Here is a 42,905-nt window from a genome sequence, read left to right as displayed (position 1 = left end):
TCAGCCCATGGTTCTCCATCGCCAGATCCGCGTACATCCGTTTGAGCTTGTTGTGCTCCGCTTCCAGATCGCGCAGTCGATGCACATCGGATGCCTCCATGCCGCCGTACTTTGACTTCCAGGCGTAGTACGTCGCCTCGGAAATGCCCAGCTCCCGGCACATATCTTTGACCTGCCTGCCGCCTTCGACCTGCTTCAGCGTCGCGACGATCTGGCTCTCGGTGAACTTGCTCTTGCGCATCGTGGGTCTCCTTGGGGATATTTTGCCCGGAGACCTCGGTTTATGTCTGGAGTAAGTTTACGGGGAGTCGACACCAACGTGGAGCCGGCGAGGGCGGGCTTTGTGCCTGCGAGGCGCCCGGAATTGGCACGCATGTCTGCCACCCTTGGCCTTGTTGCGGGTACTGTCCGGGTGGGCACCCACCTTCGGCGTGTGCCGGAATGCAACAAATCGCACACAAAGCAAGAAAGGTCGAAAAAAAGAACTTCATAAATACCCTTACGTTCTTAGAGGCGCGGACTTGGTTGTGCATAGCATGAGCAAAATAATCAGCGGCAAGATGCTGGGAACAAAGCGCAATGAATCGGTTTCCGGAGTGCGAAGTTGGGGCCGCCAAGCATCATGCCACCGGGTTGGCCTTGTCTCGTCGTTGCCGCAGATGAGGAGGTTGCGATCTTCGGAGAGGCAACGTGACGGGAGTCAACGTATCCGCTGAGCTACGCTGCACGCCGAATAATAAACTTGGCAGTTCTGGTCATCTTTGTTGCGGCTATCGATGCCTTTTCTTTCAACTTCTTCTTTTCGTATCAACGCTCTGTATGTTCAGCTTTTTTTCTCCAAAGATCATAGCGACGCACCAATTTCCAGTTGTGACCTGAACTTCACACGCAGTGCCCCCTTTTTCCCTGCAATCTGCTGCTGCGACTTGTTCGGCCGCGCTTGAACTACCTTGGTCCACTGATGTACCCAAGATGCCTTAAGGAATGTCCGCAACGAGGGATTGCCATCGATCACGGCAGACTGGTGCGGGCCGAACAGGCCTGGAGGCAGGTCGCTGATTTTAGTCGGGGCGCAGTAATTCCATCCTTGCCCAACAACCGGATATTGGCCGGGGGGACAAACTTGAGCGAAGGTATCTTGAGCGGCAAGCACGCCACATAGGATGAAGCTTGCTCGTAGCAGCCGTCTCAATGAGTTTGTTTCTTTCATGAGACTAGTCACCTCGCTTTATTTCGGCTGCACTTTCACGTCGTCGTTCACGGTCTGGACGGGTGTTGTTATCCGTTACGTCGAAAACCGCCCGCGCTGGTTCCTGTCGTATTCGGGCCATGTGAATCAGTATGCAGCGGGGTGTATCCGCCGCCCCCTGTTGCATCGGGCGGTTGCCCCTGCGCTCCGGGCCGGCCATTGCCGCCGGGGCCTCCGAACACCGAATAGCGTGCGAATCTACCCAGCGTCCCCTGGAAGAATCGCCGTCATAGGCGATTCGGAGACGCCCACGATGCTGAGGAACAAACCGTTGTCACCTTGTTACATCGCTACGCTACTCAAGCCCTTGGGCTGATCTCCCGTCAGCGAATTCCATTCTTGAGTGACCCGGAACGCGATGCTTATGCGAATCGTCAATTCAAGAAGCATGGCGGCGACCGCACACAAGGCTGCCATAGAAAATATCGCGCATATGCAGTGACTCAGTCAGCTCTGGAGTGCAGCAGATCACGAGTAGGGCGTATGGGCGGCGGGTATCTATTGAATCCGAACTGGCGGACTGCACTCAGCGTAGTGAACGGTGCACTGGGAGTTGGTGCGGCTACATTGCTCGTAGGCAGCGAGCTTCGCCTCGCTCTCAGTGGCTGCACTCTTGAAGTTCAGGGTCTTTTCGCCAACGACCATCACAATGCAACCGTTCTTTGCTGATACTTGCAGTTCGCAAGCAGTGCCTCCTTTTTCTCGACAGTCATTTATAGCTTGTTTCTCAGCATCACCTGCATTCGCAAGCCCCTTGGACGTCCCTAGAATGCCCTTGGGTATATCAGCTGCAGTTGCCTGCCAGCGATCGGCCCAGCGTGCTACAGGCACTTGCTGCGTTTGCTGTTGCTGCCCAGGAATGGGGACGCAAGTCTGGAAACCCTGCCCATTCTGAGGATACTGGCCTGGCGGGCAACCGCCTTCCGCACGAACGGGAGCGGCTACGAAGAACAGTAGCGCAAGTGACAGCACAGAAAGGGAGGAGCGAATCACAGCGAGACCCTCATGTTTTCGAAAATTGCTTCGTTGCATCTGCTTGTGCGACAGGAGTGGTACCGGAAAGGCGTGGCTCGAAGCCTCCGGCTTGTTGATCCCCCGTTTTTTGCGCGTGGCCCGCGTAACTTGGTGCCTTGATCATGCCCGGCGGCTGCCCCTGCGGCCCCGGTCGACCACCCGCACCCTCGAACGCCGAGTAGGTCAGCGCGCTACCCAGCGTCCCCTGGAAGAACATCGCCGCCATGGGTGGAACCGAAACAATGAGAATACTTAGCAGCAGCCCGATGCCGCCTTGCTGCTTGGCGACGCTCGTCAAACCTTCCGGCTGATTCCCCATCAAAGTGTTCAGCCCACGGTTGACCCAGAACGCGATGCTTGCATGCACGGTGAGCCGAAGCACCATGGCCGCCACCGGACTGAGCAACGCCATGGAAAAAATCGTGTCTATGCCGTACACAAACCCGCGTTGAAACAGGCATCTGGTCTGGACGAAGATGAGGGCACCGGCTTTTTCGAAAGCGCGACCCACGTCATGCGCACAATCGAAGGCTGTATCCACTTCTACAACGACCAGCATCCCATCAACCACCGAATATTAAGACACCGCTCCGGCATATGCTTAAGTGGCCTGGCCTGTACGGGTGATGGGGCCTTAGACACGCCGGATGTTTTGCCGACGGCCGCGATCTACAGCGAGTAATTCTTTGCCGGTTGCGTGTCGTAGTTACCCCGAACGAAGTTGGCCCCGTTGATGTGCATATGAAGGCTTGCTGCGGGCGAGATTCTGGACCACCGACCACTATGCCGTTTTCTTCCTTGGCGATGAGGTTGCTGGCTCCCTTCTTTGTCAGCTATTAAGCGAACCTCATTCGCCATCGCAATGCTGCGAGTACCTCAATTAGTGCAGTTTATTGCAATCTTACCGGTGGGCTACACGATGAGTAATATACCCTGCAATTCACATCGTCCTTATTGCACAGTGCAATGCCTTTATCTTCCGCTTGCGCCTTCGTTGGTGCGTCATTCGTATTCATCACGTTATCGCCGACGACCATCGCGACGCAACCATTCGCGTTCGTGATCCGAACTGAGCAATCAGTTCCACCCTTCGATTGGCAATCGCTTATAGCGGTACGCTCGGCAGCCTCTTCGCTTTTCTGATTCGTCGCGGTTCCGAGAATTCCCTTTGGCGTATCACTGGCGATTGCTTGCCACCGAGACTCCCACCTTACGGGCGGTTGTGAAGTGGTACGGTTGTCGCTACCTGGGATTGGGACACACGTTTGCCAGCCTTGACCAGACTGTGGATATTGGCCAGGGGGCAACCGCCCTCGGCGGCTGCCGGCTTACAACCTAAACCGCTCAAGATTAGGAGAGCGATCGAGAAAAGATACTTCATAATGCTTAAGTCCGAGCGATTTGATTATTCGTCTCCTTAGGCAGTGTGATCGTAGGAGACGGAGTGGTTTGGGCGCCCGTGAGTTCCCTGATTTCCTGATTCCGAATGAGTAGTCCTGCTTGCAGGTGCAGGTACAGCCCCGGAAGGAGTATCCCAATCGCCGGATCCTGGTGGCTGCCCCTGAGGCCCTAGTCGGCGACCCGTGCCCCGGAACAACGGGTAAACCAGCGCCGCTACCCAGCGTTCGCTGAAAGAACATTTTCGCCATCGGACGAACGGTACAATCTAATTGCACAGTATTAATCTTACGCTAACCTCGCCCAACTGCCCCAGTGATACGGCGCGCGGTTGCAGTCGAGCATACGAGTTTACTTGGTGAACTTTATTTGATGCGTACGGGTAGAGAGCAGGCCGAATAATATACGCTGCAATTCTCGTCTTGCATGTTGCAAGCTTTCACGGACAACGATTCTGCTTCTTCTTTTGTCCTTGCAGCCCTTGTCAGCATGCGCTTAGCACCCACTGCCATAGCGACACAACCGTTGGATGCTGAAATTTGGAGTTCGCAAGAGCGCCCGCCTTTTGCGCTGCAATCGCTTGTTGCGGAACGTATAGCATCCTGTTCTGTGGCGGCGCCAGTAGAGGTCCCAAGGGCACCCTTGTCAGCATCGGTAACGATGGCCTGCCAGCGTGAGCCCCACTGGACCGGAGCGGGAAGCGTGGCTTGCGACGAAACTTGCTGGCCAGGGATCGGTACGCATGTTTGCCATCCCTGACCTTGTTGTGGATATTGTCCGGGTGGGCACCCACCCTCCGCTTCGGCCGCAAGTGGAGCGAGGATCCAAATGATGGCGAGGAACGAGAGCTTTCTGATCATTGGGCCGGTCTCACTTGTGATGATGGCTTTGTCGCGTCCTGCTGTATTGGCTGTATCGGAGCCGACGTTCTCGAGAATGAACCGCTGGATGAGCCTTCTGCATGTGGCTGATTCGAAGTCATCTGCGGCGCGTAAGTGGTACCTGAGCCCGGCGGCTGCCCCTGAGGCCCCGGTCGACCACCCGCACCCTGAAACACTGAGTAAGTCAGCGCACTACCCAGCGTCCCTTGGAAGAACATCGCCGCCATGGGTGGAACCGAAACAATGAGAATACTTAGCAGCAGACCGATGCCGCCTTGCTGCATGGCGACGCTCGTCAGACCTTCCGGCTGATTTCCCATCAAAGTGTTCAGTCCACGGTTGACCCAGAACGCGATGCTTACACGCACGGTGAGCTCGAGCACCATCGCCGCTACCGCACTGAGCAACGCCATCGAAAAAATTGTTCCTATGCCGTACATAAGCCAGCGCTGAAACAGGGATTTGGTCTGGTCGAAGATGAGGCACAGGATAAAGAGTGGCCCGAGTCCGATGAACAGCGCCATAGCGAACTGGTAGAGAAGCAGCATCGCGCCGGCTGCCATAGGCGGGGAGGCGGTGCCGAAGGTTGCGATATAGAGCGAGCGATCCTTTGCTGACTGCATCTCGTCGTCGCCCTGGACGACCTTGACCCCGTTGATAGTGGAAAGGGCGAGCTGGGTATAAGCGAGGTTCTCATCGATCGACGACGAGGTGGTTTTGTCGTCTTTACCTGTGAATACACCGTTGATCTCCTTGTCGAGATTCTTGGTCAGGTAGGTATGCAGATCAGATCCGGCGAAGGCCATGGTCGTCGCTGCGCCGACGATAACGGCAATGCGTCCCATGTTGAGGACGGTCGCCATCAGCGGCTCGCGTGACTGACCGGTCAAAATACGGAAGCCCTGGAACATGATCCACAGCGTCACGAGCACCAGGGCGATACCGCTGGCCCAGCTCATCATGTTTTTCATGAGGGTCATGCCGAACGTGCTGATCTCATCGCTGAGATAGTCGTAGACAAGCCGGTAGTAGATATAATCCGCGACGTTAGTTGGCATGTGAACCCTGATTCCGGTGCCGGCAGGCAGTGCCTGCGACGGTCTTGCTTATGTAATGGACATCCGTGAACATCAAATCGATCTTGCCCGGCTTACTTGTCGACGGTGAGAGCAGCCTTGAGGACGGCCGCATTCACCAGTGATCCGATCAGCGTCGGCTGGCCGTTCATGGCTCGACGCGCGAAGATCGACTGCTGTTGCTTCAGCATGGCAATCTCGTTGTCTTGCTGCGTGATATTCGTCTCCCACGTCTCTTTTGCTTTAGCCATGGCGGCGTTGTAGCGTCCCGTGTCGCCCGAGAGCGCGCCCATGTTTGCATTGGATTGACCGATCGATGCGCGAATGGCGGCGAGTTGGGTGAGCATGCTCGATTGCTTTTCCAGCTCTTTGAAGTATGCGACCGTGAAGTTGTACTTCTTGTTCTCAGCTACGACCATCGCGGTGCAGATCTGATTTTGCCTGTCGACGATATTGCCATCCGCGTTGATCGCGGTGGTCAGTGCTGACATGATCGACGACTTCAATTGCGAAATGGCATCGGCCGACACGCCTGGGCATCGTTCGGCGACGCCATAATCGAGCGCGATTTCGTTGTACTGCTGCGTTATCGAGAAAATATCGAACTGCAGGGACTGAAGTTTGACGAGCTGCGTCTGCCAGAACTCGTAAGTCTTCTCCCAGTGTGCAATCTCTTTCCCATACTGCGCCGCAGTCTGCGCAAAATCTGCAACGGCTTTTTCGAACGAGGTCTCGCGCTGGATCAGCGCGGCGGCATCAACTACTGGTATGCCGGATGCTTCCGCGCGTTCGATGTTCAGCCCTGCCGCCAAGGTAATTGCAGCCGCCAGCGAGCATTTGGCGAAGCCCTGGATGACTAAGTTCTTGCGAGATGTCGTTTTCATACCATGGTTTCCGTATTTCGATACCGATCTGAGCGCGCCCTGTCAGGCGGCGCGCGTGGACGAGGAGGGCGTTGGGCGGGGTGAGGGCCGGCCTTTGCCGCTTCCCTTGCGGTTTTCGTAGAAGGCTTCCAGCCATTGTTCGGGTTTCAGATCATTGGTCGACACGCCTTCGCTCTCAGCGCGTGCCTGCAGAATCTCGTGCATGATTTCAATGTTGTCCGTCGAGGCGGAGATCACCGCCAGGGCGTCATCCAGGCCGCGCAGATTCAGCTGGCACACGGCCGAAGCGTGGCCTTGCTTCACGACGAAGCAGCGCGAACGCTCATCCAGACCGACCACCACCTGGTACTCGGCTTCGGTCAGTTTCAGGCCGTCGACGTAGTCTTCGCGGCTGGCATTCGGATTAGGCAGCAGGATCATGGTGGCGGTCTGCTCGATCAGCGCGGCCGAGATGTCGCTGGCCAGTGCATCTTCCGGGCTCTGCGTCGCGAAGATGCCCATACCGTTCTGCTTACGGATGGTCTTCTGCTTGTTCTTCGCGAACTCTTTCAGGCCGCCCTTGCCGTCGAGGATCTTCCAGAATTCGTCCATGACGTAGATCAGACGGCGACCGTCGATCAGCGCTTCCAGGCGATGCAACAGGTAGTTGATGACCGGGGCGCGGACTTCCGGATTGTCGATGATATCGGTGTAGTCGAAACCAATGATGTTTGCCTTGGTCAGATCCACGGTATCGCGCGGATTATCGAACACCCAGCCGAGCGAGTTGCCGGCAGTCCACTTGCGCATGCGGATGAACAGACCGTCGTCGCCCAGATTGGGCAGGCTCTTCTGGAAGTTCGTCATGTTGCGGAGGTGGATCGGCGTGTCTAGCATGTTTTCGACGGCGCGGAAGATGTCCTCTTCCTCGCGCGAGCTGTATACGCTCTTGCCGGCCAGTACTTTGATGAGGTTTCCCAGGAACTGGACATTCTCTTCGCTGCGGTCACATTGGAACGGATTGAAACCCGTGGGCTGGCCGTTCTCGAGCGCGAGGTAATTGCCGCCGCAGGCGCGCACGAAAATCTCCGCGCCACGGTCCTTGTCGAAGAAGAAAATTGTCGGCGCGGGGTCGAGCTTCTGCACCTGGCTCAGCAGAAAGTTGATCAGCGCGGTCTTGCCGGTACCGGACTTACCGATGACCATCGTATTCGCAATGGCCTTCTCACCCAGCGAGTTCTCGGCGGGGTGGGTGGCGTGAAAATTGAAGTAGTACGGCTGGCCGTTGGTCGTCTGCAGGGTGGTGACGCACTCGCCCCACGGATTGTTTTCTTTCTTACCCGTGGCGAAGTTGTGCAGCGGCGACAGGCCGAGGAAGTTCAGCGAGCTGACGTTAGCCAGTCGGGTACGGAACTTCCAGTTGCCGGGGAACTGAGCATAAAACGCGGAGGTGACGGCCAGATCTTCCTTCACCGTGACGAAGCCGGCGTTGGACATCTCCGCGCGCGTCGATGCGATCTGCTGCGACAGCAGGTCCTGGCTGGGCGCGTAGATGGCGATGGTGAAGTGATACTCGCCAAGCACGAAGTTGCCCGAGGCCAGCTGATCCATTGCATGGTCGAGCTCGATGATTTGACTGACGGCCTTATCGCCCGAGGAGATCATCATGCCCTTGGTTCGCTCCAGCGCGGACAGCGCGCTTGTGCGGCCCATGGGTGTGAACGAATGGGTGATGACGTACTCGAAATCCAGGTACTTCAGACCATTGAGGATGCCTGGATAGGTGCCGTCGGTGTATTCCTTGATGTTGAGTAGCGCGCCAAAGTGATTCACGCCACTGGGCGTGGTCAGTACGAAGTCGCCGGTCTTGGCCGAAAAGCGCTGGCGGCTGATGGCAAGGTAGTCGTAGACAGGCGCGTTCAGCGCAGGCACCGGCTCGTCCACACGGTTGAGAATGAATCCGTAGAGTTCGAGAATTTCGGAGAACACGATGCCGTTCGAAGCTTCGTACAAGCCAAGACGGTACGGTGCGTAATCCTTGAGTACGGCTTCTACGTTGCCCGCAAGCTCGAGAATGGTTGTGATCGCGTGTGCCTGCTCCTGCTGGAGCCGGTCGACGCTCGTGGATTTCTCCGCCAGTCGACGGTTCTCCGGCATCGGGCGGTACATCATGGTCAGGTAGAGCTCGTTCTGCATGAGCTTCTGCCCGGACAATGCGTCGAAGTACTGATCCGACATGTCCTGGTTGAACTTCTGGCCGAACTTCGACGAGTCGCGCAGGGTGCGACGACGACGGATGTCGTGCACCCAGAAGGCGACGTTGGTGTAGTCCGGCGCACGCAGCGTCTGCAGCATGCGGTTGAACGTATTGTGACGGTGTTCGATCTCCCACTCTTCTCGCCCGACGAAAGGTAGTCCTCCAAGACGCCACACCAACAGAAAGTCGCCGCCGGTCGTTTTCACGACGGTGGGGGAGACGTGGCTGGAGAGAGTGATGTGGGCTGAGATGGGCGCGTCGGGTGTGAACATGGTGGTCGATACCGTGAAAGCCGAAAGGCCCTGGCACGAGGTGCCAGGGCGTGGGTCCTTGATTTACCGCTTGTCCTTTTTACGCGGGTCGCGATAGTTGTTGGGTGTAAACACCCACATGCCGTCGTGTTCCCGTACGTTCCTGACCCTTGTCTTGAACTGAAAGCGCAAGCCAAGCAGGCGGAAGATCAATTCATCGCGACGCGCCATCTGGCGCATCACGAAGATCACCACCGGGATGAGGAGGAGGAAGAAATAATTGAAGTACATGGCCAGCAGCAGACACGAGCCGGCACCCATGAAGAAGGGCACGTAAGGCACGCCCATGAACATGGGCGGGCGCGTGCAGCCGCGGAACAGTACGTTCTTATGCATGGAACGACACGAGGTGGATCGCGGAGTTGATCACGTCCATGAGGAACAGAGACGTGCCGCTGGTGGCGCCGCACTCATCATTGTCCGAGCCGACCACGGTCTTCGCGATCTGGGCAGCCGCACCGATCATCACGCCGCCGATCAGAGCCGGGGTGACGTCCGCGATACGCTTGTGCGCGAAGGCGATCTGGTAGCCGGAGAAGATGACCGCGACGGTCACGACCACGATGGAAGCGGCGTTCAGGATGGTCTTGATGCTTCCGAAGAAGCCGCAGACCTTGGTCTGGGTGGTGTCGTCAGCAAGCGCCAGCTCCGGCAGGAAGGCCAGGGCAAGTAAGGCGAACAGGGCGACCGTGTTGAGCAAGGGGCGCTTGGACTTGGCGATCGTGGTGCTGAGGGCGGACAGGGCCATCTTTCGGTTCCTTCGTTGCGATTGAATCAAATTGCGCCGACGCAACATGCGACGGAGCGGATAAAGCTGCGTGCCGCGCAGCCAACGGTGCCATGGCGCCGCCCGGAATCCGTCCGGCACGGGCCTGCGTATCAGAAGACAAAAGCGTCATCGCCTGACTGCGTTCGGGTATCGGCGTTGTCGACAGGTCGTCCCTGGGGTTGTTGCATCTGGCGTACGGCACCCGGCGGTGGGTCGTTGGGTCCGTGCACCTGCGGTACGAAGATGCCGCCGGCATCCTGTGCGGGCGGTACGGCTTGCGCGCCGGTCGGTGACGCGGCCGACACACCGATCTGCGACATTGCCGCAGCGGTCGATGGATCGGTCTGTATCCGTCCGGCCTGCGACGGCGTATTGACCTGCGGCAGGCGTGCGCCGATCTGCGACATGATGGCGGCGGTATCGGGATCGGTGACGATCGCGCCGGGCGCCGTTTGTGGCGTCTGCACCAGCGCGGGGTTGGTCACCGGTACTGTCTGCATGGCGACCATGCGACTGGAGGGCGCGACGCCCGTGGCGGTGCCGATCATCGCGGCGGCGGCGCTGTCGAGCACGCTGCTGCGCATGGCGACGCGGTAGCTGGGGCTGTCTTCGACCACGCCCCTCATGCCGTTGCCGACCTTGACGACGCGTACCGGGACCGGCCTCGCCTGAAGCGGAATGGCCGCTGCGACCGCGGTTCCCGCGCTGCGCGCCATTGAGGCGAATATCTTCTGCACGTAACCGTGCTGGTATCCGGTGACGAAATTGCCGGAGTAGTAGCAGCTGAATGCCTTACCCCAGTCCTTTCCTGCGCTGTCGTAGCATTCGCGGAGGATGCGAGAGCCGGCTTGCAGGTTGGGGCAGAAGTCAAAGGCCTTCTCGAAGGTGTCCAGCCCGTACTTGCCGAGATTGGCGCGATTCACCTGTGCCGCGCCGACCGAGTAGTTGTAGCCCTGATCCTCGAGCGACTTGACCGTCGCGATGGCTTCACCGAGGTTCTGGGGCTGACGCACGAGCTGACCGCCCACCACGCCGATGGCGTACGGGTTGCGGCTGGACTCTACGTTGACGACGTGCTGCATCACCTCCGCCGGTACGGCAAGGTTGGGGCACGCCATCATTTCCATTCCCGGTATCACCGTTACAACTCCTGTCTAATGACCGATGTCTTAAGTGTTACCCCCCGTCCGCGCTCAGTGCGCGAGCCGGGTTGAAGTCGATGCCGGTGATATAGCGCCGGCCCGCATGTGCCTTGATGTGTACGACGATGTCGATGGTGAGCATGAGCAACCGCTTGATCGTCGCGAATTCCAGTCCAGCGCCTTCTGAAGAGGCCTTCACCATCAGTGCCAGCTGGTCCCAGGTCTGCTCTACGCTGCCTGCGTGGCAGCTTGTGATCGAACCAGGGTGGCCGGACGCGCAATTTCGGATGAAATAAAACGACTCGTCACCGCGCAGCTCCGCCAGGATAATCCGGTCAGGCTTCATGCGCAGGCAGGCTTCCATGCAGCTCTTTGCCGTTACATTGGCTGCACTCTGGCCGCCTTTGGAGTAGAGCAGGTGCACGACGTTGGGCTGGTCGATGAACAGCTCGCGGGCATCTTCAATGGTAACCAGCCGCTCGTCGTCGGGGATGTGACCGACCAGCGACTTCATGAACGTCGTTTTGCCGCTGCCGGTTGCACCAGCCACCACGATATTCTTCTTGCTGAGCACGGCATGGCGAAAGAAGTCCGCATAGCGACGCTCGGCACGTAGTTCGAGCAGTTCCTTGTCAGCCTGGCTGATCGTGTTCGCACCTTCGAGAATTTCGTCGAAGAAACCGTCTTCGCTGTACTGAGCGAGGGTACGCGTCTGCTTCGACGGAAGACGGATGGTGATCGACACACGACCGGCTTCCACGGCGGGCGGGATGACGAATTGCGCGCGCTGGCCGGTGGGGAAGGTCAGCGACACCACGGGATCCGTGTCCGTGATGCGCTGACCGGTATTGCTTTCGTTGACGACGGCGGTACAGAACTGCCGCGCACGCTCGAACGTCAGCGACGGGACGTCCACGCGCTGCCAGCCGCCCTTGCGCTCCAGATAGAGCTCGCCGGGCCGGTTGATGCAGATTTCGGTCACATCCGAAGACGCAAGGAAATCCCTCACGCCCAGCACTTCGTACTGGTAATCGAGGAAGTCGTTGCTGACCTGTGCTAGCGGGCCTTCGTCCATAGTTCCCTCAATACCTCGCGACCACGCCGGTGAAGTCAACGTCCTTGGCGACGTAGATTGCCAGCACCGTACCCTGGTTGATCGTGACGGTCGCCGGGCGGTTGGCCTGGCGCTGCACGGCCTGATTGGCCAGCTGCTGAATGGTGTCCGCGGTATTGCTCTCGAACGGTGTCTGGGTGACGACACCATTGCTGATCGTGGTGCTCTTCGGGCCGTGCTCGGCGGCTTCGTACTTAAAGGCGTCGCTGAGCAGGCTGATCAGCAGGGCGGCACCGATACGGCTACCCCAGTGAGCGTTGTAGTAGCCCGGATGACCGGCACCGCCGAGCGCGTCGATACCGGGGCTCGCCATGTTCACGTCGATACCGGTTGGCGTGACGATACGGTCCCAGATGACCGCGACACGCGGGCCGCTGGGTTCCATTTCGTACTTGCCCATCACCTTGCTGCCCTTGGGCAAAAGCAGGCGCTTGCCGGTGAACGAGTACACCGGTTCGGTCACGACGCAGGACGTAAAGCCCGGGATGTCCGTGATGATGCGGGTCTCGAGGACGCAGCGGATGAACGTGCCGCGCAGCATGATCGTGTCCGGATGCGTGAGCGGAGTGGCGCTCGACACATCCGGTAGCTCCTTCGCCGAGTAGGCGAGGTTGCCGTTGGCGCTCATGGAAGGTGCGGCAGGCGTCTGCTCGCCGAAGGCCCCGGGCGGGAACTTGAATCCGGTGCCTTCCTGCGACGGAGCGTTGGCGACGCCATTGGTCCCGCCATTCGACGCGGCGATGCGTCGCTCGAGCAGCGTCGGCCCACGCGGCGCTTCCGGCTGCGTCGGCATGGGCGGCATCTGCGACGGGACCGGCGGTGCCTTCAGTGCGATGGGATCCGCGGGCGGCGGAGTCGGCGCATTCTCGGGCGGCATCGGCGGCGGAGCGCGCGGTGCCTCGGGGATGCTGACCGTTTCTTCGCGGACCTTCGGCGGGGTCTTGGTGCTGCTGCCGCCGAATACCCAGAAACCGATCACCAGCAAGAGCAAGGCAATGCTCGCCAGCAGGCCCAGCGCCTTACGATTCATGCGCTGCATGTCGTTCGAGGTCAGCTGCGGTGCGGCGCTGTCGAGGTCCGGCTGTCGCGTCTGACGCGCATTGTTCGAATACGGGTTGTTTGCCAGTGGATCGTGCTGCTCGGCGGCACGATCCTGCGGCGGCACGTTGCTGCCGTTGGATTCTTCGTCCGGGTGATAGGGGTTGTTCGGGCTCACTTCTTTGTGTTCCTTCGCAGACCGACGACATTGCTGTCGTGGCGGATGACCAGGTAGGCGTACGTGCCATGGACGACGATGGTGTTGCCCTCGACGGTGGTATTAACCACTGCGTCTTCGCCGTGTTCCTTCTCGCGCATGTACACCGTGGGGAAGTTTCCCGTGGGGAACTGCTTGAGGTCCGGCATCTTGATGTACGTAAAGCGGCCGTCGTCGTACACGTTGATCGGCACGAGCCAGGGCGGCGTCTTGCGCGTCTTCGCGAAGTCGTAGTCGAAGTTGTAATCGCGACCCTTGACCAGCGAGGTGTCGAGCGCAGGCGCCTGTTCGACCTTCTTGGCTTCCGACATGAAGCTGGTGTCGGACGGATAGGTAAACACGACCTTGTACTGCACGCCGGCACGGCGAGCCTGGTCAAGGGTCTTCCAGTCCGTCGCCACGACCTTCAGCTCGAAGATGTACGAGTGGGTCGCCGTACGGATCATCATGTTGGTGTCGACGTCGACGTTCTTCGGCTTGACGTAGAACACATTGTCGCGCCGGGTAAGATCCCAGCCCGTGCTGAAGCCGGTGCTGTAGTCGAGGATCTTTTCGTTCGGGCTGAGTTCGATCTGGGTGGAAATGCCGAGGCCGGTGCGTACCTGATAGATGCGATCGGGCTGGTATTCATAGGACGTGACGCCGGTCACCGCCTGCATCGCGGCCGTGGGAGCACTCTGCTCGGTCTGGGCGATGGCGAACGGCGCCAGGCACATCGCGGCTGCACCAACGGCGGTGCGCAGACTCAGCTTGATTGGTCGATTCATCAACGGCGCCCTCCATTGGCGGCGCTACGGGGCGAACGAGCCGCAGGTGCGGCGTTGGAAGGCACGGGAACCGGGGTTCCTGCGGAGGGTGGTGCGGCGTAGGCGCCGTCGACCGGAATGGGAGCCGTCGGCATCGCACTGCGCTGAAGGGTGTCGTTGGTCGCCGCGCCGGGCGCGTAACCCTGCGGAGCAGCGCTCTGGGGCGCCGCACCCGCAGCGGGCAGGTCGTCGGGATCCACGCCCGGGGCGGTCGGCGCGACGGGCGCGTTCGGGTTGACCGTAGCCGCTGGATTGACCTGTACTTCGGCCGGCGGCGTCGAGCCGTAATCGTTGTCGACTCGATAGCTCGTGACCTGGAAGCCGAGCGGATTCTCGACGCGGCTCTGATCGTCCATGCGGAGGTTCGGGTTGTACGAGAACTCCATCGTCGCGATTTTGTTGTCGAGAACCGACGTGGCGCCGTTGGTCTTGTCGTAGATGCTGCGCTGGAAGCGTACGGTGGCGCCCTTCGGGGGCGAGCCCTGGCCACCGCCAATGAGCACGATGCTGAGTATCTTGACGCGAACGGCCTTGTTCTTGCCGTACAGCTTGTAAGGGCTGTTGTCATTGTTGGTCGAGTGCAGATTCATGTAAGGCCGCGCAACGTCGGGTGCGGCCATGGTCAGCACGGTGGGCCAGTCGCGCATGTTGGTCAGCGCGATGTCATAAGCCTCGCGAGCCAGGACAAAGTGCGCGATGTTGCTGCGATTGACGGCTTCGTTCGTAGTGACCCGCTTGTTGACCAGGTCTTCGGTGAGGCGCGCGAGCGAGCTCGTACCCGAGTACGGGTCGGCCATCACGATGTACGGCACCTTTTCCTTGAGCGGCAGCATGTAGAAATAGCCACCCACAAGAATGCACGAGACCCCGAGCGAGCAAAGCGCAACGATCCAAGCCCGACGCTCGCTGCGTCTGGCCATGTCGGCAACGGTAACTTCGAAGTTGACGCTCTGTTGCACGGCGGCGTCGATCTTCGGCGAACTTTTCTTCTTGAGCATGTGAGTGCGCTGCCTGGCGGTTACTTCGAATCGGGCGTCGCGGCGACGTTGCCCGCATCGCCTGTGGAGACGGCGGCGTTGGGCGCCGATGCCGGAGCCGGCGCGGCAGGCGCGGTCGGCGGGGCGATCGCGCTCACTTCCTCGACGATCAACTGCGGTCCGTCGACGACCACTGCGACGCCCTGCGCGGCGTAGATCGCGCTGAGCTGTGACGCGGCGTCGCGGACCTCCGTCGTGTGGATGGCGGACGTGGTCTTGGGCAGCGTGAAGTCGGAGCGGAGCTTGTAGGCCAGCTTCATGCCGGTATCGGTGGTCCACCGCGTCAGCATCGTCTTCAGCGTCCCGTCCATCGGCGCCGCGTAATACGTATAAGGCACGGCGAGCGGGATCTCGACCACCTTGTCGTCGTACTTGTTGACCGGACGCCAGCGACCGCCGAAGTCCTTCGCCGGCGGCGTGCCGCATGCGGACAGCAGCAGGACAAATCCGGAGACGAGGAAGAGAGTAAGGGCAGGGTGCAGGATTTTTTTCACGCGTGGCTCGTAAGTCATGAAAAGCAAACAGAAAACATCAGCGGCCCTCGTCGCGGAAGCCCGGACGCGGGGTCGAGAAACCGTTTACATCGCTACGAAAATGACGACGGAACGTGCCGCCTGGCGACTTGCCAGACCGGTATCGGTCGATGAGCCGTGGCGCGACGCGCGCCAACGGCAAAGGACTCCCCTGGAGGAGCTGGAACCTCGGGCCAACCGGCCCCGAGCGATATGCAAATCATCCATAGAACATCCTGTATCGAGCGCCTGCGCGCCCTTGCATTACGTGCCAGCAAAGAATGGCCGCACGACCCCCGGAGCGATAGAGATATCGCCACTCGCAGTTGCCGCACCGAACCAGTGATTCCCCAAAACGCTTCTGCGGATCTCAGTCCACGTTGTTAAGATAGCGCAACGCCGCATTCCTGACTAGTGGGCTGTATAACCGTTTTCTGTGGCGAATATCACACAAATCCAGCCCTTATCATGTCTTGAGCTAACCGAAAGTTGACGCAGATCACATTCTTGCCGTGCGTTAATGCTTACGAGAACGTTTGGAATGTGTATGTCTCGTGAAGGTTGCGCTTGAAACCAAGGCGCACGCTTCCTTGCGGATGCAAACGTTGTCACTTTGCGATGTCACTCGTGCGACAGCCGTGTCTCTGGCTGAGTTTTTGCCGCATTCAAAAACGGGGGTGCCATGCTGAAGGAGGAGCGCCGGTGCTGGCAATGTGCGTCGCCCTGAAAAACATGTGAGCAACGGCCAACCGTTGCCCTCAGTGGCCCAGGCGGTGCCAGCGTTTACCGACATAGACGCACACGCCGCCTTCAGGGCAGGGTTGCAGGCGCCCGTGCGCGCGCGCTTCCTGCACCTCGTCGAACCACGCGGCGTCGTCCATACGCTTGTAAGTCGTCCAGCTGAGCACGCAGGCGCCACAGATCGCGAAGACCGCCGCCGCGCCTGCGGCGGCCAGCGCCTTCCACGCGCTGATGGCGTGCAGGCGTCTCAGGGCGTGGACGTTCGCTTCCAGCGCCGTACTTGCACGTGTCAGCCGGGTCGACGCCTGCGTCATCGCACGCTCGAGATCGCCGGCGGCAGCGGCGGCGCTGGCGACGATCGCGTCGCCAGCGCGCAGGGCAAGTTCGGCGGTCGCGTCGCGTGCGCTTGTCTCCGCGGTCAGTGCAAGCGACTCCGCCGCGCGGACGAGTTCGGCGTGCGACAACTCCGCCTGTCGCGTCAGGCGCTCGCCCAGGCCCTGCAGGCCAGAAGCGAACATGCCGAGTTTGACCGTGATCTCTTCAGCGTCGGTCCGGGTCATCGGCAGCATGTCAGAGCGCCATCGCTGGAGCGCTTTGCTCCGCGACCTGGGTAGGCGCCTGTTCCGCTGCGGGCTGCACCGGGAGCGAATCGGTCAGGGCCTGCTGGTTGCTCCGTTCACCCTGAAGCAACCAGGTCTGCCCGTCCAACGTTTCGCCATAGATCCGACCGACCCGGCACAAGGCGTCCACGTCGCCCTCGGCGCCCGAACGGCACAGTGCCTCGAACATGTCGTGCGTCGACGTCTGCCGCGTGACATTTCCATCAGGTCTGTCGGGTGCGCTGACATATGGGCCCCTGTTCTGCATGAGCGTTTCATGCGCCGTTGTGGCTTGATCGAGCGTCCGCACTCCCGCGATCCCGTCGACGACCAAGTCGTGGTTCTGCTGAAACGCCATGACGGCGAGCCGTGTGGCGTTGCCGTAAGCGCCATCCGGGCGCAACGCGTAGCCGAGGTCATGCAGTTGCGTCTGGAGTTCACGCACCCGATCCCCACGAGCGCCCTCGCGCAGGGTGGAAGAAGCCGGCGCGTGGTGCGACGCATTCATCGCCATGAGGTCTTCGGTGCCGATGGTCTGGTTACGGATCCCTTCGACGAGCTCGGGCGTGATGACGGTCGACCACTGATTCACCGCCGCGACGCGCTCGGCGTAGCCATTGCTGCCGCCATTGATGGCCTTGGTCGCCGCGCGTACGTCCGTAGGATCGATGTCTCTGCATCGTTCCTTCCAGTAGGCGATGGCGACATCGGCGGAAACGTCGGGCTCGCTGGCAAGGTGCGGGTGCTCGACCAGGTCCACGCCCACGAGTCGCCCGAACTTTTCGTAATTGGAGCGTCCGGTCAACTGGATCACGCCGCGCCCGTGAAAACGCCAGCCATCCCCTGGCTCCCGGTTACCAAGCGTGGGGTGGGTGTCGTAAAGGAGGTTTGCAATGGTCTCGGGATCTCGCGTAGCCAGTGCCGCGTCGACCTCCTCGCGGGTGTGTCTGGAACCAAGGCCTTTGATCTGGCTGAGCGCACGATCCGCGCTCGAATACATCATGCTTTCGTTTACGCGATGAAAGTTCATCGACTCCACCGCGGCCTGGCCCATGAGATTGGCCAGCTCGGCGGGCGAGGTGATTCCTTTGTCGATCGCGCGCTTCAGCAGTGTCGTCGAGTGTTGGTTGAATGTGCTCACGGTTCCCTCCGCTCAGAACGTGGTTGTGGTGTGTTTGACGAGCAGAGGCCAGAGGCGGTCGGGATCGAGGTCTTCCATCGGAGTGACGGGAAAGTCGCGAGGCGAGACGATTTCACCGTGGGCGGCGCCCAGGGGCGCGTCGGGGTCGGCTGACCGCTCAACAGGGAAGTCCTGCGTCATCGCATGGACGTTCCACCGCTTTCTCGTGGCGTCGTAAGTGAACTCGAACGTGTGATGTTGGCGATGGGTCGCGTTTGCCCAGCGGATGGTGCCGGCGGCGATTTCCAGGTCGTAAATGCCCATCATTTCCTGCGGGCGACTCATGTAAGGGTTGTTGACGCAGTCAACCGCGCTGTCGCTGCGAGCCGTTTCCTTCCACGCGCCCTCGTGATCGGTGAACACGATCAGCTTGCATGGGTTGTTTCCGCCATGACGGGGCTCTTCCACGTAACGTGCGCCGGGGTAGACGGCAACGACGAGCCCTTTCGTGCCGTTGCCGGTCAACTCGCCGGTTTTGAAGGCGAGCACCAGGTCGTCGGGCGCGAGAGCGGCGCGGACGTCGTCCGGGACGGTCGGCAGCGGCGGCGCGGGCAGCGCGAACGGCCGCGTGCTGACGAACAGGGCGGTGGCGACAGCGACGCGAAGCCGCGCCACGTTGCGAGTGACGTTCCTTTTCATGAGGGTGCTTCTTCCTGCGCCTGCCGAAGCAGACGGTTTGATGGGCAGTACGCGTTGGTAGGGGAGGGCGGCGCTCTGGACCAGCTTGCGACGACGGGTCGGCAACTAAGGATCGTCGTTGCATGCCAATCATGGGTTGCCATCGTAGCGGCGTTGGCCGGACGCGACAATGCGTCGTACATAGAACTTTTCTGAAAAATCGTCCGGATTGGGGTTGGCTTCGCATCGACAGCCCGCCACCTTCCGGGTTAGAAGTTCTCTCTTTGCCCGACAGGATCCCCGGATGGCCGTTGACCTCATGCCCACCGATGCCGAACTCATGGCGCTGGCCCAGGAGGTCGCCGCCGCCGCGCAGGAGCGCCGGGTGATGGTCGCGACCGCCGAGTCCTGCACGGGCGGCTGGATCGCCAAGACGCTGACCGATCTGGCCGGCAGTTCCGCGTGGTTCGAAGCCGGCGTCGTGACCTACAGCTATAGCGCGAAAGAGTCGCTGCTCGGGGTCAACCCGCGCACGCTGGAGCGGACGGGCGCCGTCAGCGAGGAGACCGTGCTGGAAATGGTGTCCGGTGCACTGGCCCGGTATGGCGCCGGTGTCGCGGTGGCGGTGACCGGCATCGCGGGCCCGTCCGGCGGCACGCCAGACAAACCTGTCGGCACCGTTTGGATCGGCTGGAAGCGCCGCGGGGGCTATGCCCACGCCACGCTTCACCATTTCGATGGTGACCGCGAGGCGGTGCGGCGGCAGACGGTCGCGGCCGCACTTGCTGGAATGACTGCGGAACTGAAGGGCTGAACCGTCCGGGCTATGGCAAACTTGGGGATTGCGGATCGCAGTCCCTGAGACGACGGTCCGGCAAGATACTCACCTACACACGAGACCGGATACCACGATGGACGACAATAAGCGCAAGGCGCTGGCGAGTGCCCTCGGCCAGATTGAAAAGCAGTTCGGCAAGGGTGCGGTCATGCGTCTGGGCGACCGTGTCGACGACAACATCGATACCGTGTCCACCGGTTCGCTCGGCCTCGATATCGCCCTGGGCATCGGCGGCCTGCCGCGTGGCCGTGTCGTCGAAATCTACGGCCCGGAATCCTCCGGTAAGACGACCCTGACCCTGCAGGCCATCGCGTCCTGCCAGCGCAACGGCGGCACGGCGGCCTTCGTCGACGCCGAGCACGCGCTCGATCCGAGCTACGCCGAGAAGCTGGGCGTCAACGTCGCCGATCTCCTCGTCAGCCAGCCGGATACCGGTGAGCAGGCGCTCGAAATCGCCGACATGCTGGTTCGCTCGGGCGCCGTGGACATGGTCGTGGTCGATTCGGTGGCCGCGCTGACCCCCAAGGCGGAAATCGAGGGCGAAATGGGCGACTCCCACGTCGGCCTGCACGCCCGTCTGATGAGCCAGGCCCTGCGTAAGCTCACGGCCAACATCAAGAAGACCAACTGCCTCGTCATCTTCATCAACCAGATCCGTATGAAGATCGGCGTGATGTTCGGCAGCCCGGAAACCACCACCGGTGGTAACGCGCTGAAGTTCTACGCCTCGGTTCGTCTGGACATTCGCCGTATCGGCGCGGTCAAGAAGGGTGACGAAGTCATCGGTTCGGAGACCCGCGTCAAGGTCGTCAAGAACAAGGTGGCTCCGCCGTTCCGCCAGGCCGAGTTCGAGATCCTCTACGGCGAGGGCACCTCGCGCGAAGGCGAGATCATCGAGCTGGGCGTGCGGGAGAACCTGATCGACAAGTCGGGCGCCTGGTATAGCTACAAGGGCGATCGCATCGGCCAGGGCAAGGAAAATGTCCGCCAGTTCCTGCGCGACAACCCGGCCATGGCCAACGAAGTCGACGCGGAACTGCGCGCGCGCCTGCTGGTCAAGGCCGGTCCGAAGTCCGAAGCCTCGACCGAGGCCGACGAGCTTGAGGAAGTCTGATAAAGGCGCGGGGAAGGGCGACGGCAAGGCCGATCGCCCCACCCGTACCGCGTACGACAAGGCGCTTGGGCTACTTGCCCGGCGCGAACACTCCCGCCGCGAACTCAGGCAGAAGCTTGATCGCGGCGGTTTTACGCGTGATGAGTCGACTGCCGCCGTCGAGCGGCTGGGCGACCAGGGCTACCAGGACGACGATCGCTTCGCCGCCTCGTTGTTCCGCAGTCGGGCCGGGCAGGGCTACGGGCCGGCACGGATCCGGGCCGAACTTCGCAGTCAGGGCGTCAGCGATGCCACGATCCGCCAGTTGATGGAGGAAACGGACATCGATTGGGACGATCTGGCCGCCGGTCAGCTGCGTCGGCGCTATGGCGGATCCTCGGCCGACCCCGCTGAACGGGCACGGCGGGCGCAATTCCTCTTGCGTCGCGGCTTCGCCGCCGCCACAGTACGTGGTCTAACCCACGCCGATGCGGAAGACGCCGACGACGACTGAAGGCAACGAGCCTTGATTCTGGACGGAGCGTCGACGTAACGCGTCTCGCAGCTTCCAAGCCACGATCGCTCATGAAAACCGCCGAAATCCGTTCGACCTTCCTCGAATTCTTCCGTTCCAAGGACCACACCATCGTGCCTTCGGCATCGCTGGTGCCGTCGAACGATCCCACGTTGCTGTTCACGAACTCGGGCATGGTGCCGTTCAAGAACGTGTTCCTCGGCAGCGAAAAGCCAGGCTACGTCCGTGCGGCCGACGTCCAGCGCTGCCTGCGGGCGGGCGGCAAGCACAACGACCTCGACGCGGTGGGCTACACCGCCCGCCACCACACCTTCTTCGAAATGCTGGGCAACTGGTCGTTCGGCGACTACTTCAAGCGCGACGCCATCCGCTTCGCCTGGGAGCTGCTCACCGACGTCTACAAGCTGCCAGCCGAGCGCCTGTGGGTCACCGTGTACCACACGGACGACGAGGCCTTCGATATCTGGAACAAGGAGGTCGGTGTCCCGGTGGACCGCATCGTCCGCATCGGCGACAACAAGGGCGCGCCGTTCGCCTCCGACAACTTCTGGCAGATGGCCGACACGGGCCCGTGCGGTCCGTGTACGGAGATATTCTTCGACCACGGTGCCGACGTGGCCGGTGGCCCCCCGGGCTCGCCCGACGAGGATGGCGACCGCTACATCGAGATCTGGAACCTGGTCTTCATGCAGTTCGACCGTGCCCCGGACGGCACGCTGACGCCGCTGCCGGCGCCCTGCGTCGACACCGGCATGGGTCTCGAGCGCCTGGCCGCCGTGCTGCAGCACGTGCATTCCAACTACGAAATCGACCTGTTCGCCCACCTGATCGCCGAGGCCGGTCGTCTGACCGCCACCGCCGACCTGTCGAACAAGTCGCTGCGCGTCATCGCCGACCATATCCGTGCCTGCTCCTTCCTCATCGTCGACGGCGTGCTGCCCTCCAACGAAGGTCGTGGCTACGTGCTCCGCCGCATCATCCGTCGCGCCCTGCGCCACGGCTGGATGCTGGGCGTGCGCGGCGACTTCTTCTGGAAGATGGTCGCGCCGCTGGTCGCCGAGATGGGTGAGGCCTATCCGGATATCGCGAAGAAGCAGGCGTTCGTTGAGCAGGCGCTCAAGAACGAAGAAGAGCGCTTCGGCGAAACCCTCGAGCACGGCATGCGTCTGTTCGACGACATCGCATCCCGGGCGGAAAAGGTGATTCCCGGCGTCGACGCTTTCCGTCTGTACGACACGTATGGCTTCCCGGTGGATCTCACGGCCGACATCGCCCGCGAGCGCGGCATGAGCGTCGACATGGACGGCTTCGAGCAGGCCATGGGCGAGCAGCGCACGCGTGCTCGCGCCGCCAGCAACTTCTCGACCAGGGCCCAGTTGCCCGCGGAAGTCGCCAGCGCGGTGTCGCCGACGGTTTTCACCGGCTACGACAGCCTCGAGCTGAGCGATGCCCGGGTGCTCGCGATCGTACGTGACGGCAAGTCGGTGGATCGCCTCTCCGACGGCGAAGAAGCTTTCCTGTTGCTCGACCGTACACCGTTCTACGCGGAGTCGGGCGGCCAGGTGGGCGATACCGGCGTCCTGCGCAATCCTTCGGGCGCGCTGGCCGTGGCCGATACGCAGAAGGTCGGTGGCGCGTTCTTCGCGCACTTCGGAACCTGGCAGGGGTCCGCGCCGCTGAACAAGGGCGACATCGTCGGCGCCGCGGTGGACGCCTCGCAGCGTCAGGCCACGGTGCTGAATCATTCGGCGACCCATCTGTTGCACGCCGCGCTGCGTACCGTCCTGGGCGACCACGTTTCGCAGAAGGGCTCGCTGGTGGCTCCTGAGCGCCTGCGTTTCGATTTCTCCCACTTCAAGGCGCTGACCGCCGACGAGCTCGCGCTGATCGAGCGCATGGTCAACGACGAGATTCGCCACAACGATGCCGCCGAAGTGCACAACATGGCCTACGACGAGGCCATCGAGTTCGGCGCCATGGCGCTGTTCGGCGAAAAATACGGTGCCGAAGTGCGCGTGCTGAAGATGGGCGACTTCTCGACGGAGCTTTGCGGCGGCACGCACGTGTCCCGGACGGGCGACATCGGTCTGTTCAAGATCGTGGCGGAATCCGGCGTCGCCGCTGGCGTACGACGCATCGAGGCGGTGACTGGCGCGGGAGCCATGGCACGTGTTTCGGATGAAGAACGCGTCCTTGGCGAGGTCTCCGGACTGCTTGCCGCGACCGGTGACGAAGTTGTCGAAAAACTCCGTCAGCTGTTCGATCGACAGAAGAAGCTCGAGCGCGAAATCGAATCCTACAAGGCCAAGGCGGCCACCTCCGCCTCGGCCGATCTCGCCGCCTCGGCGGTGGATGTCGCCGGTATCAAAGTCGTCGCCGCCCGTATTGAAGGTCTCGATGCCAAGTCGCTGCGCGACAGCGTCGATGTGCTCAAGCAGCAGCTCGGCGATTGCGCCATCGTGCTGGCAGGTGCGGTGGATGGTCGCGTGGCACTCGTGGCAGGCGTCGGCGGCGCCGCGCTGGGCCGGGTCAAGGCCGGCGATCTGGTGGGCGAAGTGGCCTCGAAGATCGACGGCAAGGGCGGTGGCCGCCCTGACATGGCCCAGGGTGGTGGCGTCGACAGCCCGGCGCTTCCCGGTATTCTCGAAAGCATCCCTGCGTGGGTGGAAGCTCGTCTGCGCTGAACGGGAGATAGATGGACCCGTACCAAAGTGCCGTAAAGGCGCTTTGGTACACGTCTTCACGGCTGTGTGCGTTGCTTACGCTGGATTGGCTCAGCTAGTATGATCCGAATGCCGAACGTAATTTTCGGTGTCGGTCCTTCGGATCGGAATGGCAGGACAGCTGGTCAGCGACACACACAACTAGAGCCGGGGAAGGCAGTTCGGCCTTCGATGGTCGAAACGTCAATCCATCGACGGCAAGCACTCGGGGTGAGGTTGTCGTTGGTGGGGAAGCCAATACCTGATTTTATGGAGTATCAATCATGCTGATTCTGACCCGCCGGGTCGGTGAAACCCTGATGATCGGCGACGAGGTGACCGTCACCGTTCTGGGTGTCAAAGGTAACCAGGTGCGCATCGGCATCAATGCACCGAAAAATGTCGCAGTCCATCGCGAAGAGATTTACCAGCGCATCAAGAACGAAGGCGACGCCGGCAGCCATTCCGGGGACGACCACGACCAGTAAGGTCTGAGGCTTTACGAGTCGACCAAGGTTAAGTATCCTTGCCGGCTCGTGAAGGCAGGTCCTTTACGAAACATCCCGGAGAGTTGCCCGAGTGGCCGAAGGGGCTCCCCTGCTAAGGGAGTATAGGGTCAAAAGCCTTATCGAGGGTTCGAATCCCTCACTCTCCGCCAGTTACGCAAGACGCCCCTAACGGGGCGTTTTGCGTTTCCAGACCACCGTTTCCAGAGTCATGTAGGAGCGCGCCCCGCGCGCGACCGGCTACCCTCGCGCCCGCAAATTTGACCAGAGTCGGGGCAGCCCACACCCCACCTTTCTAAGCTCGCAGCTTTTGTCCAAAGCGAGCCTCCCATGTCCACCGGATACGACGACCTTCAGGTCAGCTACGGCCGCTGCCTGCGCACGCGCGGTTTCATCGGGCGCTTCTACGAGATCCTCCTGTCCCGCGACCCCGGCCTCGCGCTCCTGTTCGCCACGACCGACTTCCAGAAGCAACACATGGCCCTGCGCCGCGGCATCAGCCTGGCGATCTCCTGGGCCGCCGGCGACGGTATGGCGAAACGCCCGGTCGACGAGATGATCCGCGTCCATGCCCGCACGGGCAGGGCGCCGGTACCGCCGGAGTACTACGCGTACTGGCTCGACAGTCTGCTGCAGGCGGTACGTGAGCGTGACGATCAGCTCACGCCGGAACTGGAGGTGCGCTGGCGTGAGGCGATGAGCGCCGTGACCCACGCCTTCGCCGTCGCCTACTGACGCGGATCGCCGGTCAGTGGTGCCTGCGGGTCGTTCGCAGGCCGAATCCCGCGCAAACAAAAACGCCGGCACTAGGCCGGCGTTTTCATAATGAACGAATTCATTGGTCGGGGAGACAGGATTCGAACCTGCGACTTCTACGTCCCGAACGTAGCGCTCTACCAGGCTGAGCTACACCCCGACGGGAGCCGCGTATATTAGCCATGCTCCCGATCAATGGCAACAGGTCGCTTCAACTTTTTTCACGCATTGCCTACCGGGGCGGGCTGTGGCCATCTGCTAATCTATGCGGCTGCCGCGTGGCGGCCTCCGTATAAGCCTGTCCGAAGAGGAATTGCATGGCACTCACCCCGGCCCGCACCATGCCCGGTGTCCTCGAGCTCCTGCCGCTCGATCAGATCGCGTTTCAGCGCATGCTGGACACGATCCGCCGTAACTATGAGAAATTCGGCTTCCTGCCGATCGAGACGCCGGTGATCGAGCACAGCGATGTGCTGCTGACCAAGACCGGCGGCGAGACGGAGCGCCAGGTTTACTTCGTGCAGTCCACCGGTGCGCTGGGCGCGGCGGCGGAGAAGGACAAGGGCGGCGTACCCGAGCTGGCGCTGCGTTTCGACCTCACCGTGCCGCTGGCGCGCTACGTGGCCGAGCACGAGCATGACCTCAGCTTCCCGTTCCGTCGCTACCAGATGCAGCGCGTCTATCGCGGCGAGCGCGCGCAGCGCGGACGCTTCCGCGAATTTTATCAGTGCGACATCGACGTGATCGGCAAGGACTCGCTGTCGGTGCGTTACGACGCCGAGATTCCGGCGGTCATCTACAGCGTGTTCCGCGACCTCAACATCGGTCCGTTCACCATCCAGCTGAATAACCGCAAGCTGATGCGCGGTTACTTCGAAAACCTCGGCATCGCCGACGCCGAGCAGCAGATGCTCGTGCTGCGCGAAGTCGACAAGCTCGACAAGCGCGGTCCGGACTATGTGCGCGACACGCTGACCGGTGAGGCGTTCGGCCTGTCGGCCGACGTGGCGGCGAAGATTCTCGCCTTCGTCCAGGTACGTTCCACCTCGGTCGATAACGCCTTCGCGCATCTCGACGCGCTGGGTGCCGGTTCGGAAACCTTCGAGCAGGGCAGGGCCGAGCTGAAGGAAGTCCTGACGATGATCCGCGACTTCGGCGTGCCGGAGACGCATTTCGCACTAAACCTGTCGATCGCCCGCGGCCTCGATTACTACACGGGGACGGTCTACGAGACCACGCTGAACGATCATCCCGGCATCGGTTCGATCTGCTCGGGTGGCCGCTACGAGAATCTGGCCGGTCAGTACACGAAGTCGCATCTGCCGGGCGTCGGCATCTCGATCGGCCTGACGCGCCTTTACTGGCAGCTGCGTGACGCCGGCCTGATCTCGACCGCGCAGAGCACGGTGGACGTGCTGGTGACGCAGATGGACGCGGCGCAGTTGCCGACCTATCTCGCCGTCGCGACGGAACTGCGCAACGCGGGCATCGCCACCGAGGTGGTGCTCGAGGGCGGCAAGCTCGGCAAGCAGTTCAAGTACGCGGACAGGGCGGGCATTCGCTTCGTCGTGGTGCTGGGCGAAGACGAGATCGCGAAGGGCGTGGTTACCGTGAAGGATCTTCGTCGCGAAGATCAGTTCGAGGTGGCTCGCGCCGACCTGGTCAAGACGTTGCGCGTCGAACTGGCCCAGGCCGAAATCGGTCGCTGAGCTTTCTCATACCCTCACCGCACGGCATTCCCCATGACCAGCAGCATTCTTCTCGACGGACGTAGCCTCACGCGCGCCCAGGTCGCCGCTATCGCTCGCCACGGCGCTTCGATTCGTCTCGACGACGCGCAGCTGGTGAAGGTCAGGCGCGCGGCCGACTTTCTCGCCGAGAAGGTCGGTGGCGGCGAGCCGATCTACGGCGTGACCACGGGCTTCGGCAGCAATGCCGACAAGCTGCTCGGCGCGCATCGCGTGCGCGACGAGTTGCCCGGCGGTAATCCGGAGCCGCGCGAAGGCACGTTGCTGGAAGAACTGCAGCACAACCTGATCATCACCCACGCGGTGTGTGTGGGTAAGCCCTTCGCTGAAGACGTCGTGCGCGCGATGCTCGCCATCCGCGTCAACACGCTGATGAAGGGACACTCCGGCATTCGCGTGGAAACCCTGCGCGCGCTGGCCGAGCTGCTCAACCGCAACGTCATCCCTGTGATCCCGGAGAAGGGATCCGTCGGCGCCAGTGGCGACCTGGCTCCGTTGTCGCATCTGGCCATCGTGCTGCTGGGTGGTGGTGAGGCCTTTTATCAGGGCGAGCGCCTGCCCGGTGCCGAGGCGCTGAAGCGTGCCGGTCTCGAGCCGGTGCGCCTGTCCTTCAAGGAAGGTCTTGCGCTCAACAACGGCACGACGCAGATGCTGGCCACGGGCGTGCTCGCGCTCGACACGATGGACATGCTGATCCGCACGGCGGACCTGGCGGCCGCGATGACGCTCGACGCGTTCGCTGGACGTACGGGCGCTTACGCCGAACAGGTGCATGCGCTGCGCCCCCATCCGGGGCAGGTGGCGGCGGCACGCAACATACGCGGCCTGCTCGAAGGTTCGACGCTGGCGGACATCGCGTACCACATGGTGCCGCGCTTCCGTCCGTGGCTGTCGGACTCGTGGGCGGATCCCGCCGACCAGACGTATCGCTTCGACATCGGCTGGGACTGGGTGCCGGCCACGCAGAGGCACGGCAAGGAAGCGTTCTACTCCCGCTTCCTCCCGTTCAAGGGCGGCAAGAAGCATCAGCCGCAGGACGCGTACTGCCTGCGCTGTGCGCCGCAGGTGCATGGTGCCGTGCGCGACGCGTGGGAGCAGGCGTGTCGCGTGTTCGACGTCGAGCTCAACGCCGTCACCGACAATCCGCTGGTCTTCCCCGATGCCGAGAACGCCGAGGTCATCGAGGATCAGGTGATTTCCGCCGGTCACTTCCACGGCATGCCACTGGCGCTGGCGATGAGCTACGTCAAGGCGTCGATTCCGGTACTCGCCTCGATCTCGGAACGCCGCACCGCCAAGCTGGTGGATCCCGCGAATAACGACGGCCTGCCGGCCTTCCTGATCGGCAATGAAGACGCCACGGATTCCGGTTTCATGATCGTGCAGTACACCGCGGCGGCGCTGGTCAACGACCTCGCCACGCGCGCGCACCCGGCCTCCGTCTATTCGGTGCCGACCAGCGCCAACGCGGAAGACCACGTGTCCATGGGTGCCAACGAGGCCCGTCACGTGCTGGAGATGACCGAGGACCTCGGCCACGTGCTGGCGATGGAGCTGTATACCGCCGCGCAGGCGCTCGAATACCGCCAGGACATGCTCAACGCCGCGCGTACCCTTGCGATGCGCGGTGACTGGCAGGCGCTGGCGTCGAAAATCGCCGGAGCGCCGCGTACCGACTCGCCGCACTACGCGCGCTTCGAAACCGAAGTGCGCGCGCTGATGGACGCCCTCGCTGTCGCCGAGGATTTCCATGGCGGTGTCGCCGTGCGCGAGGCACTGGCGGCTCTTCGCCAGCACATCGCCTTCATGCAGCGCGATCGTGCGATGGATGGCGAAGTCCGCCTGATGTGCGAACTGGTGGCCTCCGGGCGTCTCGTCGCCGCGGCCTGATCACGGCGGGAAAAAGTTGAGGCTGGCGGCGGCCTCGTCGGTCGGGGACCAGTCGTCGAGTTTGTCGGCGCGGATGCCGGCCAGGTAGTGATAGAGCTGGGCGTCGTTGACGAGGCCCAGCTTGCTCATGGCCGAGCGCTTCTGCCGGCTGATCGTCTTGATGCTGCGACCCATGGCCGAGGCGATCTCGGGTAGCTGGTAGCCCTGCGCGTACCCGCGCAGGACCTCGATTTCACGGGGGGACAGCCGGGTAGCGAGTTCTTCTTCCTGCGCCGCCGCGCAGTCCGCCTCGTGGAAGAGGCGGCGGATGGCCGGGCTGAGGTAGGAGCGCCCGACGTTGGCCGCATGCACGGCGACCGGGATGTCGCGCAGATTGGTGCGCTTGTCGAAGATGGCCGCCACGCCCGCGTCGAGCAGGCTGCGCAGCATGGCCGTGTTTGACAGCATGGTGAGTACGACGATGCCGGTGTCCGGACGCATCGCACGGATGCGCCGGATCATGGGCATGCCATCCGGGCGGCTGCCTTCGGGCATGGAGAAGTCCGTCACGACGACGTCGCACGGGTAATCGGCCAGGGCGTGGAAGAGGGCGTCGGTGTTGTGGACGCGCGCGACGATGTCGTAGCGATGCGACTTCAGCACGGTTTCGACCCCCGCGACCACGACCGGGTGGTCGTCCGCGATGATCACGGTACTACGCATGGATAAGGCTCACGGCTTGGAGATGGCCGCCATGTTGGCCGGGTGCTGCGATGCGGTATATGGAAGAAAAGCGCAATTCTCTGTCGGCGCTTGCCACGAACCGGTTGCTCAAGTTAGGATGCGTTATCGTATTAACGCATTAGTACACTATGAAGCGTCGCTCACTCGATCCTGAGACGCCCGCCGATTCGGCGGAAACCAGCCTGTGCGAAGCCCTGGCCGGCCTGGCCACGATCGAGGAGATGCGAGCCTTTCTGCATGACCTCTGCACGCCGGCCGAGATCGAAGTCATGGTCGATCGCTGGCGCGTGGTGCCATTCCTGCTCGAGGGCCGTTCGTACCGCGAAATCCATGAGCGTACGGCCGTCAGCATCACCACCATTGGCCGGGTCGCCCGGTACCTCAACCAGGGCAGCGGGGGCTACATGGCCGCCGCCGCCCGCCGCAATTCCGGGAGTGCCGTATGAAGCCGCGTGATCGACTGCGCATCGCCATGCAGAAATCGGGGCGCCTCACGGAGCCCGCGCAGGAGTTGCTGGCCCGTTGCGGCCTCAAGTTCCGCCAGAGCCGTGACAAGCTGTTCTGCTTCGGCGAGGGCGAGCCGGTGGACCTCCTGCTCGTCCGCGACGACGACATTCCCGGCCTGATCGCCGAAGGCGTGTGCGACCTCGGGATCGTCGGTCGCAATGTCCTGCGCGAATTTCAGCTGTCCAATCCCGAGGCCGGCACGGGCATCGACGAACTGCGCTCACTGGGTTTCGGTCACTGCCGTCTGTCCATCGCCGTGCCGCAGGAAGACGCATACGAAAGCCCGGCGCAGCTCGAAGGACAGCGCATCGCGACGTCATACCCCGGGCTGACCGGCGAATGGCTGCGCGCGCACGGCGTGGATGCGAAAGTCGTCATGCTCAATGGCTCGGTGGAAATCGCGCCGCGCCTCGGCACCGCCGACGCCATCTGCGATCTCGTCTCCAGTGGCGCGACGCTGGTCGCGAACCAGTTGCGCGAGACCGCCGTGGTGATCGAGAGCGAAGCCGTCCTCGCCGGCCACGCGGAATTGCCGCTGGACGAGCGCGGTGAAATCGCCGAACTGCTGCTGCGTCGTCTGGATGGCGTCATCCAGGTGCGCGACTCGCGCCTGATCCTGATGCAGGCGCCGCGCGCCGCGCTGGCGGAGATCACCCGCCTCCTGCCAGGGACGCCGGTGCCCACGCTCACGCAGGTCGACGGCTCGCCCGATCAGGTCGTGCTGCAGGCGCTGTGTGCCGGCTCGGTGAGCTGGCGCCAGCTGGAAGACATGAAACGCGCCGGTGCCCGCGACATGCTGGTGCTGCCGGTGGAGAAGATGCTGGCATGAAACGGATCGACTGGAAGACCCTCGACGAAAATGGCCGCGACGCCGCACTCGCCCGCCCGGCGCAGTCCCGCGCCGCGGAACTGCGTGATGGCGTGGAGGCGATCATCGCCGACGTGCGCGCGCGCGGAGACGATGCGCTGCGCGAACTCACCGCACGCTACGACGGCACGACGCTCGACGACCTCGCGGTCACCGAGGCGGAGTTCGCCGCGGCGGAAGCGCGTCTGTCGCCTGAACTGAAAGCGGCGGTGCGCGAAGCCGCTGAACGTGTCGATACCTTCCACCGTGCCGCCGCACCGACCGAAGTCGGTGTGGATACGGCGCCGGGCGTACGCGTCGAACGCGTGCTTCGTCCCATTCGCCGCGTTGGCTTGTACGTTCCGGCTGGTGGCGCGCCGCTGCCGTCGACGGCGATCATGCTGGGCGTCCCCGCCGCCATCGCCGGTTGCCGCGATGTGGTGCTGTGCACGCCGGTGCAGGCGAACGGCCGCTGCGACGATGCCGTGTTGTTCGCGGCGAAAACGACGGGCGTGCACCGCGTCTACAAGCTCGGCGGCGCGCAGGCGATCGCCGCGATGGCCTATGGCACGGCGTCCGTTCCGCGTTGCGACAAGTTGTTCGGTCCCGGCAATGCCTGGGTGACCGAAGCCAAACTGCAGGCGGCCGGCGATCCCTCCGGTGCCGCCATCGATATGCCCGCTGGCCCGTCGGAAGTACTGGTGATCGCCGACGCCGACGCCGACCCGCGCTTCGTTGCCGCCGACCTGCTGTCGCAGGCAGAGCATGGGCCGGACTCTCAGGTCTTGCTGGTCAGTCCGTCGGCCGGTCTTCTCGACCGCGTCGAGGCGGAGGTGGAGCGTCAACGCCGGGAACTCCCGCGCGCCGACGTCGCCGCCATGGCGCTGTACGAGAGCCGCCTGATCCTCGTGAGCGATCTCGCGGAAGCCGTCGAGGTAAGCAACCGCTACGCCCCTGAGCACCTGATCATCCAGACGGCCGAACCGCGCGCGCTGCTCGACGACGTCGAATCCGCCGGCTCGGTCTTTCTCGGCGAATGGACGCCCGAATCCGTCGGTGACTACTGCAGTGGCAGCAACCATGTCCTCCCGACCTACGGCTACGCGCGCAGCTACAGCGGTGTCTCCGTGGGCAGCTTCCAGAAACAGGTCACCGTGCAGGAAGTCACCGCCGAAGGCCTGCGCAACATCGGTCCGTGTGCGGCGATCCTCGCCGAAGCGGAACAACTCGAAGCCCATCGTCGCGCGGTGACCCTGCGCCTTGCCGTTATGGATGCCGTCGCATGAGCGTGCTCGATCTCGCCCGTCCCGATATCCGTGCCATCACGCCGTACTCCAGCGCCCGCATGGAAGCGCAGGGAGGTACGGTGCTGCTCAACGCCAACGAGTCGGCCCGTTCGCCGAACGTGCCAGGCGGCGAAGGCCTGAATCGTTACCCCGACCCGCAGCCGCGCGGTCTCGTCGAAACGCTCGCCGATCTCTACGGCAGCACCAGCGAGCGCCTGCTGGTCACGCGGGGCAGCGACGAAGCGATCGACCTGCTGGTCCGCGCGTTCTGCCGGGCGGGTCAGGACTCGATCGCGATCTCGCCGCCGACGTTCGGCATGTATGCCGTCTGCGCACGTGTGCAGGCGGCCGGCGTGATCGAATCGCCGCTGGATGCGTCCGGGAAGCTCGATCCCGACGCCTTGCTCGCCGCCGTCACCGACACGACGAAGCTCGTCTTCGTCTGCTCGCCGAACAACCCCACCGGCAACCTGGTCGAACTCGCCACCATCGAACGCCTGGCCCGCGAGCTGCAGGGCAGGGCGTTACTGGTGGTCGATGAGGCCTATCTCGAGTTCAGCGGCACGCGCAGCGCCGCCTCGCTGATCGACGACTTCGACAACATCGCCGTGCTGCGAACCCTGTCCAAGGCCTGGTCGCTGGCAGGTGCTCGCGTCGGCACCCTGATCGCACGGGCCGAGGTCGTGGCCCTGCTTCGCCGGATCATTCCGCCGTATCCGCTGCCGTCCCCGTGCGTGGATGCGGCGCTGGCGGCGCTGTCGTACGAAGGACGCCGCGTGCAGCGCCATCACGTACACGAACTGCTCAACGAGCGCGCCCGGATGGCCAGGGCGCTCGCCGCGCAGCCGGGTGTGCGCGAAGTCCTCCCGTCGCACGCGAACTTCCTCGCCGTACGCTTCGACGATGCGGCGGGTACCTATCGCCGACTGCTCGCCGCCGGTGTCGTGGTGCGCGACATCACGAGATATCCGGGCCTCGGCGACGCGTTGCGCATCACCATCGGCACGGGCAACGAGAACGACCGCGTGCTTGCCGTGCTGGGAGCCGGGGCATGAGCCGCAAGATCCTCTTCGTCGACCGCGATGGCTGCCTCATCGAAGAGCCCGCGGACCAGCAGATCGACAGCTACGAAAAGCTGGCGCTGTTGCCGGGGGTGATCGCGGCGCTTCAGCGCTGCGTCGCGGCCGGCTACGAACTGGTGATGGTCACCAACCAGGACGGGCTCGGGACGGATGCCTTCCCACAGGCCTCGTTCGATGGTCCGCATGCGTTGCTGCTACGTATTCTCGCTTCGCAGGGCATCACCTTTCGCGAGCAGCTGATCGACCGCAGCTTCGCGCACGAAAATCTCGACACGCGCAAGCCGGGTGTCGGTCTCGCACGGCACTGGCTGGCGGACGACGGCTGGAGCCGTGCGCAGTCGGCCATGGTCGGCGACCGCGAGACCGATCTGGCGTTCGCCGCGAACATGGGCGTACGCGGTCTCCGGGTCGGTCCCGGGGGCATGAGCTGGGCCGAGCTGGCGCACGCGTTGCTCGATGCGCCGCGTACCGCCGAGGTCGTGCGCAAGACGAAAGAGACGTCGATTCGCGTGTCGGTCGATCTCGACCGCGTGGCGGATCCGGAGATTCACACGGGTCTGGGCTTCTTCGATCACATGCTCGAACAGATCGGCAAGCACGGCGGCTTCGCCCTGAAGCTGCGCTGCGATGGCGACACCCATATCGACGAACATCACACTATCGAGGACTCCGCGCTGGCGCTGGGGCAGGCCCTGAAGCAGGCGCTGGGCGACAAGCGTGGCATCGGCCGCTACGGCTTTGCGTTGCCGATGGACGAGAGCGCGGCGCGCGCCGAGCTGGATCTGTCGGGGCGTCCGTATTTCGTGTTCGAAGGCGAGTTCCCGCGCGAGCGCGTCGGCGATGTGCCCACCGAGCTCGTGCCGCATTTCTTCCGTTCACTGTGCGAGACGCTGGGCGCCAACCTGCACCTCACCGTGCACGGCGATAACGCGCACCATATGGTCGAAGGCTGCTTCAAGGTGGTCGCGCGTACGCTGCGCCAGGCGATCCGTCGCGAGGGTGCGGACCTGCCGAGTACGAAGGGGAGTCTCTGATGCGCGTGGTCCTCGTCGACGCGGGAGGCACCAATATCGGATCGGTGCGGTACGCGCTCCAGCGTCTCGGCACCGATGCCGAACTGACCTCCGACGCGAGTCGCATCCGTAACGCCACGCACGTGATCCTGCCGGGCGTGGGTGCGGCGGCTCCCGGCATGCGCATGCTGCGCGAGGCGGGCCTGGTCGATGTCATGCGCGGGCTGACTCAGCCGGTGCTTGGCGTGTGCCTCGGCATGCAGCTGCTGTGTGCCCGTTCGGAGGAAAGCGACACGGAGTGCCTGGGCATGATTCCCGCGACGGTGCGTCGCTTCGCGGAGCAGCCGGGTTTACGTGTGCCGCACATGGGCTGGAACACTCTGACGGCGGCCGGCGATCATCGTCTGACGGCCGGTCTGAGGCAAGGCGACACCGCGTATTTCGTCCACAGCTACGCCGTGCCCACGGGCGATTACACGCTGGCGTCGAGCGAGCACGGGACCCCGTTCTCCGCCGTCGTCGCGTCCGCTAATTTCATGGGTATGCAGTTCCATCCCGAGCGTTCGGCCGGTGTCGGCGCCCAGCTCCTGCGGAATTTTCTCTCGCTATGACACTTCCCATTCCTGCCATCGATCTGCGCGAAGGCAAAGTCGTCCGCCTGTTCAAGGGCGACTATGCCCAGCAGACCACCTTCGCCTTCGAGCCTGAAGCGCTTGCCGCGCATTACGCCGACGAGGGCGCTTCGTGGCTGCACGTGGTCGATCTCGATGGCGCCCGGACGGGCCGCTTCGAGAACCTTTCCACCCTCGCGGGTATCGCCTCCAGCGGACGTTTGCGCGTACAGGCCGGTGGTGGCGTGCGTGACGAAGACGGTGTTCGTCGTCTGATCGACGCCGGGGTGCAGCGCGTCGTGGTCGGCAGCATCGCCATGCGCGATCCTGAAACCGTTGCCGCATGGATCGGTCGCTACGGCGCGGAACGCATCGTGCTGGCGCTGGATACGCGTTTCCGCGATGGCCTGTGGAAGCTGCCGAGTGCGGGCTGGACCGCCGACGAGGAGCGCACGCTCGACGACCTGGTGCCCTGGTATCGCGCCGCCGGTGCGCGCCACCTGCTGTGCACGGATATCGACCGCGACGGCACGATGACCGGGCCCAATCTCGCGCTGTATCGCCACCTGGCGACGCTGGCGCCGGGCATGGATGTGCAGGCCTCCGGCGGAGTCCGTTCGCTGGAAGATATCGCGACGCTTGCGCTGCAGGACGTCTCCGGCGTGATTCTCGGGCGCGCCCTGCTGGAAGGGGCGTTCGCCCTGTCCGATGCCTTCGTGACCGCCGAGAAGGCGAACGCATCATGCTGAGCCGTCGTATCGTTCCTTGTCTCGATGTGCGCGACGGGCAGGTGGTCAAGGGTGTGCGATTCCGCGATCACGTGGTGGTCGGCGAGATCGTCGAGCTCGCACTGCGTTACCGCGATGAGGGCGCCGACGAGCTCGTGTTTTACGACATCACCGCGAGCCCGGAAGGCCGCCGTGTGGATCGCGACTGGGTCGAACGCGTGGCGCGCGAAATCGATATTCCCTTCTGCGTGGCCGGAGGCATCCGCAGCGTCGATGACGCGCGTGACGTGCTGCATGCGGGTGCCGACAAGATTTCCATCAACTCGCCGGCACTGGAGCGTCCTGAACTGGTCGCCGAAATCGCCGACGCCTTTGGCGTGCAATGCGTGGTCGTCGGCGTGGACAGCCTGCGCGATGACGACGGGGAGTGGCGTGTGCGCCAGTACACGGGCGATCCGTCGCGTACGAAAGCGCTGCGCAAACGCACTCTCGACTGGATCGAGGAAGTGCAGGCGCTGGGTGCGGGCGAAATCGTGCTGAACTGCATGGGCACCGACGGGGTGCGCCGCGGTTATGACATCGAACAACTGGCCGCCGCGCGCGCACTGAGTCGCGTGCCCTTGGTCGCGTCGGGTGGCGCGGGCGCGGCGGATCATTTCACCGAGGTGTTCCGCGTCGCGGACGTCGACGCGGCACTCGCCGCCAGCGTCTTCCACAGTGGCGACATCGGCATTCCCGCGCTCAAGCGCGAACTACGTGCGCAGGGTATCGAGGTAAGACTATGAGCGAGACGACGACACCGGACTTCGCCAAGGGCGACGGCTTGCTGCCGGCCATCGTGCAGCATGCGCGGACCGGCGAGGTGCTGATGCTGGGTTACATGGATGAGGCCGCCCTGGCGAAGACGCGCGAGGCACGTCTCGTGACGTTCTTCAGCCGCAGCAAGCAGCGTCTGTGGACGAAAGGCGAGACGTCAGGCGATACGCTGACGGTGGTCGACGTGCGTCTGGACTGCGACGCGGACACGTTTCTCGTGCGTGCGGTGCCGGCCGGGCCCACCTGCCACAACGGCACGACAAGCTGTTTCGGCGATGACGTGGCGCCGTCGCTCGGTTTTCTGGGAGAGCTCGACGCGCTGGTTGCATCGCGGCATGCCGAGCGGCCCCAGGGCAGCTACACGACGAAGCTGTTCGAGGGCGGCATCCGGCGTATCGCGCAGAAGGTCGGCGAGGAGGGTGTGGAAACCGCGCTCGCCGCCGTCGCCGAAGACGACGACGCATTGATCGGCGAAGCGGCCGATCTGGTGTTTCATCTGATGGTGGTACTGCGTGCCCGCGGTATCGGCTTCGACGCGGTGGCGAAGAAGCTGGTCGAGAGACACCGCTGACCCGATGCGGGAGGGTAAAGCTGTCCGGCAGACGGCTTCTGTAGGAGCCAGCCCTGCTGGCGAATCAATCTCTCTGGAGACCTGAATCGCCAGCAGGGCTGGCTCCTACACGAGCATTTGGCGTTTAGCGCTTAGCGGTTGCCGCCGCGGTTACCACCGCCACCGCCGCCGCTGCGATTACCGCCGCCACCCGGACGCGGACCGCGATTGCCGCCGCCACCGGGGCGCTGGCCGCCGCCGGTGCGATTGCCGCCGCCGCCGGCACGGTTGCCCGCGTTGCCGCCGCCACCGGGACGACCGCCGCGGTTGCCGCCGCCTTCGAAGCGGGCGCCGCCGCCCGGAGCGGCGCGATTACCGCCACCCTCGAAGCGCGAACCGCCGGACGAAGCGCGGTTGCCGTCGGCACGACCGCCGACAGAGGCACGATTGCCGTCGGCACGACCGCCGCCAGAGGCACGATTGCCGTCGGTGCGCGGACCGCCCGTGCGGCTGCCACCCGGACCGGCCGAGCGGTTGCCGTAGCCACCGCCGCCACCGGCGTTGCCGGTATTGCCGCCAGCGCGGCCACCCGGACGCGGACCACGGTTGCCCGTGCTGTTGCCTGCGGCGTTGCCCTGGCCGCCACCGGTGCGCGAGTCACCCGCGAACCACGTGCGCACGCCTGGCAGTTCCTGGCCCGGGGCGACGCGACGCTTACGCTGGCCACCCGCGGCGTTGCCGCGCTCCGGACGATCGACGTTGCCGTTGACCTCGCGACGCGGAGCGCCGCCACGGCCACCGGCACCGCCGGCACGACCGCCACGGCCGCCGCGCGGATTGTCATCGCGCAGACGATCGAAAGCGGTCAGCTCACGGGCTTCGTCATGACGTGCCGAGCTCCACGCGCTGGCACCGCCGGCGTTGGGCTTGTACTCGGTGACGTGGCGCGGCGCGCGGCGCTGGTGCACCACGGCGCTCAGCGTCAGCACCGGGGCGGGTGCGCCCAGGCCCGAACGCTCGCGCAGTTCCTTGATGGCGGTTTCGTCGAGCGACTCGCAGTCGCCGCGGCGCAGGGCGCGCGGCAGTTCGACGGTGCCGTAGCGAATGCGCTTCAAGCGGCTGACGAGGAAGCCGGCCGAGTCCCACAGGCGACGGACTTCGCGGTTGCGGCCCTCGCGGATGGTGACGCGGAACCAGCTGTGGCTGCCGCCGCGGCTGATCGTGGCGATTTCGTCGAAGCGGGCGGGGCCGTCTTCCAGCTCCACGCCGGCCTTCAGACGCTCGATGGTCTCGTCCGGCACTTCGCCGTGGACGCGGCAGAGGTATTCGCGTTCGAGGCCGCTCTTCGGATGCATCAGCGCGTTGGCGAGTTCGCCGTCGGTCGTGAGCAGCAGCAGGCCGGTGGTGTTGATGTCGAGGCGACCCACGGCGACCCAGCGCGCGCCCTTCAGGCGCGGCAGCTGTTCGAACACGGTGGGGCGGCCTTCGGTGTCTTCGCGGGTGGTCACCACGCCTTCCGGCTTGTGGTAGACGAGCACTTCGGCGTCGCTGCGGTTGTCGGTGGCGACGACGAACTGCTTGCCGTCCAGGACCACGCGGTCACCGGCATGCACGCTGGCGCCGATGGTGGCGACGGTGCCGTTGACTTCGACTTCGCCGGCCTGGATGCGTTGTTCGAGCATCCGGCGGGAGCCAAGGCCGGCGTTGGCCAGGACCTTGTGCAGGCGCTCTTCGAGCTGCGGACCGTCTTCGGTGGTGCGGCTCTCGCCGCGCTTCAGGCTGAGTAGGGAACGTTGCGGCGCATTCATGCGCGTGACTCCTCGGTATCTTTGCCGGCGTCGTCGTCTTCGACGTCGCCTTCGGGGTTCTCTGCCTCTTCGGCAGTGGGGGAAGCCGCGGCGACGTCATCGTCGCCGGCTGGCAGCTGGGTCGCGACTTCGACGTCGTCGCCCTCGGGGGGCGCGGTCTCCGCGGCGGTGTCTTCGATCGTCGTGGCTTCGGCCACGACATCATCGTTGTCTTCGGTATTCGTCAGGCTTTCGTCGTCTTCCACGTCGACGGGCAGATCGGTCGGCATCGCCGCCTTGGCGGGAACGCCGTCCGCATCGCCCAGGCGAAGCTGGGGGTTGAGCTCCTCCAGATCGCGGATCTCGGAGAGCGGGGGCAGGGCATCCAGCGACTTCAGGTTGAAGTAGTCGAGGAACAGCCGGGTGGTGCCGAACAAGGCCGGCTTGCCGGGAACGTCGCGGTGTCCGACGACGCGGATCCATTCGCGCTCTTCGAGCGTCTTGATGATGTTCGAGGAAACCACCACGCCGCGGATCTGTTCGATCTCCGGGCGGGTAATGGGCTGGCGGTAAGCGATCAGTGCCAGCGTCTCGAGCAGTGCGCGGGAGTAGCGGCTCGGCTTTTCGGCCCACATCCGCGAAACCCAGGGATGAACGTCGCGGCGGACCTGGTAGCGCCAGCCGGTGGCGACCTCCATCAGTTCCACGCCGCGACCGTCGGTGTCATGCGTCAGGGACTTAAGCGCCACGACCAGGTCGTCGTCGGTCACTTCATCCTCGTCGACGAAGATCGCCTTCAACTGCGCGACCGTCATCGGCTGGGTCGACGCGAGAAGCGCCGCTTCCACGATGGGTTTGAGTTGTTCGGGTTGCATAGGCCTTTCGGATGCGTGCTTGGGTCAGGCGAGCGCTTCGTCGCGCGCGGCCTCCGTCTGTACCTTCGTTTTCAGGTAGATCGGCCCGAGGGCCTCTTCCTGAACGATCTCGACGAGCATTTCCTTTGCGAGCTCGAGCATGGCCAGAAAGGTGACCACGACTCCGAGTCGGCCTTCGCTGACGTCGAACAGCGTTTCGAACCGGCGGAAACCGCCGCCTTCACTCAGCGTGCCGAGCAGGTCACCCATGCGCTGACGAACGCTGAGCGGTTCGCGCTGGATCGCATGGTGGGTGAACAGGTCGGCACGGCCGAGCACATCCTTGAGCGCGAGCAACATCTCCCTGAGGTCCAGCGGCGGCGGCACACGTACCACGTTGTGCTCGCCGACGAAGGCGTGGACCACCGCCGTATCGCGTTCCAGCCGGGGCAGTTCGTCGATATCCGCCGCGGCCTTCTTGAAGCGTTCGTATTCCTGCAACCGACGGACCAGTTCGGCGCGGGGATCCTCTTCCAGTCCTTCCTCGGCGGGCGGCCGTGGCAGCAGCAGTCTGGATTTGATCTCCGCCAGGATCGCGGCCATCAGCAGGTATTCCGCCGCCAGCTCGAGCCGCATCACCTCGCGCATCATCTCGATGTAGTCCATGTACTGCCGGGTAATCTCGGCGACAGGGATGTCGAGGATGTCCAGATTCTGCCGGCGGATCAGGTAGAGCAAGAGATCCAGCGGGCCTTCGAACGATTCGAGAATGACCTCGAGCGCGTCCGGCGGAATGTACAGGTCCTGAGGCATCTGCAGCACCGGCTGCCCGCGCACGAGCGCAAGGGGCATTTCCTGTTGCTGCGGAATGCCCGCGAAGGCACCCTGAATGTTTTCGACCACCTGGACGTCGGTTGTCTCGTTAGTCATCGGCACACGTCAGAAGGGCCGCAAGTGCGACCGGGAACGCAACAATCGATGCCGTCCGGCGGCTTTACGCCACCTCGCCCGGCCATGCCTCGCATCGTCGCCGACGAGCGGAAGGCTTTGCCGCTGGACACCCCAGGAGGGTCACCGCCTGTGAAGAATCGTCGGAAGCTGTCAGCCGCCGGTCCCGTCTGTCGGACCGGTGAGGGCGTGACGCCCGAATAAGTTCACCCGAATGGACACAGGGTATCGCCTGTTTCCGCGCAAGTCCAGCGGGCGTAGACGCCCGTCCTTCATCGTTTTGGCACAATACGCCTTATGCCTGCTCCCGATCGCGCCATCATCCACGTCGACATGGACGCCTTTTACGCGTCCGTGGAGGAACTGGACGACCCGACGCTCATCGGCAAGCCGGTGGTCGTGGCCGGTCTGGGGCGCCGCGGCGTCGTTTCGACCTGCAATTACGAGGCGCGCAAGTACGGCGTGCGGTCGGCCATGGCCACCGCCGAGGCCCGTCGGCGCTGCCCGGACGCGGTCTACATCTTCCCCAGGCATGACCGTTACGCGGAGATCTCCGCGATCGTCTTCGGTGTCTTTGCCGAAGTTACGCCGATGATCGAGGGCCTGTCCCTCGACGAAGCCTTCCTCGATGTCACCGCCAGCCTGAGACTTTTCGCATCGATCGAGGCGATCGGTCGCAGAGTGAAGGAAACCATCAAGGCGCGGACCGGGCTGAATGCCTCGGTCGGGATGGCGCACAACAAGCTGCTCGCCAAGCTGGCCAGCGAGCTGTCCAAGCCCGATGGGTTTCTCGTCATCCCGCCCGATCAGGTGCGCGGTTACCTGGACCCCCTGCCGATAGGGCGCATGTGGACGGTAGGCAAGGTGGCGGAAGAGTCGCTGCACAAGGTCGGCATCCGCACCATCGGCGACCTGATCCGCTCCGACGCCTGGCGTCTGAACAAGGCCGTGGGCGAGCGACATGCCGCTCAGCTGCGGCTGCTGTGTCAGGGGGAGGACCGTCGCCCGGTGGTTACGGACGCACCCGAGGTGTCGATCGGCTCGGAGTGGACCTTCGAGTACGACGTCGAGGAGTTCGGTGTGGCGGAAGCCTGGTTGCTGCGCCAGTGCGAGCGGGTCGGTGCCCGCGCCAGGGGCAGGGCGGTCGAGGCGCGGACCGTCTCGGTAAAACTACGTGAGCCACCGTTCGTGACGCACAGCCGACAGGCCCAGCTGCCCGTGCCCGGGAACGGAACCCCCGAAATCTTTGAAGTGGCACGCCGCTTGCTTCACATTTGGTGGGACCAGCACCCCCGGCCGCGTTTGCGGCTGCTCGGGGTGACGCTATCCGGGTTCGATGCACGGCGCGGCGACGAGCAACAGGATATGTTCGCGGCTCCGGCTTCTAAAAAGCCTTCGGATGGCGTACAGGATTTGATAAACGGCCGCTTTGGCGCCGGGGCGCTGGTCCGCGCTGGTGTGTTGAAAACGCGTGGTAGCGAGTGAACGCTGACAGGATGGGCGGAACCTGCGACTGCGCTAATGTGTCCGTTTGTGACACGCAAGGTAAGTCGGTCGAGGTGCGCTCATGCACGTTGCCACGAGTACAGACGTTAAACCGGTATGGACAAATACGTTGATGTCGTCTGACAAGGAAGGAACGCGCTATCGCCACGCGCGCATGAAAGTCCACAGCGCCGTCCTCATGAGTCGCGGCGGTGAAGCGCACCCGACCGATCTGGTCGACATCTCGGCCACCGGCGCGCTGCTTCGTCGTCCGCTGGGCTGGCGGGGCGAGGCCGGCCAGACCTGGGTGCTGGACATGATCTTCGGCCACGACCTCCACATTCATATGGAGGCGTGCGTCGCGCGGGTGTCCGCCCGCCAGATCGGCCTGGAATACACGCTGATCCCGGAAGACAAGCAGGCCCCCCTGTGGGAGCTGCTGGGCGGCTACGCCGACACCCTCGAGGCCTGGCAAGACGAGTAGCTGGCAGGACGAGTAGGAGCGCGCCTGTAGTGGCCGGGTATTTGAGGACCACGCATAGGAGCGTTAAGCCGCCATCCTCTCAAACTCGGCCGGCGGGCGGTAGTCGAGCGCGGAGTGCAGGCGCTCGTGGTTGTAATAGCGAACCAGGTAGTCGATCGCGTCTTGTGATGCCAAAGCTCGGGTCGGGAAGGTTTCCTCGCCGAACCACTCCTGTTTAAGGCTTCGGAAGACGCGTTCGACGACGGCGTTGTCCCAGCAGTTCCCCTTTCGGCTCATGCTTTGAACGATGCCGTG

General features: G+C 63.4%; 40 protein-coding genes, 2 tRNA genes and 1 pseudogene. 20 read left to right on the top strand and 23 right to left on the bottom strand.

All coding sequences use genetic code 11. The features are described 5' to 3' along the window. The 17 genes and pseudogenes from B5X73_RS19895 to B5X73_RS19800 form a co-directional block, all read right to left on the bottom strand. A partial coding sequence (locus tag B5X73_RS19895; RefSeq protein WP_139382663.1) for a transposase occupies nt 1-241 on the bottom strand: 241 nt, incomplete at its 3' end. 603 nt (nt 242-844) lie between these two features. Further along, nucleotides 845-1,210 carry a hypothetical protein gene (locus tag B5X73_RS21445; RefSeq protein WP_254857345.1) on the bottom strand — a complete coding sequence of 122 codons (366 nt, stop codon included), beginning with the start codon at nt 1,208-1,210 and terminating at the stop codon, nt 845-847. A gap of 1,042 nt (nt 1,211-2,252) precedes the next feature. Continuing rightward, nucleotides 2,253-2,822, bottom strand: a complete 570-nt coding sequence (locus tag B5X73_RS19880; RefSeq protein WP_079523022.1) for a hypothetical protein — start codon at nt 2,820-2,822, stop codon at nt 2,253-2,255. Nucleotides 2,823-4,517: 1,695 nt separating this feature from the next. After that, nucleotides 4,518-5,600 carry a TrbL/VirB6 family protein gene (locus tag B5X73_RS19865; RefSeq protein ID WP_079523019.1) on the bottom strand — a complete coding sequence of 361 codons (1,083 nt, stop codon included), beginning with the start codon at nt 5,598-5,600 and terminating at the stop codon, nt 4,518-4,520. A 92-nt stretch (nt 5,601-5,692) separates the two neighbouring features. After that, nucleotides 5,693-6,502, bottom strand: coding sequence for a hypothetical protein (locus B5X73_RS19860; protein WP_079523018.1), 810 nt, complete (start codon nt 6,500-6,502; stop codon nt 5,693-5,695). Nucleotides 6,503-6,544: 42 nt separating this feature from the next. Beyond that, the gene (locus tag B5X73_RS19855) at nt 6,545-9,010 is read right to left on the bottom strand and encodes a VirB4 family type IV secretion/conjugal transfer ATPase (protein WP_079523017.1); all 2,466 of its coding nucleotides are present in this window, start codon (nt 9,008-9,010) and stop codon (nt 6,545-6,547) included. Nucleotides 9,011-9,073: 63 nt separating this feature from the next. Then, nucleotides 9,074-9,385 (bottom strand): VirB3 family type IV secretion system protein, encoded by a 312-nt coding sequence (locus B5X73_RS19850; protein WP_043693047.1) that lies wholly within the window; start codon nt 9,383-9,385, stop codon nt 9,074-9,076. Further along, nucleotides 9,378-9,797 (bottom strand): TrbC/VirB2 family protein, encoded by a 420-nt coding sequence (locus B5X73_RS19845; protein WP_043693050.1) that lies wholly within the window; start codon nt 9,795-9,797, stop codon nt 9,378-9,380. Before B5X73_RS19845 ends, B5X73_RS19850 begins: the two co-directional genes overlap by 8 nt. Nucleotides 9,798-9,928: 131 nt before the next feature. Beyond that, nucleotides 9,929-10,945 (bottom strand): transglycosylase SLT domain-containing protein, encoded by a 1,017-nt coding sequence (locus tag B5X73_RS21565; protein ID WP_176167898.1) that lies wholly within the window; start codon nt 10,943-10,945, stop codon nt 9,929-9,931. A gap of 49 nt (nt 10,946-10,994) precedes the next feature. Further along, a complete protein-coding gene (gene virB11 / locus B5X73_RS19835; protein ID WP_079523015.1) occupies nt 10,995-12,035 on the bottom strand; it encodes a P-type DNA transfer ATPase VirB11 in 1,041 nt (346 codons plus the stop codon). A 7-nt stretch (nt 12,036-12,042) separates the two neighbouring features. Further along, complete coding sequence (locus B5X73_RS19830) at nt 12,043-13,290, bottom strand: TrbI/VirB10 family protein (RefSeq protein WP_079523014.1); 1,248 nt, start codon at nt 13,288-13,290, stop codon at nt 12,043-12,045. Further along, complete coding sequence (locus B5X73_RS19825) at nt 13,287-14,096, bottom strand: TrbG/VirB9 family P-type conjugative transfer protein (RefSeq protein WP_239708995.1); 810 nt, start codon at nt 14,094-14,096, stop codon at nt 13,287-13,289. The genes B5X73_RS19830 and B5X73_RS19825 overlap by 4 nt, the downstream gene beginning before the upstream one ends. After that, the gene (locus tag B5X73_RS19820; RefSeq protein ID WP_079523013.1) at nt 14,096-15,133 is read right to left on the bottom strand and encodes a VirB8 family type IV secretion system protein; all 1,038 of its coding nucleotides are present in this window, start codon (nt 15,131-15,133) and stop codon (nt 14,096-14,098) included. Before B5X73_RS19820 ends, B5X73_RS19825 begins: the two co-directional genes overlap by 1 nt. 134 nt (nt 15,134-15,267) lie before the next feature. Then, nucleotides 15,268-15,684: pseudogene (locus B5X73_RS19815) on the bottom strand (hypothetical protein); the annotation flags it as partial. A 758-nt stretch (nt 15,685-16,442) separates the two neighbouring features. Beyond that, complete coding sequence (locus B5X73_RS19810) at nt 16,443-16,994, bottom strand: hypothetical protein (RefSeq protein WP_079523012.1); 552 nt, start codon at nt 16,992-16,994, stop codon at nt 16,443-16,445. 1 nt (nt 16,995) lies between these two features. Next, nucleotides 16,996-18,165 (bottom strand): peptidoglycan-binding protein, encoded by a 1,170-nt coding sequence (locus tag B5X73_RS19805; RefSeq protein WP_079523011.1) that lies wholly within the window; start codon nt 18,163-18,165, stop codon nt 16,996-16,998. A gap of 12 nt (nt 18,166-18,177) precedes the next feature. Beyond that, complete coding sequence (locus tag B5X73_RS19800) at nt 18,178-18,843, bottom strand: hypothetical protein (RefSeq protein WP_079523010.1); 666 nt, start codon at nt 18,841-18,843, stop codon at nt 18,178-18,180. Between the two features lie 283 nt (nt 18,844-19,126). On the opposite strand from B5X73_RS19800, the gene B5X73_RS19795 reads away from it, so the two are divergent. From B5X73_RS19795 to B5X73_RS19765, 7 genes are all read left to right on the top strand, one after another. Next, complete coding sequence (locus tag B5X73_RS19795) at nt 19,127-19,636, top strand: CinA family protein (RefSeq protein ID WP_036114736.1); 510 nt, start codon at nt 19,127-19,129, stop codon at nt 19,634-19,636. Between the two features lie 97 nt (nt 19,637-19,733). After that, nucleotides 19,734-20,774, top strand: a complete 1,041-nt coding sequence (gene recA / locus B5X73_RS19790) for a recombinase RecA (protein ID WP_036114733.1) — start codon at nt 19,734-19,736, stop codon at nt 20,772-20,774. Further along, nucleotides 20,761-21,267, top strand: coding sequence for a regulatory protein RecX (locus B5X73_RS19785; protein ID WP_036114731.1), 507 nt, complete (start codon nt 20,761-20,763; stop codon nt 21,265-21,267). Before recA ends, B5X73_RS19785 begins: the two co-directional genes overlap by 14 nt. Before the next feature lie 71 nt (nt 21,268-21,338). Further along, nucleotides 21,339-23,972, top strand: coding sequence for an alanine--tRNA ligase (gene alaS / locus B5X73_RS19780; RefSeq protein WP_079523009.1), 2,634 nt, complete (start codon nt 21,339-21,341; stop codon nt 23,970-23,972). Between the two features lie 302 nt (nt 23,973-24,274). Next, entirely contained in the window at nt 24,275-24,478 is a 204-nt protein-coding gene (gene csrA / locus B5X73_RS19775; RefSeq protein WP_079523008.1) for a carbon storage regulator CsrA, read from the top strand. A 77-nt stretch (nt 24,479-24,555) separates the two neighbouring features. Further along, nucleotides 24,556-24,648, top strand: a tRNA-Ser gene (locus tag B5X73_RS19770). Nucleotides 24,649-24,826: 178 nt separating this feature from the next. After that, the gene (locus B5X73_RS19765) at nt 24,827-25,231 is read left to right on the top strand and encodes a globin family protein (protein WP_079523007.1); all 405 of its coding nucleotides are present in this window, start codon (nt 24,827-24,829) and stop codon (nt 25,229-25,231) included. 104 nt (nt 25,232-25,335) lie between these two features. Here the strand turns inward: B5X73_RS19765 and B5X73_RS19760 are convergent. Further along, nucleotides 25,336-25,412 (bottom strand) — tRNA-Pro (locus B5X73_RS19760). Nucleotides 25,413-25,569: 157 nt separating this feature from the next. Between B5X73_RS19760 and hisS the strand changes: the two genes are divergently transcribed. Both hisS and B5X73_RS19750 read left to right on the top strand, forming a co-directional pair. Continuing rightward, complete coding sequence (gene hisS / locus B5X73_RS19755) at nt 25,570-26,961, top strand: histidine--tRNA ligase (protein ID WP_036114648.1); 1,392 nt, start codon at nt 25,570-25,572, stop codon at nt 26,959-26,961. Nucleotides 26,962-26,994: 33 nt separating this feature from the next. Beyond that, entirely contained in the window at nt 26,995-28,890 is a 1,896-nt protein-coding gene (locus B5X73_RS19750; protein ID WP_079523006.1) for an HAL/PAL/TAL family ammonia-lyase, read from the top strand. On the opposite strand, the gene B5X73_RS19745 is transcribed toward B5X73_RS19750, so the two are convergent. Continuing rightward, the gene (locus tag B5X73_RS19745) at nt 28,891-29,592 is read right to left on the bottom strand and encodes a response regulator (RefSeq protein WP_051943797.1); all 702 of its coding nucleotides are present in this window, start codon (nt 29,590-29,592) and stop codon (nt 28,891-28,893) included. It lies immediately after the preceding gene. Between the two features lie 149 nt (nt 29,593-29,741). Here B5X73_RS19745 and B5X73_RS19740 point away from each other — a divergent pair, with 149 nt between their 5' ends. The 9 genes from B5X73_RS19740 to hisIE are packed head-to-tail and all read left to right on the top strand — an operon-like array spanning nt 29,742 to nt 37,074. Further along, nucleotides 29,742-30,059 carry a YerC/YecD family TrpR-related protein gene (locus tag B5X73_RS19740; protein ID WP_079523005.1) on the top strand — a complete coding sequence of 106 codons (318 nt, stop codon included), beginning with the start codon at nt 29,742-29,744 and terminating at the stop codon, nt 30,057-30,059. Continuing rightward, nucleotides 30,056-30,949 (top strand): ATP phosphoribosyltransferase, encoded by an 894-nt coding sequence (gene hisG / locus B5X73_RS19735; protein ID WP_036114639.1) that lies wholly within the window; start codon nt 30,056-30,058, stop codon nt 30,947-30,949. Before B5X73_RS19740 ends, hisG begins: the two co-directional genes overlap by 4 nt. Further along, nucleotides 30,946-32,253 carry a histidinol dehydrogenase gene (gene hisD, locus B5X73_RS19730; protein ID WP_079523004.1) on the top strand — a complete coding sequence of 436 codons (1,308 nt, stop codon included), beginning with the start codon at nt 30,946-30,948 and terminating at the stop codon, nt 32,251-32,253. Before hisG ends, hisD begins: the two co-directional genes overlap by 4 nt. Beyond that, nucleotides 32,250-33,308, top strand: a complete 1,059-nt coding sequence (hisC, locus tag B5X73_RS19725; RefSeq protein WP_036114634.1) for a histidinol-phosphate transaminase — start codon at nt 32,250-32,252, stop codon at nt 33,306-33,308. Before hisD ends, hisC begins: the two co-directional genes overlap by 4 nt. Then, entirely contained in the window at nt 33,305-34,369 is a 1,065-nt protein-coding gene (gene hisB, locus B5X73_RS19720; protein WP_079523003.1) for a bifunctional histidinol-phosphatase/imidazoleglycerol-phosphate dehydratase HisB, read from the top strand. Before hisC ends, hisB begins: the two co-directional genes overlap by 4 nt. Continuing rightward, nucleotides 34,369-34,959, top strand: coding sequence for an imidazole glycerol phosphate synthase subunit HisH (gene hisH / locus B5X73_RS19715; RefSeq protein WP_079523002.1), 591 nt, complete (start codon nt 34,369-34,371; stop codon nt 34,957-34,959). The genes hisB and hisH overlap by 1 nt, the downstream gene beginning before the upstream one ends. Then, nucleotides 34,956-35,708, top strand: a complete 753-nt coding sequence (gene hisA / locus B5X73_RS19710) for a 1-(5-phosphoribosyl)-5-[(5-phosphoribosylamino)methylideneamino]imidazole-4-carboxamide isomerase (protein WP_079523001.1) — start codon at nt 34,956-34,958, stop codon at nt 35,706-35,708. The genes hisH and hisA overlap by 4 nt, the downstream gene beginning before the upstream one ends. Continuing rightward, entirely contained in the window at nt 35,702-36,472 is a 771-nt protein-coding gene (hisF, locus tag B5X73_RS19705; RefSeq protein ID WP_079523000.1) for an imidazole glycerol phosphate synthase subunit HisF, read from the top strand. The genes hisA and hisF overlap by 7 nt, the downstream gene beginning before the upstream one ends. Then, entirely contained in the window at nt 36,469-37,074 is a 606-nt protein-coding gene (hisIE, locus tag B5X73_RS19700; RefSeq protein ID WP_079522999.1) for a bifunctional phosphoribosyl-AMP cyclohydrolase/phosphoribosyl-ATP diphosphatase HisIE, read from the top strand. The genes hisF and hisIE overlap by 4 nt, the downstream gene beginning before the upstream one ends. Nucleotides 37,075-37,205: 131 nt before the next feature. Here the strand turns inward: hisIE and B5X73_RS19695 are convergent, their stop codons facing one another. The 3 genes from B5X73_RS19695 to B5X73_RS19685 are packed head-to-tail and all read right to left on the bottom strand — an operon-like array spanning nt 37,206 to nt 40,546. Next, a complete protein-coding gene (locus tag B5X73_RS19695) occupies nt 37,206-38,861 on the bottom strand; it encodes a pseudouridine synthase (RefSeq protein WP_079522998.1) in 1,656 nt (551 codons plus the stop codon). Beyond that, nucleotides 38,858-39,715: an SMC-Scp complex subunit ScpB gene (gene scpB, locus B5X73_RS19690; protein WP_036114613.1), complete on the bottom strand. Its 858-nt coding sequence runs from the start codon at nt 39,713-39,715 to the stop codon at nt 38,858-38,860. Before scpB ends, B5X73_RS19695 begins: the two co-directional genes overlap by 4 nt. Before the next feature lie 24 nt (nt 39,716-39,739). After that, on the bottom strand, nt 39,740-40,546 hold the full coding sequence (locus B5X73_RS19685) for a segregation and condensation protein A (protein WP_176167901.1): 807 nt from the start codon (nt 40,544-40,546) through the stop codon (nt 39,740-39,742). A gap of 393 nt (nt 40,547-40,939) precedes the next feature. On the opposite strand from B5X73_RS19685, the gene dinB reads away from it, so the two are divergent. Both dinB and B5X73_RS19675 read left to right on the top strand, forming a co-directional pair. Beyond that, entirely contained in the window at nt 40,940-42,127 is a 1,188-nt protein-coding gene (dinB, locus tag B5X73_RS19680; protein WP_079522997.1) for a DNA polymerase IV, read from the top strand. Between the two features lie 133 nt (nt 42,128-42,260). Further along, nucleotides 42,261-42,611, top strand: a complete 351-nt coding sequence (locus B5X73_RS19675; RefSeq protein ID WP_043693093.1) for a PilZ domain-containing protein — start codon at nt 42,261-42,263, stop codon at nt 42,609-42,611. Nucleotides 42,612-42,674: 63 nt separating this feature from the next. On the opposite strand, the gene B5X73_RS19670 is transcribed toward B5X73_RS19675, so the two are convergent. Next, nucleotides 42,675-42,905: integrase core domain-containing protein (locus B5X73_RS19670; protein WP_139382740.1), on the bottom strand; the 231-nt coding region annotated here is incomplete at its 5' end.

The organism is Luteibacter sp. 22Crub2.1, assembly GCF_900167995.1.
GTDB lineage: Bacteria > Pseudomonadota > Gammaproteobacteria > Xanthomonadales > Rhodanobacteraceae > Luteibacter > Luteibacter mycovicinus.
Note: the sequence above shows the minus strand (reverse complement) of the source record. Positions and strands in the feature narration are given on the sequence as shown.

What these genes read in the sequence shown, in the direction of transcription:
- B5X73_RS21445 (WP_254857345.1), bottom strand. Translation starts at nt 1,210, where the DNA reads ATGAAAGAAACAAACTCATTGAGACGGCTGCTACGAGCAAGCTTCATC.
- B5X73_RS19880 (WP_079523022.1), bottom strand. Translation starts at nt 2,822, where the DNA reads ATGCTGGTCGTTGTAGAAGTGGATACAGCCTTCGATTGTGCGCATGAC.
- B5X73_RS19865 (WP_079523019.1), bottom strand. Translation starts at nt 5,600, where the DNA reads ATGCCAACTAACGTCGCGGATTATATCTACTACCGGCTTGTCTACGAC.
- B5X73_RS19860 (WP_079523018.1), bottom strand. Translation starts at nt 6,502, where the DNA reads ATGAAAACGACATCTCGCAAGAACTTAGTCATCCAGGGCTTCGCCAAA.
- B5X73_RS19855 (WP_079523017.1), bottom strand. Translation starts at nt 9,010, where the DNA reads ATGTTCACACCCGACGCGCCCATCTCAGCCCACATCACTCTCTCCAGC.
- B5X73_RS19850 (WP_043693047.1), bottom strand. Translation starts at nt 9,385, where the DNA reads ATGCATAAGAACGTACTGTTCCGCGGCTGCACGCGCCCGCCCATGTTC.
- B5X73_RS19845 (WP_043693050.1), bottom strand. Translation starts at nt 9,797, where the DNA reads ATGGCCCTGTCCGCCCTCAGCACCACGATCGCCAAGTCCAAGCGCCCC.
- B5X73_RS21565 (WP_176167898.1), bottom strand. Translation starts at nt 10,945, where the DNA reads ATGGAAATGATGGCGTGCCCCAACCTTGCCGTACCGGCGGAGGTGATG.
- virB11 (WP_079523015.1), bottom strand. Translation starts at nt 12,035, where the DNA reads ATGGACGAAGGCCCGCTAGCACAGGTCAGCAACGACTTCCTCGATTAC.
- B5X73_RS19825 (WP_239708995.1), bottom strand. Translation starts at nt 14,096, where the DNA reads ATGAATCGACCAATCAAGCTGAGTCTGCGCACCGCCGTTGGTGCAGCC.
- B5X73_RS19820 (WP_079523013.1), bottom strand. Translation starts at nt 15,133, where the DNA reads ATGCTCAAGAAGAAAAGTTCGCCGAAGATCGACGCCGCCGTGCAACAG.
- B5X73_RS19810 (WP_079523012.1), bottom strand. Translation starts at nt 16,994, where the DNA reads ATGCTGCCGATGACCCGGACCGACGCTGAAGAGATCACGGTCAAACTC.
- B5X73_RS19800 (WP_079523010.1), bottom strand. Translation starts at nt 18,843, where the DNA reads ATGAAAAGGAACGTCACTCGCAACGTGGCGCGGCTTCGCGTCGCTGTC.
- B5X73_RS19795 (WP_036114736.1), top strand. Translation starts at nt 19,127, where the DNA reads ATGGCCGTTGACCTCATGCCCACCGATGCCGAACTCATGGCGCTGGCC.
- recA (WP_036114733.1), top strand. Translation starts at nt 19,734, where the DNA reads ATGGACGACAATAAGCGCAAGGCGCTGGCGAGTGCCCTCGGCCAGATT.
- alaS (WP_079523009.1), top strand. Translation starts at nt 21,339, where the DNA reads ATGAAAACCGCCGAAATCCGTTCGACCTTCCTCGAATTCTTCCGTTCC.
- csrA (WP_079523008.1), top strand. Translation starts at nt 24,275, where the DNA reads ATGCTGATTCTGACCCGCCGGGTCGGTGAAACCCTGATGATCGGCGAC.
- B5X73_RS19765 (WP_079523007.1), top strand. Translation starts at nt 24,827, where the DNA reads ATGTCCACCGGATACGACGACCTTCAGGTCAGCTACGGCCGCTGCCTG.
- hisS (WP_036114648.1), top strand. Translation starts at nt 25,570, where the DNA reads ATGGCACTCACCCCGGCCCGCACCATGCCCGGTGTCCTCGAGCTCCTG.
- B5X73_RS19750 (WP_079523006.1), top strand. Translation starts at nt 26,995, where the DNA reads ATGACCAGCAGCATTCTTCTCGACGGACGTAGCCTCACGCGCGCCCAG.
- B5X73_RS19745 (WP_051943797.1), bottom strand. Translation starts at nt 29,592, where the DNA reads ATGCGTAGTACCGTGATCATCGCGGACGACCACCCGGTCGTGGTCGCG.
- B5X73_RS19740 (WP_079523005.1), top strand. Translation starts at nt 29,742, where the DNA reads ATGAAGCGTCGCTCACTCGATCCTGAGACGCCCGCCGATTCGGCGGAA.
- hisG (WP_036114639.1), top strand. Translation starts at nt 30,056, where the DNA reads ATGAAGCCGCGTGATCGACTGCGCATCGCCATGCAGAAATCGGGGCGC.
- hisD (WP_079523004.1), top strand. Translation starts at nt 30,946, where the DNA reads ATGAAACGGATCGACTGGAAGACCCTCGACGAAAATGGCCGCGACGCC.
- hisC (WP_036114634.1), top strand. Translation starts at nt 32,250, where the DNA reads ATGAGCGTGCTCGATCTCGCCCGTCCCGATATCCGTGCCATCACGCCG.
- hisB (WP_079523003.1), top strand. Translation starts at nt 33,305, where the DNA reads ATGAGCCGCAAGATCCTCTTCGTCGACCGCGATGGCTGCCTCATCGAA.
- hisH (WP_079523002.1), top strand. Translation starts at nt 34,369, where the DNA reads ATGCGCGTGGTCCTCGTCGACGCGGGAGGCACCAATATCGGATCGGTG.
- hisA (WP_079523001.1), top strand. Translation starts at nt 34,956, where the DNA reads ATGACACTTCCCATTCCTGCCATCGATCTGCGCGAAGGCAAAGTCGTC.
- hisF (WP_079523000.1), top strand. Translation starts at nt 35,702, where the DNA reads ATGCTGAGCCGTCGTATCGTTCCTTGTCTCGATGTGCGCGACGGGCAG.
- hisIE (WP_079522999.1), top strand. Translation starts at nt 36,469, where the DNA reads ATGAGCGAGACGACGACACCGGACTTCGCCAAGGGCGACGGCTTGCTG.
- B5X73_RS19695 (WP_079522998.1), bottom strand. Translation starts at nt 38,861, where the DNA reads ATGAATGCGCCGCAACGTTCCCTACTCAGCCTGAAGCGCGGCGAGAGC.
- scpB (WP_036114613.1), bottom strand. Translation starts at nt 39,715, where the DNA reads ATGCAACCCGAACAACTCAAACCCATCGTGGAAGCGGCGCTTCTCGCG.
- B5X73_RS19685 (WP_176167901.1), bottom strand. Translation starts at nt 40,546, where the DNA reads ATGCCCCTTGCGCTCGTGCGCGGGCAGCCGGTGCTGCAGATGCCTCAG.
- dinB (WP_079522997.1), top strand. Translation starts at nt 40,940, where the DNA reads ATGCCTGCTCCCGATCGCGCCATCATCCACGTCGACATGGACGCCTTT.
- B5X73_RS19675 (WP_043693093.1), top strand. Translation starts at nt 42,261, where the DNA reads ATGTCGTCTGACAAGGAAGGAACGCGCTATCGCCACGCGCGCATGAAA.